This window comes from Streptomyces sp. NPDC050617 (assembly GCF_040654795.1).
Classification (GTDB): Bacteria; Actinomycetota; Actinomycetes; order Streptomycetales; family Streptomycetaceae; genus Streptomyces.
The window spans coordinates 382672-440342 of the sequence record NZ_JBFAIS010000001.1; the positions used below are offsets into that span (position 1 = coordinate 382672).

43 protein-coding genes and 1 pseudogene (2 of these 44 only partly in view) are annotated in these 57671 nt (G+C 72.1%); 30 read left to right on the top strand and 14 right to left on the bottom strand.

Annotated features, from left to right (window positions below; all coding sequences use genetic code 11):
- The 4 genes from AB0I49_RS01620 to msrB form a co-directional block, all read left to right on the top strand.
- Window positions 1–426, top strand: the final stretch of a protein-coding gene (locus AB0I49_RS01620; protein ID WP_363224711.1) for an MFS transporter. Its footprint begins 804 nt before the window's first position; 426 of the gene's 1230 nt are visible here — the last part of the coding sequence; its start codon lies off the left edge, out of view; its stop codon occupies window positions 424–426.
- Between the two features lie 123 nt (window positions 427–549).
- Window positions 550–1608 (top strand): alpha/beta hydrolase, encoded by a 1059-nt coding sequence (locus tag AB0I49_RS01625; RefSeq protein ID WP_363224712.1) that lies wholly within the window; start codon window positions 550–552, stop codon window positions 1606–1608.
- Window positions 1609–1847: 239 nt separating this feature from the next.
- The gene (gene murC, locus AB0I49_RS01630) at window positions 1848–3251 is read left to right on the top strand and encodes a UDP-N-acetylmuramate--L-alanine ligase (protein ID WP_363224713.1); all 1404 of its coding nucleotides are present in this window, start codon (window positions 1848–1850) and stop codon (window positions 3249–3251) included.
- 13 nt (window positions 3252–3264) lie between these two features.
- The gene (gene msrB, locus AB0I49_RS01635; protein ID WP_363224715.1) at window positions 3265–3672 is read left to right on the top strand and encodes a peptide-methionine (R)-S-oxide reductase MsrB; all 408 of its coding nucleotides are present in this window, start codon (window positions 3265–3267) and stop codon (window positions 3670–3672) included.
- Window positions 3673–3685: 13 nt separating this feature from the next.
- Here the strand turns inward: msrB and AB0I49_RS01640 are convergent, their stop codons facing one another.
- The 3 genes from AB0I49_RS01640 to AB0I49_RS01650 form a co-directional block, all read right to left on the bottom strand.
- Window positions 3686–4150, bottom strand: a complete 465-nt coding sequence (locus AB0I49_RS01640; protein ID WP_363224716.1) for a hypothetical protein — start codon at window positions 4148–4150, stop codon at window positions 3686–3688.
- 89 nt (window positions 4151–4239) lie between these two features.
- A complete protein-coding gene (locus AB0I49_RS01645; RefSeq protein ID WP_363224717.1) occupies window positions 4240–4482 on the bottom strand; it encodes a DUF397 domain-containing protein in 243 nt (80 codons plus the stop codon).
- On the bottom strand, window positions 4479–5357 hold the full coding sequence (locus AB0I49_RS01650) for a helix-turn-helix transcriptional regulator (protein ID WP_363224718.1): 879 nt from the start codon (window positions 5355–5357) through the stop codon (window positions 4479–4481). The genes AB0I49_RS01645 and AB0I49_RS01650 overlap by 4 nt, the downstream gene beginning before the upstream one ends.
- A gap of 158 nt (window positions 5358–5515) precedes the next feature.
- Here AB0I49_RS01650 and AB0I49_RS01655 point away from each other — a divergent pair, with 158 nt between their 5' ends.
- From AB0I49_RS01655 to AB0I49_RS01665, 3 genes are read left to right on the top strand one after another with little or no spacing between them, the layout of a single operon-like run.
- Window positions 5516–5962 (top strand): ATP-binding protein, encoded by a 447-nt coding sequence (locus tag AB0I49_RS01655; RefSeq protein ID WP_363224719.1) that lies wholly within the window; start codon window positions 5516–5518, stop codon window positions 5960–5962.
- Between the two features lie 59 nt (window positions 5963–6021).
- On the top strand, window positions 6022–6294 hold the full coding sequence (locus tag AB0I49_RS01660) for a hypothetical protein (RefSeq protein WP_363224720.1): 273 nt from the start codon (window positions 6022–6024) through the stop codon (window positions 6292–6294).
- A complete protein-coding gene (locus tag AB0I49_RS01665; protein WP_363224721.1) occupies window positions 6291–6692 on the top strand; it encodes a hypothetical protein in 402 nt (133 codons plus the stop codon). Before AB0I49_RS01660 ends, AB0I49_RS01665 begins: the two co-directional genes overlap by 4 nt.
- 107 nt (window positions 6693–6799) lie before the next feature.
- Here AB0I49_RS01665 and AB0I49_RS01670 read toward each other — a convergent pair whose 3' ends face one another.
- Entirely contained in the window at window positions 6800–7522 is a 723-nt protein-coding gene (locus tag AB0I49_RS01670) for a helix-turn-helix domain-containing protein (RefSeq protein ID WP_363224722.1), read from the bottom strand.
- A gap of 68 nt (window positions 7523–7590) precedes the next feature.
- Between AB0I49_RS01670 and AB0I49_RS01675 the strand changes: the two genes are divergently transcribed.
- The 7 genes and pseudogenes from AB0I49_RS01675 (at window position 7591) to AB0I49_RS01705 (ending at window position 18629) form a co-directional block, all read left to right on the top strand.
- A complete protein-coding gene (locus tag AB0I49_RS01675; protein ID WP_363224723.1) occupies window positions 7591–8244 on the top strand; it encodes a flavin reductase family protein in 654 nt (217 codons plus the stop codon).
- 121 nt (window positions 8245–8365) lie between these two features.
- Window positions 8366–9253, top strand: a pseudogene (locus tag AB0I49_RS01680) (transposase); the annotation flags it as partial.
- 297 nt (window positions 9254–9550) lie between these two features.
- On the top strand, window positions 9551–11116 hold the full coding sequence (locus AB0I49_RS01685; protein WP_363224724.1) for a TIGR02677 family protein: 1566 nt from the start codon (window positions 9551–9553) through the stop codon (window positions 11114–11116).
- Complete coding sequence (locus tag AB0I49_RS01690; protein WP_363224725.1) at window positions 11113–12438, top strand: TIGR02678 family protein; 1326 nt, start codon at window positions 11113–11115, stop codon at window positions 12436–12438. The genes AB0I49_RS01685 and AB0I49_RS01690 overlap by 4 nt, the downstream gene beginning before the upstream one ends.
- A gap of 119 nt (window positions 12439–12557) precedes the next feature.
- Window positions 12558–16790, top strand: coding sequence for a TIGR02680 family protein (locus AB0I49_RS01695; protein ID WP_363224726.1), 4233 nt, complete (start codon window positions 12558–12560; stop codon window positions 16788–16790).
- 31 nt (window positions 16791–16821) lie between these two features.
- Window positions 16822–18063, top strand: coding sequence for a TIGR02679 family protein (locus AB0I49_RS01700; protein ID WP_363224727.1), 1242 nt, complete (start codon window positions 16822–16824; stop codon window positions 18061–18063).
- A gap of 302 nt (window positions 18064–18365) precedes the next feature.
- Window positions 18366–18629 (top strand): hypothetical protein, encoded by a 264-nt coding sequence (locus AB0I49_RS01705; protein ID WP_363224728.1) that lies wholly within the window; start codon window positions 18366–18368, stop codon window positions 18627–18629.
- 41 nt (window positions 18630–18670) lie between these two features.
- Here the strand turns inward: AB0I49_RS01705 and AB0I49_RS01710 are convergent, their stop codons facing one another.
- On the bottom strand, window positions 18671–21826 hold the full coding sequence (locus AB0I49_RS01710; RefSeq protein WP_363224729.1) for a tetratricopeptide repeat protein: 3156 nt from the start codon (window positions 21824–21826) through the stop codon (window positions 18671–18673).
- A 295-nt stretch (window positions 21827–22121) separates the two neighbouring features.
- On the opposite strand from AB0I49_RS01710, the gene AB0I49_RS01715 reads away from it, so the two are divergent.
- Together AB0I49_RS01715 and AB0I49_RS01720 are read left to right on the top strand one after the other, a co-directional pair.
- Window positions 22122–23390 carry a hypothetical protein gene (locus tag AB0I49_RS01715; protein ID WP_363224730.1) on the top strand — a complete coding sequence of 423 codons (1269 nt, stop codon included), beginning with the start codon at window positions 22122–22124 and terminating at the stop codon, window positions 23388–23390.
- On the top strand, window positions 23378–23902 hold the full coding sequence (locus AB0I49_RS01720) for a transcriptional regulator (protein WP_363224731.1): 525 nt from the start codon (window positions 23378–23380) through the stop codon (window positions 23900–23902). Before AB0I49_RS01715 ends, AB0I49_RS01720 begins: the two co-directional genes overlap by 13 nt.
- Here the strand turns inward: AB0I49_RS01720 and AB0I49_RS01725 are convergent.
- Window positions 23815–25962 carry an NB-ARC domain-containing protein gene (locus AB0I49_RS01725; protein WP_363224732.1) on the bottom strand — a complete coding sequence of 716 codons (2148 nt, stop codon included), beginning with the start codon at window positions 25960–25962 and terminating at the stop codon, window positions 23815–23817. The two genes, AB0I49_RS01720 and AB0I49_RS01725, sit on opposite strands and share 88 nt — an antisense overlap.
- Before the next feature lie 333 nt (window positions 25963–26295).
- Between AB0I49_RS01725 and AB0I49_RS01730 the strand changes: the two genes are divergently transcribed.
- Window positions 26296–27558, top strand: coding sequence for an Ig-like domain-containing protein (locus tag AB0I49_RS01730; RefSeq protein ID WP_363224733.1), 1263 nt, complete (start codon window positions 26296–26298; stop codon window positions 27556–27558).
- Window positions 27559–27678: 120 nt separating this feature from the next.
- Here AB0I49_RS01730 and treZ read toward each other — a convergent pair whose 3' ends face one another.
- The 3 genes from treZ to AB0I49_RS01745 form a co-directional block, all read right to left on the bottom strand.
- On the bottom strand, window positions 27679–29424 hold the full coding sequence (gene treZ / locus AB0I49_RS01735) for a malto-oligosyltrehalose trehalohydrolase (RefSeq protein ID WP_363224734.1): 1746 nt from the start codon (window positions 29422–29424) through the stop codon (window positions 27679–27681).
- A gap of 101 nt (window positions 29425–29525) precedes the next feature.
- A complete protein-coding gene (locus tag AB0I49_RS01740; protein WP_363224735.1) occupies window positions 29526–30239 on the bottom strand; it encodes a response regulator transcription factor in 714 nt (237 codons plus the stop codon).
- Window positions 30236–31531 (bottom strand): histidine kinase, encoded by a 1296-nt coding sequence (locus AB0I49_RS01745; RefSeq protein ID WP_363224736.1) that lies wholly within the window; start codon window positions 31529–31531, stop codon window positions 30236–30238. Before AB0I49_RS01745 ends, AB0I49_RS01740 begins: the two co-directional genes overlap by 4 nt.
- Window positions 31532–31654: 123 nt before the next feature.
- Between AB0I49_RS01745 and AB0I49_RS01750 the strand changes: the two genes are divergently transcribed.
- On the top strand, window positions 31655–31882 hold the full coding sequence (locus AB0I49_RS01750; RefSeq protein ID WP_363224737.1) for a hypothetical protein: 228 nt from the start codon (window positions 31655–31657) through the stop codon (window positions 31880–31882).
- A gap of 11 nt (window positions 31883–31893) precedes the next feature.
- On the opposite strand, the gene treY is transcribed toward AB0I49_RS01750, so the two are convergent.
- Both treY and glgX read right to left on the bottom strand, forming a co-directional pair.
- A complete protein-coding gene (gene treY, locus AB0I49_RS01755; RefSeq protein ID WP_363224738.1) occupies window positions 31894–34392 on the bottom strand; it encodes a malto-oligosyltrehalose synthase in 2499 nt (832 codons plus the stop codon).
- Window positions 34393–34595: 203 nt separating this feature from the next.
- Entirely contained in the window at window positions 34596–36758 is a 2163-nt protein-coding gene (glgX, locus tag AB0I49_RS01760; protein ID WP_363224740.1) for a glycogen debranching protein GlgX, read from the bottom strand.
- Window positions 36759–37248: 490 nt separating this feature from the next.
- Here glgX and AB0I49_RS01765 point away from each other — a divergent pair, with 490 nt between their 5' ends.
- From AB0I49_RS01765 to AB0I49_RS01775, 3 genes are all read left to right on the top strand, one after another.
- The gene (locus tag AB0I49_RS01765) at window positions 37249–38493 is read left to right on the top strand and encodes an SAV2148 family HEPN domain-containing protein (RefSeq protein ID WP_363224741.1); all 1245 of its coding nucleotides are present in this window, start codon (window positions 37249–37251) and stop codon (window positions 38491–38493) included.
- A 122-nt stretch (window positions 38494–38615) separates the two neighbouring features.
- Entirely contained in the window at window positions 38616–39401 is a 786-nt protein-coding gene (locus AB0I49_RS01770) for an exonuclease domain-containing protein (RefSeq protein WP_363224742.1), read from the top strand.
- Between the two features lie 149 nt (window positions 39402–39550).
- Entirely contained in the window at window positions 39551–40306 is a 756-nt protein-coding gene (locus AB0I49_RS01775; RefSeq protein WP_363224743.1) for a DUF6796 family protein, read from the top strand.
- Window positions 40307–40337: 31 nt separating this feature from the next.
- Here the strand turns inward: AB0I49_RS01775 and AB0I49_RS01780 are convergent, their stop codons facing one another.
- A complete protein-coding gene (locus AB0I49_RS01780) occupies window positions 40338–40829 on the bottom strand; it encodes a DinB family protein (protein WP_363224744.1) in 492 nt (163 codons plus the stop codon).
- Between the two features lie 119 nt (window positions 40830–40948).
- Window positions 40949–41590: a class I SAM-dependent methyltransferase gene (locus tag AB0I49_RS01785; protein WP_363224745.1), complete on the bottom strand. Its 642-nt coding sequence runs from the start codon at window positions 41588–41590 to the stop codon at window positions 40949–40951.
- 596 nt (window positions 41591–42186) lie between these two features.
- On the opposite strand from AB0I49_RS01785, the gene AB0I49_RS01790 reads away from it, so the two are divergent.
- The 7 genes from AB0I49_RS01790 (at window position 42187) to AB0I49_RS01820 (ending at window position 54511) form a co-directional block, all read left to right on the top strand.
- The gene (locus AB0I49_RS01790; protein WP_363224746.1) at window positions 42187–43398 is read left to right on the top strand and encodes an ATP-grasp domain-containing protein; all 1212 of its coding nucleotides are present in this window, start codon (window positions 42187–42189) and stop codon (window positions 43396–43398) included.
- On the top strand, window positions 43395–44741 hold the full coding sequence (locus AB0I49_RS01795) for an MFS transporter (RefSeq protein WP_363224747.1): 1347 nt from the start codon (window positions 43395–43397) through the stop codon (window positions 44739–44741). The genes AB0I49_RS01790 and AB0I49_RS01795 overlap by 4 nt, the downstream gene beginning before the upstream one ends.
- A 599-nt stretch (window positions 44742–45340) precedes the next feature.
- A complete protein-coding gene (locus AB0I49_RS01800) occupies window positions 45341–46846 on the top strand; it encodes an FAD-binding oxidoreductase (protein WP_363224748.1) in 1506 nt (501 codons plus the stop codon).
- Window positions 46843–47112, top strand: coding sequence for a phosphopantetheine-binding protein (locus AB0I49_RS01805; protein WP_363224749.1), 270 nt, complete (start codon window positions 46843–46845; stop codon window positions 47110–47112). Before AB0I49_RS01800 ends, AB0I49_RS01805 begins: the two co-directional genes overlap by 4 nt.
- An 81-nt stretch (window positions 47113–47193) precedes the next feature.
- Window positions 47194–51021 (top strand): amino acid adenylation domain-containing protein, encoded by a 3828-nt coding sequence (locus AB0I49_RS01810; protein WP_363224750.1) that lies wholly within the window; start codon window positions 47194–47196, stop codon window positions 51019–51021.
- A gap of 41 nt (window positions 51022–51062) precedes the next feature.
- Window positions 51063–52811: an amino acid adenylation domain-containing protein gene (locus tag AB0I49_RS01815; RefSeq protein WP_363224751.1), complete on the top strand. Its 1749-nt coding sequence runs from the start codon at window positions 51063–51065 to the stop codon at window positions 52809–52811.
- A 14-nt stretch (window positions 52812–52825) separates the two neighbouring features.
- On the top strand, window positions 52826–54511 hold the full coding sequence (locus tag AB0I49_RS01820) for a DUF885 domain-containing protein (RefSeq protein ID WP_363224753.1): 1686 nt from the start codon (window positions 52826–52828) through the stop codon (window positions 54509–54511).
- A gap of 194 nt (window positions 54512–54705) precedes the next feature.
- On the opposite strand, the gene AB0I49_RS01825 is transcribed toward AB0I49_RS01820, so the two are convergent.
- A complete protein-coding gene (locus AB0I49_RS01825) occupies window positions 54706–55626 on the bottom strand; it encodes an aminoglycoside phosphotransferase family protein (protein WP_363224755.1) in 921 nt (306 codons plus the stop codon).
- Window positions 55627–55929: 303 nt separating this feature from the next.
- On the opposite strand from AB0I49_RS01825, the gene AB0I49_RS01830 reads away from it, so the two are divergent.
- A complete protein-coding gene (locus AB0I49_RS01830; RefSeq protein WP_363224756.1) occupies window positions 55930–56832 on the top strand; it encodes a sugar ABC transporter permease in 903 nt (300 codons plus the stop codon).
- A protein-coding gene (locus AB0I49_RS01835) for a carbohydrate ABC transporter permease (RefSeq protein WP_363224757.1) crosses the window boundary here: on the top strand, window positions 56829–57671 show its 5' portion. The gene runs 6 nt beyond the window's last position; 843 of the gene's 849 nt are visible here — the first part of the coding sequence; the start codon lies at window positions 56829–56831; the stop codon falls past the right edge of the window. The genes AB0I49_RS01830 and AB0I49_RS01835 overlap by 4 nt, the downstream gene beginning before the upstream one ends.

A 57671-nucleotide genomic window follows, 5' to 3' on the forward strand; every position in this document is an offset into this window, starting at 1 on the left:
CAGGTCGGGCTGCTGTTCATCGTCGCCTTGATCGCGCAGGTGGCCGCCCCGGAGCGGTGGGTCTCCGGGCGCCGGGCGGCTCCGGCGTTCCTCATCGCGGGCGTCGCCGTGTTCGAGGCCGGCCTGCTGGCACGGTCACTGCCCACGTTCGTCGTCGGAACGCTGCTCGCGGGCACCGGCATCGGCCTGGTCTTCCGCCGCGGCATCGGAGTGACCCAGCGGCTGGCCGACCCGCGGCGCAGGGCGGATCTGCTCTCCACGTACTTCCTGTCGGCCTACACCGGCACGATCGTGCCCACGCTGGCCCTCGGGATCCTCGACCAGACCATCAACCAGGACGTGGCGACGCTGATCCTCGCCGTCACCGTTGTGGCGATAACCCTCGCCGGCGCACTGAACCGCCGCTCCGACGCGGCGACTGCCTGAGGAATGCCTGGGGAATTGCCTGGGGGCTGCCCCACTGACGGCGCCGTGCCTCCCACGTTTGTCCGCGTCCCCCCCCGCACCCGTCCCATGAGACCGCGTCAAGCCCCGCAACCAAGGATGATCATGAATCTGTCATCAACCCGCCTGCCCGCTTCCAACGGCTCCGCTCCCGACGGTCCCACTCCCGACGGCCTCGCTTCCAACAGCCCCACTTCCAACGGCCTCGCCCCCGCCGGTCCGGGTTCCGTATCGCAGGCGCCGAACCTCCCGGCTGGGTTCGCCGAGACCTTCACCAGCCGCTACGTCGACACCGGTGAACTGCGCCTGCACGCCGTCACCGGCGGCGAAGGGCCCGCGCTGCTGCTACTGGCCGGCTGGCCCCAGACCTGGTACGCCTGGCGCCTCCTGATGCCCGCGCTGGCCCGGGACTTCCAGGTCGTCGCGGTCGATCCGCGCGGCGTCGGACTGTCCGACAAGCCGCTGGACGGGTACGACACGGGCACGCTCGCCCGCGACATGGTGGGGCTGATGAAGGCGCTCGGGCATGAGCGCTTCGCCATGGTCGGCCACGACGTCGGGATGTGGACCGGCTACGCCCTGGCCACGGACCACCCCGACCGTCTCGACCGCCTGGCCGTCGCCGAGGCCGCGATCCCGGGGCTTTCCCCGACGCCGCCTCTCTTCGGCAGCCAGGAGGCCAACGACCGGCTCTGGCACTTCGCCTTCAACCGCCTCGCGGACGTCAACGAGCAGTTGGTCCGCGGGCGGGAACACCTCTACTTCGGCCACCAATTCGCCACCAAATCGGCGAAGGCACTGCCCGACTACGCCGTCCAGCACTACGTCGACACCCTCGCTGCCGACCCGGAGGCCCTGCGTTCCAGCTTCGAGTTCTACCGCGCGCTCGACGCGACCATCGCACAGAACCAGGAGCGCAACAGCAGGCGGCTGTCCCTCCCCGTCCTGGCGATCGGGGGAGAGGAGAACCTGGGCGCATCGGTCGGCGCCACGATGCGGCTCGCCGCCGACGACGTGGAGAGTCTCGTCCTCCCCGAGTGCGGCCACTACCCCGCCGAGGAGGCCCCGGAGGCAATGCTGTCGGCGCTGACCGCGTTCCTGGCCCCCTACCGTGACGAGCGGACCTCATCGGAGGCCCCCACGGCACGCGGCACGGAAGCCTGAGGATCGAGGGGGGCGGGCGCCGGGGCGAGCAGTCGGCTCGGCGCCCTCAGCGCGGCCACTTGCGCGCGGGGAACCGGCTGACCGCCACCGACCGCCACCGACCGTCCGGCCGTACGTACGCCTGCCCCCGAGGAATGCGACAATCGTCGTCGGCCGTCGGCGGCCGCCCCGAGCAAAATCAGGTCAAATCAGACCTGAACAGAACAGAACAGAACCCCAGAGCACCGTATGGAGAGCGCATGGCCCCCAGCATCCCGTCCGCCATGGAACGACCGCACTTCATCGGCATCGGCGGCGCCGGGATGTCGGGCATCGCCAAGATCCTCGCGCAGCGCGGCGCAAGCGTGGCCGGCAGCGACTCCCGCGAATCGCCGACGGTCAAGGCCCTCCGCGACCTCGGCGCCACCGTGCACATCGGCCACGCCGCCGAGCACCTCGCCGCCGACGCGACCTGCGTCGTCGTCTCCAGCGCTATCCGCCAGGACAACCCCGAGCTGGTGGCCGCCGCCGGCCGCGGCATCCCCGTCGTGCACCGCTCCGACGCCCTCGCCGCGCTGATGGACGGTCTCAGCCCGATCGCCGTCGCCGGTACGCACGGCAAGACGACCACCACCTCCATGCTGGCCGTCTCCCTCGGCGCGCTCGGCCTCGACCCCTCGTACGCCATCGGCGGCGACCTCGACGCCCCCGGCTCGAACGCCCGGCACGGCGAGGGCGAGATCTTCGTCGCCGAGGCCGACGAGAGCGACCGCAGCTTCCACAAGTACGCGCCCCAGGTCGCGATCATCCTCAACGTCGAGCTGGACCACCACGCCAACTACGCCTCGATGGACGAGATCTACGAGTCCTTCGAGACCTTCGTCGGCCGCGTCCGCCCCGGCGGCACCCTCGTCATCTCCGCCGACCACCCCGGCGCCCGCGAGCTCACCCGGCGCGTCGCCGGCCGCCACGACATCGAGGTCGTCACGTACGGCGACGCCGAGGACGCGGACGTACGCGTCCTCAAGGTCAACCCGCGCGGCCTGGCCAGCGAGGTCACCATCGCCCTCAACGGCAAGATGCTCACCTTCGCCGTATCCGTCCCCGGCTGCCACTACGCGCACAACGCCGTCGCCGCCCTCGCCGCCGGCGTGGCCCTGGGCCTCCCGGCCCACAACCTCGCCTCGGCCCTCGGCAAGTACACCGGCGTCAAGCGCCGCCTCCAGCTCCAGGGCGAGGCGGCCGGCGTCCAGGTCATCGACTCGTACGCGCACCACCCCACCGAGATGACCGCCGACCTGGAGGCCATCCGCGGCGCCGCCGACGGTTCCCGCATCCTCGTCGTCTTCCAGCCCCACCTCTTCAGCCGCACCCAGGAGCTCGCCGCCGAGATGGGCGAGGCCCTCGCCCTCGCCGACGCCTGCGTGGTCCTCGACATCTACCCGGCCCGCGAGGACCCGATCCCCGGCGTCACCAGCGCCCTGATCATCGACGCCGCCACCGCCAAGGGCGCCGACGTGACCCCCGAACACGACATGGCCGCCATCCCGGACCTCATCGCCGGAATGTCGAAGCCGGGGGATCTTGTTCTCACCATGGGAGCGGGCGATGTGACGGACCTCGGTCCGCGCATCCTGGAGCGCTTGGCCCGCCGGGACAGCTGAGGAGAGCCAGCAGATGCCGTACGAGATCGACAAGCCGGAAGAGCAGTGGCGGGCGGAACTGTCCCCCGCCGAGTACCACGTACTCCGCGAGGCCGGCACCGAGCCCGCCTACCGCGGCGAGTACACCGACACCAAGACCGCGGGCGTCTACTCCTGCCGCGCCTGCGGCGCCGAGCTGTTCCGCTCCACCGAAAAGTTCGAGAGCCACTGCGGCTGGCCGTCCTTCTACGACCCCAAGGACTCCGACGCCGTCGAACTGATCGAGGACCGCTCCCTCGGCATGGTCCGCATCGAGGTCCGCTGCAAGCGCTGCGGCTCCCACCTCGGCCACGTCTTCGAGGGCGAGGGCTACCCCACCCCCACCGACCAGCGCTACTGCATCAACTCGATCTCCCTGACCCTGACCCCCGACGAGGGCTGATCAGGACCGAGCCTCAGTCTTCCCCGGACGCCGGGTCGGGGCGCAGCAGCGGGTGTACGACGCCGGGGAACACCGTGGCCTGTACGACCGGCTCCGCCGCCCCGCCCTTGACCACCGTCTCGGCGACACCCCACGGGCGTCCGGGGAGCACCACCGTCAGCGTGTAGACCGCCGCGCACCCCGTGCACTCGTACCGGTCCGCCCACGTCTCCACGTCCGTGGTGCTCCCCGGCGTACGGGCCACATGCCGGTACCGCGCATGGCACCGCCCGCACTTCTCACCCGGCTCGCACGTCCCGCCGCACGGACACGGCGCATCCAGCGACTCCGCCGGCCGCCAACGCTGCGTGAGCACCGCCTCACGCGTCGCGCCCATGTCCTTCATCGACTTCAGGTTCCGCGCCGCCACGTTGTACGACTCGCCCGTCGCCGCCATCCGGTCCCGGATGACGTCCTTACGTCCACGGTTCGTCGTCATCTCTGCTCCTCCAGGTGATCACGCACCCCACCAGGAGGTTCACGATTACGGTCCCCCCACGGTACCGGGCCGCTCCGCGGGGGGATCGCCTACGCCCGTGCGAATGCGACGAAGGCCGCCCATACGGTGGGGGACAGCGCCAGCTGGGGGCCCTGCTTGTCCTTGGAGTCGCGGACGTGGACGGTGGTGGGGCAGGTAGCTATCTCGACGCAGTCGTCGCTGCTGCCACTGCTGTGCCGGGACTTGTGCCAGGAGAGGGCTACCTCGACGCAGCTGTCGCCCTGCGAGCCGCTGTAGCTGCTCTTGAACCAAGTCAGTCCGGTAGTGCTCATAGCGCTCCTCGCATCCGCTTCAACAGGCTCCGGGAATCCTCGGGGGTGAGAGCCTGCGAGCGCATCTTGGCATACCGCTGCTGAAGGCGGCTGATCGCTTTCGGAGTCGAGATGAACTGACCGGACTCCTGCCCTTCGGAGTACCCGAACCATCGGTGATCCGGCGTTTCCAGCAACTGCATGGGGCCGTCGAGTCCAGCGTGCGTCGGTTGCCGTAGCGGCATGAGCTGAAACTCCACGTTCCAATGCCGTTCGGTCACGTCCAGCAGGTGGTCGAACAGCTCTCGTGTGACCTCGTAGCCGCCCGTGTGCCGCTCCAGTACTGCCTGTTCGACGATGAAGCTGAAGGCGCAGGGTGGCTTTCGGCGTGTGGACAGCAAGTCCTGCCGAGTCAGTCGCGCGGTGATCCGTTGATCCAACTCCTCCTCGTCCGGCAGTGGCGGGACGCTGAACGAGACGGCTCGCGCGTATGCCGCAGTTTGCAGCAGACCTGGAATCACGCGGCATTCGTACGTGTACAGGCTGATCGCGGTCTGCTCCAGTTGCGCCCACCTCCTGAACCAAGCGGCCAACCCCGGCTGCCGTGTCAGGTGAGGAGAAGCCTTCCGTAGCGCCCCGGTGTTCCCCAGGGCGTCCTCTCCCAGTTCCACGAACGAAGGGTCCGGCATGCGTCGCCCGAGTTCGATCGAGGCGACCGTGTGCTTGGAGAAGCGCACCAGAGAGGCGAACTCCTCGCGACTCAGGCCGGTGTGCTCCCGAAGGGCTTGCACGACCGCTCCGAAGGTTCGCAGGCTGTCTGAGGGTTCGGGTTCTGTGAAGGCGGGGTGGCCGCCCGCATCGTCCGTACTTTCCGTACCGTCCGCGTCGTCCGTCATGTTCGGCCACCTCTCGCGCGCCCGTCTCGCCACCCACTCACGACGCGGCCATGGTTACGCCAAGTTATCCGTACTGTCTACCCTTAGTGCGCGTACGCTGACGCAGCGTACGCGCGCCCCTCCTGGTGGCGGAGGTCGCGGCGGGCCACATTTGGGGCATGACGACACCCCCCACTCATCAACGCATCGTCACCGTGCGTGCGTTCACTCAGCGCTTCAGCTCGACCCGGCTCGGCGCGCGCCTCGCCAGGCACCTGGCGTTGCATCAGTTGGAGAGCTGGGGCATTCCGCACTCCAGCTCCACGTCGAGTTCGGTCGCCGTGCTCGTGGCGGAGCTGGCGGCGAACGCCGTGACTCATGGGCGGGTCGCCGGACGGGACTTCGAGCTGCGGCTCACGTGGACGCCGGAGACCTTGCGGATCGAGGTCTCGGACACGCGAGGGGAGCGGTGCATTCCGGGGCCGGGGGAGGCTTCCCTGCCCGCGCCGGACTCGGAGACCGGCCGTGGCCTGGTCCTCGTGGAGGCGCTCGCGGACCGGTGGGCGGTGATCGACCGCGTACCCGTCGGCAAGACCGTACGAGTCGAGCTGGATCTCCCGGCCTGATCCGGGCGACTCCGTCCCGTCTGCGGGCGCTCGCGTATACATGAACGTATACTTCTTCCATGGGAGATGTCATGATCCGGGTACCCGCCGAGGTTCGCGACCGCCTCGCCGTTCTCGCCGAAGCCCGCGGCAGCTCGATCCGGTCCATAGTGCAGGAATTCGCCGAGACCACGCTCACTCCCGAGGAGCGCAGGGAGCGGGCCGAGCGTGCTCGTGCCTACATGGCCGAGCACTTCGGGCACTACGTCACCGACGAGGAAGCCGCCGACGTTCGCAGGAAGATGAATGAGGCCGTCGCCGTCTATCACCGGCGCGGTAAGGGCACCGCGTGATTCTGGAGCACTTCGTTCTCGATGCGCCGAGCATGATGGCGTTGCGCGGCAGCAGGCAGCTCTCCGGGTTGATCCACAACGCCTATCTTGATCCGGCCGCCCGTCTGTGGGTTCCTCTGCTGTCCCTGGTCGAAGCGGAGCGTGAGGCCGCGGGGCTCCTGGCGCATGTAGGGCAGATCGACGCTTTCCGCACCGTGGACGTCGACTACGCCACCGCGTACGCGGCCTTCGAGCTGGTCCGCGGGGAGGCCGGCGGTCTTGCTCTGGGGCAGGCCGCGGCCGTGGTGGCCGCGCGTCGGCTGGAGCACGAGTGCCCTGGCGATGCTGTGCTCATCGCGACTGTTTCGCCGGGGCCGTATGAGGGGTTGGGGGCGGCTGTCATGGACCTCGATCGCTGAGGCCTGCTGACGTCCGATCGGAGCTAGGAGCGTGTCTCAGTAACACAGAAGGGTGCGGCGCGGTGAGGCGCGGGTAGCGGCAGCGTCTGACCGGGCGGGATCGATGTTCAGCTGACGGGAGTGCCCGTCTCGTCGGACAGGCCGAGGTGGTCCTGGAGCGTACGCCGGCCGATCTCGGTGAGAGCGACGGCGCGGCCGGTGCCGATCCGAGTGATCCAGCCGGAGGCGAAGGCGTGGCGGCACAGGGCGGCACCGACGGCACCGGCCAAGTGGGGGCGGCGTTCGGTCCAGTCCAGGCACGCGCGGACGGGCGGACGCCGTGTGGCGGGCGGTAGCGCGATGCCGAGACCGGCCAGCCAGGCGATTCCGTTGCCGGTGAGCGTCAGCCCCTGCTCCCAGTCCAGCAGCCCCCGGTCGGTCATCGCCTCGGTGATCGCGACCCCGAGGGCGCCCGCGAGGTGGTCGTAGCACGTGCGGGCGCGGGCCAGCGCCCGGCTCCGGTTGACGGCGGGCAGTGAACGGGGCGGATTGATGCGATGAGGCGCCATGGAGGCAAGGGTCTCGATCAGTTGGGCCGTCTCGGGATCGGCGAGGCGCACGTAGCGATGGCGACCCTGACGCTCCTGGGCGAGCAGTCCTCCGCCGACCAGGAGGTTCAGGTGCTCGGTGGCCGTCGAGGCGGCCACCCCGGCATGGCGCGCCAACTCGGTCGCGGTCCATGCCCGGCCGTCCAGGAGGGCCAGGCAGAAGCTTGCGCGGGTGCCGTCCGCCAGGAGTCCGGCCAGAGCGGCGAGGTCCGGGCCCTCCAGGTGCGCGTCATGGTTTCTCATCGCCGTCCATCATCCACCAGCGATCCTTCGGTGAGGGCCGAAGTGTCTTCACCCTACGGTCGACTCCCATGGACACCGCTACACGCAGCACCACGCCCGGCAACACGTCGGCCGCCCATGTGACCATCGAGCCGAGCATCCTGTACTTCGGCACGCCGGTCGTACTGCTCTCGACAGAGAACGAGAACGGCTCCTTCAACCTCGCGCCGATGTCCTCGGCCTGGGCACTCGGCCACGTCATCGTCCTCGGTCTGGGCCCAGGGGGACAGACCGCGCACAATCTCCGCAGCCGACCCGATCTCGTGGTGAACCTCCCTGAGCCTGCCCAGTGGCCGGCGGTGGAGCGGCTGGCGCCGCTGACCGGACGCACCCCGGTACCCGTGGACAAGCGCGACACCTTCCGTTTCGAGCCGGACAAGTTCGCCGCAGCCGGCCTGCGACCTGAACCCTCCGAGCTGGTCCGGCCGCCCAGGGCCGCCGAATGTCCTATCCAGCTGGAGGCACGCGCAGCCCGGGTCCAACCCGACGCCTCCGGGGCGTTCCTCATCGTCGAAGCCCACGTGCTCAAGGTCCACGCCGATCCGCGTATCGTCGTCCCCGGCTCCCAGCACGTCGACCCGGCCACGTGGAGCCCGCTGATCTACAACTTCCGTCACTACTACGGACTGGGCCCTGAACTCGGCCACAGCTTCCGCTCCCAGACACCCCGGCAAGCCCACTGACCGATCTCGAAGCCGGTAAACGTAGGGGCAAGGGGGACTGAAGTAGGGTCGCAACCGGCAACCCGCCTCCGTTGTGTGATCATTCATGCGAAATAATCCCGGTATGCGTGATGGGGAGGGCCTGTTCGAGGCCGAGCCGGTCGAGAAGAAGCGGCCACAGGCGCGTGCGGCGGCGGTGGACAAGCGGTTCAGGGCGTTCGACCCGCCCCAGGTCCTGCTGCTACCGCCGTCGCTGGACGACTGGCTGCCCGAAGACCACCTGGCCCGGTTCGTCGCCGACCTGGTCGACCAGTCTCTCGACCTCTCGCCGATCCTGGCCGGCTACACCGAAAAGCGCGGCTACCCGCCCTACCACCCGCGCCTGATGGTCCGCCTGCTGATCTACGGCTACACCACCGGCGTCCGCTCCTCCCGGGCGATCCAGCGCAAGTGCGTCGACGACGTCGCCTTCCGGTTCCTGGCCGCCGATCAGGCCCGCCGCCATGCCGAGGACAAGGAACGCCGCCGCCAGGCACGTGCAGGCAGCAGCGACGAGCAGGCCGTCACCGACGCCGGCGAGAAGGCCGCCACGACGGCCCGCCCGAAGCCGAAGGCCCAGGCCAACTTCACCGACCCCGACTCGCGGATCATGAAGAACAGCGACGGCGCCTATATCCAGGCCTACAACGCCCAAGCCGTCGTCGACGAGCACCATCAGGTGATCACCGCCGCCGACGTGACGACCAACGCCTCCGACGCATTGAACTACACCCCAATGCTCGACCAGTCCCACCAGAACACCGGCATCCACCCCGAACAGGCCCTCGTCGACGCCGGATACTGCTCCGAGACCAACCTCGAAGCCGCCAGGGGTCGCCGAGTGACCTGCGGCACCGACACGTTCATGGCTACCGGCCGGCTCGGGCACGACGAGCAGGTCCCGCCCGCACCCCGCGGATGCATCCCCAAGGAGCGCATGGCCCGCAAGCTGCGGACCAAGCCCGGCCGGAAGGCCTACAGCCGCCGCCGCGATCGCCTGACCGGCCCGGACCACCGGCCCCTCGGGCCGCTTCCCGGACCGGCAAGCCCCGGCCACCCCGGCAGCGTGCAGGTCGGGCGGCGGCAACCGACCTCGGCACCACTATCACCCGGTCAGTTGCCGGTTACTGGGACACGCTCCTAGGCGCCCGATCGCGCCCGTGTGGAAGCGGGGCCCGCCCATACCCGCCATGGCTGTCGGAGGGGGCCGGTACGCTGGCGAACGTACGGAATGCGGAGCCGACGTGCGAGGGGCGGGATGGACGGGGCGGCCAGAATTCCGGCCGACATGTTCCGGTTCACCACCGGCGATCGGGCGCCGCTGTACGCCGCGATTCTGCGCGCGTTCGGCGACGCCAACGAACGGCTGGTGACGGCTCTCGGCCTGGACGATGTACGGGAACGGCTGCGGGGCGTCGGCTGGTTCGACGCGCTCACCGACGACGATCTGGTGTCGGCGCTCAAGCAGTTGGGCGAATGGCGGCTGCTCGACGTCGTGCAGAACCACGCCGAGAACTACCACACGGCCGAGGAGTACGAGCGCCGCAACCTCCAGTACTCCCTGACGCGCCGGGGCGAAGCCGCGTTCGCGGGCGTGCAGCACGCGCTGGCGGTTCTCGCCTCCACCGGGGCGCTCCAGACCGCGGTGCTGGACGCCATCGCCGACCGGGTCGCCGAGCTGGCGGCGCTGCTCGGTGACGCGGGCTCCACCGACCGTCGTGTCTTCAGCACGCTCCAGGAGCTGGAGGGGCATCTCGACGCCCTGCGCTCCAACACCAAGCAGTTCAACGGCGAACTCCAGCGCCTCTTACGGGCCGACGGCACCGACCTCGCCACCTTCCACGAGGTGAAGGCCGCCACGGTCGGCTACCTCCAGGAGTTCCTCACCAACCTCGACCAGCGGGCGCACGCCATCGCGAGCGCCATCTCCCGCGTCGAGGCGCGTGGAGGCGGGGCGAGTGGGGGCGAGGCCGCGGGAGAGGGTGACGGAGTCGAGGAGCTGTGGCGGCGGGCGCTGCGCGGCGCGGAGCTGCCGCCGACCGCGGGCGGCGACCCCGCCCCGGCCTGGCTGAGCCTGCGGCGGGCCCGGTGGGACGGGCTGCGTGCCTGGTTCCTGCCGGCCGACGGCTCACCGCCCCGCGTGGAGCAACTGCACCATGTGGCGCGCCGCGCCATCGTCACCCTGCTCCAGGTGCTGGACCGGATCACGGAGTCGCGCCGCCGTTCGTCCAGCGCGGCGCAGGACTTCAGGGAACTCGCCCGGTGGTTCGCCGCCGCCCCGGACGAGGACGGGCTGCACCGGCTGTGGTCGGCGGCGTTCGGCCTCGGCTCCGCCCGGCACGCGCACCTCGTACCCGCCGACCCCGAACTGAGCGGCGCCTCCGAGAGCTGGGCGGCGGCGCCGCCCGTAGAGGTGTCGGCCCTGCTGCGTTCCAGCGGCCGTACGGAACGCTTCACCCGGACGGGCCGGGTGAGGGACGTCGCGGCGCTCAAGGCCGCCCGCGCCGAACGGGCCCGCGCGGAGCGCGCCGAACTCGAAGCCGCCTGGAGCCTGTTGCGTACGGAATCGCCACTGCGACTGTCGGCCTTCGGCACCCTCGACCACGGAACCTTCGAACGGCTGCTGGACCTGCTCGGCCGAGCCCTCGCCGTCGCCCCGGACAGCACCGGGGCCCGGCGGGCGGTCACGGGCGACGGCCGGGTGGAAGTGGTGCTGTGGCCCCCGGCCGACGGCGCGCAGGCCGTGCTGCGCACCGCGCGCGGCCGGCTGACCGGGCCGGATTACGTGATCGAGGTCCGTACGGCGCGTACGCGACTCCCCGCACAGCCAGCCGGAGCGGAGGCAGCCGGATGAGCTCACTCGCCAACCAACTCGTCATCGCCGAGCGTGAAGAGGTCGCGCGCGGCATCCGCTTGCTGCTCGCCCGCCCGCTGCTGACGGAACGCGCCGACCCCGACGCGTTCGACCTGGTGCGCCGCCGCAGGGAGTCGCTGGTCCGCTGGTTCGACTACACCCTGGGCTGGACGCTGACCGTCGAGCCCAGGCTCGGCCACGCACGGCTCGCGAAGGTACGGCAGCACGCCGACGCCGGCCGCCCCGCCCGGCGGCCGAGGTCCGGCCGCGCGCCGTTCGACCGCCGCCGCTACGTCCTGCTGTGCGTGACCGCCGCCGAGCTCCTGTCCGTACCGGTCACCACCATCGGGCTGCTCGCCGGCCGCGTCGCCCAGGCCGCCGGCGCCGACCCCGCGCTGGCCCCCTTCGACACCGCCCAGCGCGCCGAGCGCATGGCGTTCGTGGACGTCCTGCGGCTGCTGGAGTCGTACGGGGCGCTGCGGACCGTCGACGGGGCGACGGACAGCTTCACGGACTCGGCCGAGGCGAAGGTGCTCTACCAAGTGCAGGCGGGGGTCCTCATGCGGCTGCTCGCCGCGCCCAACGGTGCGTCGCGGCTCGCGGTCGAGCCGGACAGCGTTCCGGGGCGGTTCGAGGAATTGCTCGCCGGGTTGGTGCGGGAGCGGCGATATGGGGCTCGGGGGGCCGAGACCACTGGTGGGGCTGATGGGGCGGCCGGTTCGGACGGGTTGGTCGAGCGTGCCGGGGCCCCAGCGCTGACCGGTCCCGCCGACACGACCCCGGACGCCTCCGTGGTGCAGCGCAACCTGTGGCTGCGCCACTCGGTGCTGCGCCGCCTCTTCGACGATCCGGTGGTGTACCGGGACGACCTCACCGAGGCCCAACTCGGCTACCTCGCCTCGCCGACCGGGCGGCAGATCATGCGCCGGGCCGCCGAACAGGCCGGCTGCGTGCTGGAGGAGCGCGCCGAGGGCTGGCTGCTCGCCGATCCGGACGGGATCGCCACCGACGGCAAGTTCCCCGACGACTCCAGTCACGCCAAGGTCGCCGCCCTGCTGCTGCTCGACACCGTCACCGCCGACCCGGCCGGCACCACGCCCGAGCAGCTCGCTGCCGCCGCCGTCGGGCTGCTCGGCCGCTTCCCGAGCTGGGCCAAGGCTTACCGGTCCGAGGACGGCGCGGCCCGCCTCGCCGAGGACGCCGTGGCGGTACTGGCCGGCTTCGGGCTCGTACGCCGCGACGGCGACCGGATCACCGCCCGCCCCGCCGCGTTCCGCTACCGGGTCACCGGCGCCGCCCAGCCCGAAGGGACGCCCGTATGACGGTCGCCGTGCTTGGCCGGTCCGAAGGGGCATCCGTATGACGGTTGCCGTGCCCTGCCAGTCCGAAGGGACGCCCGTATGAACGTCACCGCGCTCGCCCGGCTCGAAGGGGTGGTCCCGTGACGGTCACCGCGCTGCCCCAGCCCCGCGCGGAGCGTGCGAGCGCGCTCCGTTGGCAGCCGTCGCGCGCCGGAGTGCTCAACGTCTGGCGCTACTACGACGAGGTGTTCACCTTCCACCGCGGCAAGCTGCTGCTCCGGGGGCCGAACGGCACGGGCAAGTCGAAGGCCCTGGAGGTGCTCCTGCCCTTCCTGTACGACGCGAGCCTGCGCCCCAACCGGCTGTCCACGTTCGGCGGTTCCGAGCGCACGATGCACTGGAACCTGATGGGCGAGGGGGCCTCGGGCGTCACGCGGGTGGGATACGTCTGGCTGGAATTCCGTACGGAAGCGGGCCAGGGGGACGGGACGGGCGACGGGGCTGAAGGGGGCGGTGGAGGCGAAGAGGCGGGTGGGAGCGCCTGGTTCACGCTCGGCGCCCGGTTGCAGGCCAGCGAGCGCACCACCTCGGTGACCGCCGACTACTTCACCACCACTCAGCGCGTCGGCATGCCCGGCGCGCCCGGCGGCCTGTCGCTCGTCGGCGAGTCCGGTCAGCCCCTGACCCGCGCCGCGCTCGCCCAGGCCCTCACCGGCCACGGCGAACTGCACGCCTCCGGCGCCGACCACCGCGCCGCCGTCCGCCGGACCCTCTTCCCCGGCCTGACCGAGCAGCGCTACGACGCGCTGATCACCGCCCTCCTCCAACTACGCACCCCGAAGCTCTCGGAACGACTCGACCCGTCCCTCCTGTCCACCCTGCTCTCCCGCGCACTGCCGCCGCTGGACCGCGGCGAACTCTCCGACCTGGCCGACGGCTTCGAGCGGTTGGACCGGCAGCGCGAGCACCTGGCCAAGCTGGACGACGAGGTGCGCGCCGCGCAGACGCTCGCCGCGCGCCAGCGCTCGTACGCACAGCGCGTCCTGCGCGCCGGGGCCGCGGACCTGATCGCGGCCACCACCGACATGGACAACCGCACCCGTGCGGCGCGCGAGAGCGAAGAGGAGTACGACCAGGCGCTCGTACGCCGGGCCCGAGCGCAGGAGAAGCAGGCGGAGGCCGAGGAACTGGGGGAAGAGTTGCGCTCCCGGATCGAAGGGCTCACCGAGTCCGAGACCTACCGCAAGGGCCGCGAACTCGACCGGCTGGGGCAGCGCGCGGCCGACGCGCGGCGGGAGGCCGACACCAGGGGCGCCGCCGCCGAGGGGGCGCGCGGCGAAGCGCATGCCGACGCGGTACGGGCCGCGGAGGCGGACGCCGCGGCCACGGCCGAGGCCGGTCGGGCGCGCGACGCAGCCGCCGCGACCGAGGCGGCGGCCCGGCAGGCCGGGCTGACCACCGCGTACGCCGAGGCCGCGACCGCCGTCGCGGCGGGCGACGCGGACCTCGCCAGGCAACTGCTGCACGGCGCGGTGCGCGGCAGGCTCGGCGCAATCGCCACCGTCCGGACCGCGTTCGACGCGCACCGCGACGCGGTGCGCGAACGCGACGCCGCGGAGGCCGCCCTGGAGGACGCCAGGGCGGCGCTGGCCGCCGCCTCCCAGCGGCGTACCGCGTGCGCCGAAGACCACCAGGCCGCGCTCGGCGAACAGGCCCAGCGGCTGCGCGCCTGGGCGGCGGGCTGCACGGAACTCGCCTTCGACGCCGACCTCATCGAGGAACTGGCCGCGCAGGCGGCACACGAGGCGGAGGTGCTGACGCTCACCGAGGCGGCGGTACGCACCGCAGACCGCGCCCTCGCGTCGGCGGAGACCACGGCCGCGCGCCGCCGCGCCGAGGAGACGGCCGTGCGCGAGCGGCTGGCGGCGGAGGCCGCGGAGCTGGAGGGCGAGAGCGACCTGCCGCCCGAACCGCCGCGGACCCGAACCTCGGACCGTTCCGTACTGCCCGGAGCGCCGCTGTGGAAGCTGGTCGCCTTCAACGAGTCCGTACCGGACGCCACGCAGGCCGGGACCGAGGCGGCGCTGGAGGCCGCGGGGCTGCTCGACGCCTGGGTGGGGCCGCACGGCGGTCTACTTGCCGCGGGCCACGACACGTTCGCCGAGGCGGACTGGGCGGAGCCCGTGGCGGGTCGCGGCTTCGCGGATGCTGTGGGGTTGGAGCCCGATGCCGCCGGTCGTAGCCCCGAGGGCGCACTGCGGCCGGAGCCCGCCCCCGCCCGTAGCCTCGCGGACGTCCTGCGGCCGGAGCCCGACGCCCCGGTGCCCGCCGAACGCATCCTGCGGCTGCTGTCCGGCATCGCCTACGGCGAGACCCTTCCCGAAGGACACCGCGCGGCGGTCGGCGCGGACGGCACCTGGCGGCTGGCGAGCATGACAGGCAGCTGGGCCAAGGCCGAGTCGGCTCACATCGGCGCCATGGCGCGGCACCGCGCCCGCGCGCGCCGAATCGCCGAACTGGCGCACCGTATCGGCGAGTTGGACACGGTCATCACCGAGTGCGACAACGAACTGGCCGCCGTCGCGGGCCGCCGCCGGGCCCTGGACCTGGAGCGGCGAGGCCGGCCCGACCACCGCCCGGTGGCGGCGGCCCAGCGCGCGCTGGACCACGCCGAGAGCGACGTCGCCCACCACGACGACACCGTACGTACGGCCGTGACCAGGCGTTCCATACAGGAGAAGGGGGTCACCGCGGCCCGGCTCACGCTGGAGGCCACGGCGGCGGAACACGCCCTGCCCACCGACCGCGAGGCGCTGGAACGGCTCGTCGAGAGCGCCGAGAACCTGCGCGAGACGGCCGGACAGTGGATCTTCGTCGAATTGCGGCTGGCCCACGGGCTCCGTACCGCCGCCGAGGTACGCGGGCAGGCGGACCGGTCCCTGCGAACAGCCGAGGAACGGGAGAGCGAGGCGCACCGGGCCGAGACGGCCGCCCGCACGCTGGCGGCCACGCTGGAGGAGGTCACGCGCTCGGTCGGCGCGGAGTACAACGAAGTACTGGCCCGGATCGAGCAGCTCCGCGCGGACCTGCGGCGCGCACACGAGGAGACCAAGCGGCTCTCCGCCGAACTCATCGACCTCGCGGGCCGCATCGGCGCGCTCGGCAACTCCCGCCTGAGCGCGGCCGATCGACGCGACACCGCCATCGCCGCGCGGGACGCCGCGGCCGGGCGGCTGCGCCGGTACGCGGCCCTGGGCTTCCCCGCCGACGCCGGAGCCGCCGATTTCCACCTCGCACCGGGCGACGGGACCAAGGCGACGCTGGAGGCCGCCCGCACGGTCGCCGCCCAATGGCACGCCGTGCCGCACGCGCCGAAGAACCTGGCGGACGCCCTGGGCCGGCTCGGCGAGACGGTGCACGAGAGCCGCCAGGCCCTCAGCGACCGCGCCGATCTGGACCTCGGGCCGGACGACGAAGGCGACGTCCAGGTCTTCACGGCCGCGATGGACGGCGCGTCGATCGGCGCGGCGCAGCTCCTGACCGCACTGACCGCCGAACGCGACCGCAGCCGGGACGACATCACCGCCGCGGAACGCGAACTGTTCGACCAGACCCTGACCGGCGACACCCGCCGCCACCTCGCGGCCCGTATCCGCCAGGCCAACGAACTGGTCGACGCCATGAACGCCCGCCTTGAGCGGGTACGCACCGCCTCCCGCGTCGCCGTCCGGCTCGTATGGCAGGTGGACCCCGCACTGCCGCCGGGCACCAGGGCCGCTCGCGAACTGCTGCTGAAGGACCCGGTACGGGTGACCGAAACGGACCGCGAAGCGCTGCACCGGTTCTTCCGCGACCGCATCGAGGAGGCCAAGGCCGCGGACACGGCCGCGAGCTGGGAGGAACAGCTGGCGCAGGTGCTGGACTACACGGCCTGGCACCAGTTCGTGGTGAAGCTCGACCGGGCGAACGGGCACGGCTGGCAGCTGCTGACCAAGAAGCTGCACGGCGCGCTGTCCGGCGGCGAGAAGGCCATCGCACTGCATCTGCCGCTCTTCGCCGCCGTGGCCGCGCACTACCACGCCGTCCCGCGGGCACCCCGGCTGATCCTGCTGGACGAGGTGTTCGTCGGCGTCGACGCCACCAACCGCGGCCAGGTCTTCGACCTGCTGCGCGCCCTCGACCTGGACCTGATGCTCACCTCCGACCACGAGTGGTGCACCTACCGCGAACTGGACGGCATCGCCGTACACCAGCTCATCACCGGTGACGGAGGGGGCGACGGCGGCCCGGACGCAGCCGCGGACGAAGCGGTCACGACGGCCCGCTTCGTCTGGGACGGAGCCGAACTCGTACCTGACGGGGAGCGACTGTGAGTCGCCCGGTCCGCCGTCATGGGGAGCGGCGATGAGTTCTCCAAGCCGCCGCTACGCGGACCGCCCGGAGCTGGCCCCCCTCTGGCAAGCAGCCCACCACCGGCTCTCCGCGGGCCGCCCCGTCAGCAGGCTCCGCGTCGGCCCGCTCACCCCCGAAGGCCGCAGCGCGCTGGCCGACCTGCTCGGCCTCGACCGGCTGCCGGACGCGTACACGAGCGTCGACCTGGCGCGGCTCGACACCGCGCTCCTGGAGATCTGCGGAGACGGCGTACGGGCCGTCGTCGCCGACATCGTCGGACCGCTCGGCGACCGGGCCGCCGAACGCGAAGCCGAGCAGACGCGCCGGGCCGACCTGTGGGCATGGCTCGAAGCCCACCCGACGGTGACAGCCCAGCCCGCGCTCGCCCCATGGACGGCGCAGCTACGCCGTACGGGCCTGATCGCCGGCTCCGTCGACCGTACCCGCGAGTCCTTGGAACAGGCGCTGCGCACCCTGGCCGCCCTGCCCGCACAGGGCGAACCGCTGCCGGTGTTCGCGACGGCCGTCCTGTCCGACTCGCACGCCCTCGACGACGGAACCCGCCTCTCCTCCCTGATCCTACGGGCCCTCGCCGCGCTGCACGAGACGCCCGTACCCGAATCCGCGGCCGACCGCCGCGCGCTGTGGGGCCGCGCCGGGATCGCGGACGACGCCCTGTCCACCACGGTCCTGACCGCGGGCTTCCACCCGTCCGGCTCCGGCCCGCTCGCCCGCGCCCTGACCGCGTACTCCGAAGCGGGACACGCCGCCCACCTCACCCTCGCCCAACTCCGCACCCCAGGCGACCTCCGATTCCCTGCCCAGCACGTGCACATCACGGAGAACCCGAGCATCCTCGCCCTCGCCCTGAGCCGCTTCGGCCCGTCCTGCCCGCCGATGGTGTGCACCTCAGGCTGGCCCAACAGCGCCGCCATGCTCCTGCTCCGTCACCTCGCAGCCGCCGACTGCCGCCTCCACTACCACGGTGACCTCGACGGCGAGGGCCTACGCATCGCCGCCCACATCCTGGCCAAAACCCCCGCCAGGCCTTGGCGCATGACCACCGCCGACTACCTGACGGCGCTGCGGAGCGCCCAGCCGGGCCCGGCCCCAGGACGGATCACCGAGGCGCCCTGGGACCGGGAGTTGGCCACGGCCCTCCGCGAGGCGGGGACCTCGGTCGTCGAGGAGCAGGTGGCGGAGGCGCTGCTGGGGGATCTGGCGGTGCATGTTCGGAACCGCATCCGCAGGTGAGAGGCGCGCGGCAGTGGTGTGACTGCGGGGGTGCCGAGCGATGGCACACCGTCGGTCGGCCGCGACTCGGACGCCGTCCTCGGCTGCCATGATCCGGATTCTGATACGTGGTCTCGCTAGAGCCTATCAAGTGTTAACCTCGCCGATGATCATGTGAGCGCGGGTCGTCAACTCTTGTAATGGTTAGGGGAATTGTGGGCCGTATCGGGAAAGTTCTCGCTGGCGTTGTCTGTGTAACCGCAGTGGTTGTATGCGTCGGTGCGGCTGGTTCGACAGCCGTGGCGAAGAGCTTTCGTGCTGGCTTGTCCGAACAGTCGGCGACGGTGTCGGCGAGTATCGCGCAGGCGATGTTGCCCGAGCAGGAGGGCGTGGTCCCCGACGCGAGCAACGTGCAGTTGATGTGGTGGGGGCCGAGTCATGCGGTCACCGAGGCGAGCAATGCGCAGTTGATGTGGTGGGGGCCGCGGGGTGTGGTCGCCGATGCGAGTAACGTGCAGTTGATGTGGTGGATGCCGGCGGGCGTGGACAGGGATCCCGTGGACGTGCCGAGTCTCGCACGGGTCTGATCCGGACTTTCCGCTCAGGCGACAGGCCCCCCTGGGAATTCTCAGGAGCCGGTAACACCGTGGTCCATGAGCAGGCTCTGAAGGCTCTCCGCCTCCGCCGTGGCTTCAAGGCTTTGATAGATGGTGACGGCCTGTGCACCGTACTGGCGCGCCACTTCGATGCTGCGCGATGAGAGAGCGGTTCGCGCGAGCCCGGCGAGCGCGTGGGCGGAACCCAGCGGGGAGTCGGCGATCCGGGCCACTTCCAGAGCCTGTTCGTAGATGTCCAGCGCGATGCCGAATCGCCCTGAGTCGCGCTGGACGTCGGCCATACCGATGAGGGCGCGCTGACGTTCGTATGCGTTGCCGATGCTGTGAGCGACCTCGGCGGCCATGTTGAAGTGGAGCAGCGCCTCGCCTCGCCGCCCGGTCTGTGCGTAGGCCGTGCCGATGTTGATCAGCACATTGGTCTCGCCCAGGGCGTCGCCACCGGATCGGTGGCTGTCGAGGGCGCGTTGGAAGCACTCAAGTGCCCGCGCGGTCTGTCCCGTCTCCTGGTGGATCGCTCCGAGATTGGTGTTGAGGATCGCGAGTTCCTGTCGGCCGCCGTGTCGCTGGACCAGCGCCAAGGACCGCTCGTAGTAGTCCCGAGCCTCTTTCAACTGCCCTTGCTGGGAGTGGAGTTCGCCCATGTTGTTCAGGGCGGTAATCATTCCGCCCACTTCATTGAGTTCCTCACGGATGCTGAGGACTGACCTGAACGTCTGGAATGCGTCTTTGTGCCGCCCGCTGTAATACACGGCCGCGCCTTGGACGTTGAGGCAGTCCGCTTCCCCCGAGCGATCGGGGATCTGCCGGTAGCTCGACAGGGCCCGGTCCAGGAGGAGCAACGCCATGTCGCAGTTTCCGGCGGCCAGTTCGGCTCGGCCCGACTGGAGCAGGGAGTCGGCGCAGCCGCGTGGGTCGTGTCGGTCCTGGAAGAGAGCCAGGGCTTCTGTCGCGCAGCGCAGAGCCTCGGTGGGGTCCTGTTGAGCCAGGACGGCCGCTCGTTCGACCAGGGTCCGGGCCAGGGCGGTTCCGTCACCGCGCGTACGGAGGGCGGTGACCGCCCTGTCATAGAGGTCGGCAGCGATATTCCAAGTGCCCCAGATCTTGAGCGACTCCGCCAGTACGTACGGGAAGAGCGCGGCATGAACAGGTGATGTGGTGGCGGCGGTGCGTGCCGCTGCCAGAAGGTTGGCGCGCTCCACGGTGAGCCACACCGACGCTTCGTCCGGGCCGGCGAACTCGGGTGCGTACGGAGACTGCCCTGCCTTTCCCAGCGGCAGTGTGGGACGACGTGGATGGGTGAGGCGGTCGGCGCGGTGGGCGCTGGTGAGGTAGTAGTCGAGGAGTTGGGTTATGCCCTTGTGGCGGACGGGCTCCGGTTCCGTCTCGGAGCAGAGCCGGAGGGCGAAAGCACGGGCGAGATCATGGAAACGGTAGCGGTCCCGTACGGGCTCTTCGAGCAGATGGCAATCGAGCAGTTCTTCCACGCTCCGGCGAATCGGTTCCGATTCCACTCCGGTTTCCGGCGCCATGAGTGCGGTCGCTGCTTCGAGGGTGATGTCGGGGCCCGTGTGCAGTGCCAATCGGCGGAACAGGCACTGCGCGGGTGCGCTGAGCTCGCTGTAGGTGAGCTGGAACGCGGCGGTGACCGATCCGTCGAACTCGCCCAGAGGGTCGGCGGACTGAGCGAGCCGATCCAGGAGATGGTGAAGATCCCAGGAATCATGATGCCGGAAGTGATTCGCCAATAGCTGGAGCGTGAGCGGGTGGCCCCCGCACGTATTCACGACCCGCCCGAGGGTCACGCAGTCGGCGGATACCCGGGCGCTGCCCGCGATGCGGGTGAAGAGCCCGGTCGCCTCCGCCGCGGAGAGGGCGTCGACGAAGAGCGACGTGGCCCCGTCGAGTCCGGTGAGCCGATTTCGGCTGGTCACGATGGCCCGGCAGGTGGGCGCGCCGGGCAACAGGGGGCTGACCTGCGAGGCGTTCCGGGCGTTGTCGAGGACGATGAGTATGCGGCGGCGGGCTGTCCACTGCCGCCATTTGGCCGCGCGCTCATCCAGCGAGTCGGGCAATGCGCCGGATTCTCCGGAGGCGTGCAGCAGCGCGGCGAGCGCCTCGGCGGGGTCGTGAGGCGAATGGCCGCTGTAGGCGTGCAAATCCACGTAGAAAAGCCCGTCCGGGTAGGACCCACGCATCTGGTGCGCGGCGTGAATGGCCAGCGCGGTCTTACCAATTCCTGGCATTCCGTGAACGATCGTAAGCGGCATCGCTGTTTCGGCGCTCTCCGCGGGCGTCGATTGCGCGAGCAGAATACGCAGCTCGCTCGCCCGTCCTGTGAAGTCCCGGGTGTCGCGCGGCAGGTAATTCCGAGACTCTGATGCCGCCACCGGAGGGGTGACGGCGGCATCGTCGAGCAGCGAACGGTCTTGTCGGAGAATGCGTTGGTGGAGCTCTCGCAGCTCCGCTCCTGGCTTGATGCCTTGTCGTACATCGAGGCGCCGGTGTGTGAGCCGATAGAGTTCGAGCGCTTCATCATGCCGCCCGGATCGGTACAGAGCCAGCATCAATTGGGCGATCACTCGCTGCGCGAGCGGGTTCTGCGCGGCGAGTTCGTGGAGTTCGCCGATGAGATCCGCGTGCCGTCCCAGCTCCAGTTCCAGGCGTATGCGTTCCTCCCGTACGCGGCGGTGGTCCTCGATCAGCCTGGCGCGCGACGAGGCCGCCCAGTCGTTGGTGAATTCGGTCAGGGGGTCGCCTCGCCACAGCGTCTCCGCCGTGCGCAGCAGGCCGATGGCCGTCTCGCGCTCGCCCCGGCCGGCCGCCGCGTCCGCGTCGGCGCGCAGTCGCTGGAAGCGCAGCAGGTCCACGTCCTTCGGGTCGACGCGGAGCCGGTACAGGCGGGGCGACGGCCGTTCCACGCGGGCCAGGTCCCCGACCGCCCGGCGCAGCCGGCCCCGTAATCGGGACAGATAGGTGTGCAGCGTCTCCAGGGCGGTTCGCGGCGGTTCGTCGTCCCAGACGCGGTCCAACAGGGTTGCCGCGCTGACCGGTTCGCCTCGGGCGTGGATCAAAATGGCCAGTACGCAGCGTTCTTTCACCGAACCGAGCGCGTGCTGCTGCTCGTGGTGCCATAGTTCAAGTGATCCCAGAGCAAGAAGTTCCACCATCGCCCCCCGACGGGTGCGCTTCTTCTCGCTGCCCTCGGCAGCGCCCGCACGTCCGTGCGGAACTCACTTCACTCTTGCCACGCGGCCAGGGGGAGCGGACAGGGGCGCACGGGAGCACAGCAGGCGCACAGCCGGTTCTGCGACCGTCCCCGCACCGCTGCACCTGGAGTGCAAGCTTTTTGCAAGCCGCCCATCCGGCCCCCGGGGCATCCCCTGGTCAGTGACCGCGAGCCGTCGCGGTCGACCGGGGCGGTGGACCGTTCCGGGGAGCAGGAAGACCGGGGGGATGGATTCGATGAGCTTGACCATGTTGGAAGCGCACGGGGCCTATGTGCCGGTGCGCCTGGACGCCGAACGGTGGGCCACCCGCCGGATCCACCGAAGGCTTCTGGTCGTGGTGCACACGGTGACCACCGGGCAGCGGCTGCTCGACGCGGTGCGTCTCCTGGAGGGCGATCCTCGCATTCAGGTGTTTTTCACCCCAGCTCCGGATGTTTTCAGCAATGGGGTGGAGGACTTTCTGGAGGAGCTCAACGGGCTCGTGCTGCCGTGGGGCCAGGCGGTACAGACCCGGTTCGACCTCGCGCTGGCCGCGAGCCACGGCAGCCTGCACGAACTGCACGCCCCTGTGATCGTGCTGCCGCACGGCGCCGGGCACAACAAGATCGTCCCCGCTGGGCAGCGGGGCCGACCGGTGGGCGAGCGGGGCGTGTACGGGCTCAGCAGGCAGCGCCTGGTACGGGACGGCGCGGTGATCCCCGAGGCGATCGTGCTGGCGCATCAGGAGGAGCTGGCCCGCCTCGGCCGGGAATGCCCGGAAGCGCTGCCCGCGGCCGAAGTGGTCGGGGACCCGTGCTTCGACCGCATCGCGGCGAGCCTGCCCTCGCGCGTGCTGTACCGGGAGGCCGTGCACGTCAGGGCCCGGCAGCGACTGGTCCTCTTCTGCTCGACCTGGGGGGCCAAGTCGCTCCTGGGGCAGAGCTGGGAGCTGCTGGAGCACCTCGTACGCGAGCTGCCCGGCGACGAGTACCGCGTAGCGCTGCTGCTGCACCCCAATGTGTGGAACGCCCACAGCGAATGGCAGGTCCTCAGCTGGCTGGCGGCTCTGGGACGCTCCGGCCTCACCGTGATCACCCAGCACGCGGACTGGGTCGGAGCGCTGGTCGCCGCGGACTACATCGTGGGCGACCACGGCTCCACCACCCTCTACGGCGCGATGACCGGTGTGCCGGTGCTGCTGGCCGGCATGCCGGAAGAGGACATCGATCCCGCGTCACCCATGGCGGAACTCAGCTCGTTCGCACCCCGGCTCGGGCTGCGAGCGGACCGTCCGTTGTGCCGGCAGCTCAGCCGAAGCTCCACGGCGTACCGGCCGGAGCGCTACGAGCGCGTCGCCGCCCGGATCACCTCCGAGCCGGGACGGTTCGCCCAGAAGATGCGGGCCCTGATCTACCGCAAGCTGCGGCTGCGCTCTTCGACGGTCCGGATCGCCGCGGAACCGGCGCCGCTCCCGCTCACGGTGCGGTACGACGAGCCGGGCGGTGTCGTGTCATGGCGGCGCTGACCGTCTACGCGTCCGAGTCGCCCGTCCCCGAAGCGGCCGGCCGGCGCGAGGCGGTGCGCCGCGCACGGGTGGTGCTGGTGCACCCGGTCTCCGGCGTTCCGGTCGTGGACGAGCATCTGAGGATCGAACTTCCCGCCCCCGCTCCGTGGCCCCGGCTCGCCGACGTGCTCCTGGGCGAGGGAGAAGGGGAACAGAGCGCTGCGGAACTGGCCGCGTGCCACCCGGGAGCCCTGGTGGTGGCGGTGCACCGGGGCCACGCCTGCTGGCTCCGGTTCGCCGGCGGCGGATGCGCGCTGACCCTCGACGGCCGGCGGTCGGCGGCGAGATCATCGTGGGCGGTGTGGGCCTCGCTGGCACACGCCTGGCTGGTCTCCGGGCTGCCGGCGGCGGAGTTCGCGTCGGCGCCGGTGAGCCTGCTGCTGGATCATTCCCCGGCGGGTCCCTCCAACTGCCCGAGGAGTGTGCGCGCCGCTTCGGCGTCGGCGGATCGGGACCGGCCTGCCGATTCATAGAGGTCCAGGGCCTCCCGGCAGCGCGTACGGGCGAGATCCGCCTGTCCGCGCTGCTCGGCGAGGGCCGCCAGGGAGCCCAGGGCGCGGGCCGTCTCGTAGTCGGCGGCCGTCGCGCGCAGCGTCGTCAGGGCCAGGGACAGCTGATCCTCGGCCTGGTCGAGCAGGCCCACCGCGAGGTGCGCGCGGCCCAGCAGGATGGCCGCGCGTGCGGCGTTGTAGGAGTCGCCCGCTTCCGCCAGCGTCGTGTACGCCGCCGCGGCGCCGACGATGGCCTCCCTGGGGAGACCTCTCGTGAGGGCGATGTCGGCGAGGTTGAAGCGGGCCAGTCCGCTCGCCCGGTGGTCGCCGCACCGCGACAGCTCGGAAGCGGCGTCCGCGAAGAACTCCGCCGCCCGGTCCGGTCGGCCGAGCCGCTGGTGGGCCAGGCCCTGGTAGTTGAGCGTACGGGCGTACCCGAGCTCGTTCCCGATAGCGCGGAACGCCCGCGCCGACTGCTCGAACATCTCCAGAGCGCGCTCCGGACTCTCCATGCCCAACTCGCCGATGCCGCCGGAGGTCAGCATCCGGCACTCCGCCTCGGCGTCCCCCAACTCCTGCGCCGCGGCTCGGCCTTCCGCGTGGGCGGCCCGCCACTGCTCGTAGAACTTGCGCCGCAGGAAGAGGGGCCACATGGCGTCGGTGAGCTGCCAACCGACGGTGGCGAACCCCGCGGGGCGCGCGCCGCGGATCACCGCCATCAGATTGGGCAGCTCGCGTTCCAGCCAGTTCAGCGCGCCGACCTCGTCGTCGCCGACATCCGCTGTGACCACCGGGCCCGGGCCGTAGTCGCGGCGCATGGTCAGGTGCTGGGGGTCGATGATCTTCTCGGCGCGGGTGGCGGTGGCGAGGTAGTGGTCGGCGATACGGCGCAGGGCGGCGGCCCGTTCCTCCGCGGATTCGACTTCCCCGGCCTTGGCGAGGGCGTGCAGCCGGACGAGGTCGTGGAAGCGGTAGCGCTCCTCGCCGGTGTGCTCGTCTCCGACGTCGGTCAGCAGATTCGCGTCATGGAGCAGATCCAGGGGGCCCGCCGCGTCCTCGCCCAGCACCGCCGTGGCCACCCGGCCGCCGAACTCGGAGCCGGGGTGCAGCCCGAGGAGCCGGTAGAGCCGGGCGGCGTCCCGCGGCAGCCCCCGGTACGAGACGTCCAGCGCCGCCCGGACATTGTGGTCGCCTTCGATGGTCAACGCCTCCAGTCGGTCGTGCTCCTCGGCGAGCGCGTGCACCATCGTGGTGATGCCGCGCCGCGGGCGCGCCGCGAGAAGGGCCCCGGCCACGCGCACCGCCAGCGGCAGGCCGGCGCAGAGCTCGACCAGGGCGCGCGCCTCGTCGGGTTCCGCCGCCACCCGGCCGTCGGCGAGCGTCGCCTCCAGCAGTTCGACCGCCGCCTCAAGAGCGAGGGGCTCCAGATGCACCGCGTAGCAGCCGTCCACGGTCAGGCCGGGCATGCGCCAGCGGCTGGTCACGGCTGTCACGCTCCGGCCGCCGGGCAGTAGCGGGCGGACCTGGGCCGCCGACGCGGCGTCGTCGAGCAGCACCACGAGCCGTCTCTCCGCCGTCAATGAGCGGTACAGCGCCGACCGCTCGGCGAAGGCCGCCGGTACTTGCGGAGCCGGCACCCCCAGGGCGCGCAGGAAGTGGCCGACCACTTCTCCCGGATCGGCCGGTCCGCCGGGGGAATGGGTCCCCAGATCCGCGTACAGCTGGCCACCGGGGAAGTGCGGCCGCAGCGTGTTCAGCCAGGCCAGCGCCATGGCTGTCTTGCCGACGCCGCCCAGGCCGCTGACCGCCGCCAGCGTGGGGTGGCCGTCCTCCCCGGAATGGGCGCGGTACCGCTCCAGCGCACTCAGTTCCGCTGCGCGGTCGGTGATGCGGACAGACGGCGGAAGCTGCCACGGCGGCTGGTGTTCGGGGGCGGTTTCCGTGCGGAAGTGGATGCCGCCATGGACGGTGTGCGCTTGTACGGCGGGTCCGTGCACCGTGCCGCTGAGGTCATTGCGGCCGCCGTGTTCGCGTCCTTCCACCCGCCCCCCCGACCGCGTGCGTACCGCTCCGTCGTGTCGATTCCCAGGGAACAGTCTTTCCGCGTGAGCGGGGGGTATCCGCCCCGAGGGGGTGACATGCCTCTCGGCGGTTCGCGGTCCGGCAGCCGACGGCTCTGACAGCGCTGACGGCGGAAACAACGAGATCAGCGGGCGGTTTTGCCGCCTCCATATCCCTCCGTCGCTTTTTGTCGAATCGCAACATGGCGGCATGCAACGGGATGGCCTCCCCAACCCGTCTAAGGGAGTGGCAGGCCGTGGTTGAGCGGCACGGGTGGAGCCAGGGAACTAGAGCACATGAGGTGGACGGCGCACATGCCTGAGCACAATCGGGGAGAGATAACGAGAGCTGACGAGCGGGGCGCGGCGGGGCGCAGTGGCGGGCGGAGGCGTGCGCGGGTGCTGGCCGTGGGCGGGGCCGCTGCCGCGGCGGCGTTGGTGCTCAGTGCCTGTGGCGGCAAGGACGGCGCGTCGGGGAAGGCCGGCGACGCCGCCTCCTCCTCCGCGTCCATCGCGATCACCCCCGCCACGGACGCCGCCAAGGTCGACACGGACAAGCCGGTCAAGGTGACCGCCAGCGGCGGCAAGCTGACCGAGGTCAAGGTCACGGGGCCGGACGGCAAGGCCGCCACGGGGGCCATGGGCTCCGGCGGCACCTCGTGGCAGAGCAGCGGGCACCTGGAGACGGGCGCCAAGTACACGGTGACGGCGACGGCCAAGGACTCCGACGGTCACAGCACGACCAAGACGTCCGGGTTCACCACGCTGAAGCCGGAGCACCCGGTCAACTTCAAGATCAATACGGCGGACGGCGGTACGTACGGCGTCGGGATGCCGGTGTCGATCACCTTCGATCAGAAGATCACCGACAAGGCCGCGGTGCAGAAGGCCCTGGAGGTCTCCACCAGCCCGCACGTGGACGGCGCCTGGAGCTGGGTGCAGGACCGGTCCGCGGAGAATCCCGGCCGCATCGACTTCCGGCCCAAGGAGTACTGGAAGCCCGGCACCAAGGTGACCGTCAAGGCCAACCTCAACGGCGTGAACACCGGCGGGCGTCACTACACCGCCAAGAACGCCTCCGAGACCTGGACGGTGGGCCGCTCGCTGATCGCCACGGCGGACAACAGCGCCCACACCCTCACCGTCGAGAAGGACGGCAAGAAGGTCAGGACGCTGCCCGTCACCCTGGGCGCCCCCGGGCGCGACACCTGGGGCGGCGTCATGCCGGTGCTGGACAAGCAGCACAAGGTGTACATGACCTCGCAGTCCGTCGGGTACGGGGACGAGTACAAGGACTGGTACTACTACGCGGTGCACCTCACGCCGTCCGGCACGTACGCCCATATGAACAAGGCGGCGGACACGTTCGGCGGCAACACCAACGAGACGCACGGCTGCATCGGCATGCGCACGAACGGCGATGCCAAGTGGTTCTACGACCAGGTCATCCCCGGTGACGTCTTCGACGTGAAGCACGCCCCGGAGACCGTCGCGGAAGGCAACGGCTACGGCGACTGGAACGTCTCCTGGGACCAGTGGCTCGCCAAGAGCGCCATCAAGGGCGGCGGCAACGGCTGATCCCAGCCCTGGGCGGAATCCCGGCCCTGGGCGGAATCCCGGCCCTGGGCGGGATCCCGGCCCCGGGCGGCACGGTCACATGGTGGCGGCATCCCTCCACGGGTGTCGCCATCCGCCTTGTCAGCGCAGGATCGCCGCCGTCTCCGGCGGTACGAGCACAGATCCCCCCTCGTCCGGAAGCGACACCGGGCGCCACGCCGCGACCACCTCCGTGCACCGCGCGTCCGGCCCGAGCCACACCTCCGCCGGCTCCCCGGTCGGATTGACGACGATGTGCAGCGGGCCCGCGCGCATCGTCACCGTCAGCTCGCTGCCCACCGACAGCCCGGAACGCAGGCCGGGGTCCGGGTCGGTGAGCGCCGGTTCGGCGCGGCGCAGTGCGATCAGGCGCCGGTACCAGGCGAGCAGCTCGTCGTGCGGGGCGCGCTCGGGCTCGGACCAGTCGAGGCAGGACCGTTCGCGGGTGGCCGGGGACTGCGGGTCCGGAATGTCCTCCTCCGCCCAGCCGTGCGCCGCGAACTCCCGCCGCCGCCCCGTCCGTACGGCCTCGGCCAGCTCCGGGTCCGGATGGTCGGTGAAGTACTGCCAGGGGGTGCGGGCGCCCCACTCCTCGCCCATGAAGAGCATCGGCGTGAACGGGGAGCACAGCACGAGCGCCGCCGCGCAGGCCAGGAGACCGGGGGACAGGGACGACGCGAGCCGGTCGCCGAGCGCCCTGTTGCCGATCTGGTCATGGGTCTGGGCGTACGCCAGCAGCCGGTGGGCGGGCGTGGTGCGCAGGTCGAGGGGGCGGCCGTGCGAGCGGCCCCGGAACGAGGAGTACGCGCCGTCGTGGAAGAAACCGCCGATGAGGACCTTGGCGAGCGCTTCCATGGGGGCGGCGGCGAAGTCGGCGTAGTAGCCCTGGGACTCGCCGGTCAGGGCGGCGTGCACGGCGTGGTGGAAGTCGTCGTTCCACTGGGCGTGCACGCCATGGCCGCCCGCCTCGCGCGGCGCGATGGTCCGCGGGTCGTTGCGGTCGGACTCCGCGATCAGGAACAGCGGCCGGCCGAGCCGCGCGGCCAGCGCGTCCACGGCGGCCGACAGCTCCGCGAGGAAGTGCTCGGCACGGGTGTCGACCAGGGCGTGCACCGCGTCCAGCCGCAGCCCGTCCACGCGGTAGTCGCGCAGCCACGCGAGGGCCGAGCCCGTCAGATAGCGGCGGACCTCGTCCGAACCCGGCGCGTCCAGATTCACGGCCGCGCCCCACGGCGTGTGGTGCCGCTCCGTGAAGTACGGACCGTACGCGGGAAGGCAGTTGCCCGACGGGCCGAGGTGGTTGTGGACCACGTCGAGCACGACGCCCAGGTCCACCGCGTGCGCCGCGTCCACGAAGTGCTTCAGGCCGTCCGGCCCGCCATAGGGCTCGTGCACGGCCCACGGCGCCACACCGTCGTACCCCCAGCCGTGCGTACCGGGGAACGGGCATACGGGCATCAGCTCGACATGCGTCACCCCGAGGTCCGCCAGGTGCGCCAGGCGCCGCGCGGCGGCGTCGAAGGTGCCCTCGCGGGTGAACGTGCCGACGTGCAGCTCGTACAGCACCGCCCCCGGCAGCGGCCGGCCGCGCCACGGCTGCCGCCACCCGAAACGGCCGTGGTCGACCACGGCGCTCAGCCCGTCCGGGCCGTCCGGCTGGCGGCGCGAGCGCGGATCGGGCAGCACCGGGCCGCCGTCGACCGAGAAGCCGTACCGCGCGCCGTGCCCCGCCTCCGCCGCGCACCGCCACCAGCCGGGGCGGTCCGGATCGCGCTCCATGCCGTACTCGTGGCCCTGGAGCCGCAGCGAGACCCGCCGCGCGTCGGGCGACCACACCTCGAACCGCATCGTCGGCTCCCCTGTCCCTCGGACTGTCCCCTCGGACGGCGATGTCCCCATGGTGCTCCACGATGGGCGCTCGCGCGCCCGCCGAGTCGCCTCATTCCCGGTCATTCCCGGTCGAGCAGCCCCGCGTCGTGGGCCAGCAGCGCGATCTGGACACGGTTCGACAGGTCGAGTTTGGCGAGAATCCGCGACACGTGCGTCTTGACGGTCGCGACGCTCATGAACAGCGCCGCGCCGATCTCGGCGTTCGCCCTGCCCTGCCCGACCGCGACGGCCACCTCGCGCTCCCGGTCGTTCAACTGCCCCAGCAGGGCTCGCGCCCGCGCCCGGCGGCCGTCCGCGCCCGAGCCCGCCACATGCGAGACGAGCTGCCGCACCACGGCCGGCGAGAGCGCCGGCTCGCCCGCCGCCACCTGCCGTACGGCCGCGACGATCTCGGCCGGCGGCGTGTCCTTCAGGACGAACCCGGCCGCCCCGGCCCGCAGCGCGCGCAGCACCTGTTCGTCGGCGTGGAACGTCGTCAACACGATGACCTGCGGCGGGTGCGGGTGCCGCCGCAGCTCCTCGGCCGCCGCCAGCCCGTCCACGGTCGGCATCCGGATGTCCATGAGGACGACGTCGGGCGCGTACCGGTCCACCAGCGGCAGCACCTCGCCGCCGTCGGACGCCTCGGCGACGATCTCCAGATCCGGCGCGCCGCCCAGCATGAGCCGCAGCCCGGCCCGTACGAGCGGGTCGTCGTCCACGAGCAGCAGCCGTACGGGGGGTGACGCGGGGTCGTCTTCGCGGGTGGTGGCCGGTCGGGCTGGTTCGGTCATGAGGGCCACGGTAGCCAGGCGGCGAGCCGGAAGGCAGCGCCGTCCGCACCGCCCACCGCCCCGCTCTCCAGCCGGCCGCCCGCGAGCTGCGCCCGCTCGGCGAGGCCGATCAGCCCCTGCCCGGCCCCGGGGATCGCCGACTGCGAAGCGCCCGGAGCCAGCGGACCGCCCGCGTCCGCGCCCGAGGCCGAGGCCGCGTCCGTGGCCGGCAGCGGATTGCTGACGGTCACGTTCAGCCCCTCGCCCGCCGCCCCCGTGATCCGTACGTCGACCGTCGCGTCCGGGGCGTGCTTACGGGCGTTGGTCAGCCCTTCCTGCACGATCCGGTAGGCCGTACGGCCGGTGGCGGCGGGCACGGCATCGGCCCCGGTACCGGCCCCGGTATCGGCACCGCCCCCTGCCGGCAGCGGCTCGTACGAGACGTCCGTACCGGCCAGCCGCGCCTCCGCCACCAGGCGCGGCAGGTCGGCCAGGGTCGGCTGCGGCCGGGCCCCGCCGCCCTCGCCCTCGCCGCCCTCGCCCTCGCCGCCCTCGCCGTCGTCGCCCTCGTCGTCCGGGGCGCGGAGCACCCCGATGACCTCCCGCAGATCCTCCAGCGCCTGGTGCGCGCTGTCGCGGATCACTCCGGCCGCCACGGCGATCTGCTCCGGCGGCGCGTCCGGGCGGTATTCGAGCGCGCCCGCGTGGACGCTCAGCAGCGACAGCCGATGCGCCAGCACGTCGTGCATCTCGCGCGCGATCCGCTCCCGCGTCAGCCGCTGCGCCCGCTCCGCCCGCAGCCCGGCCTCGGCCTCGGCGCGCCGCGCCCGCTCGCGCAGCGACAGCAGGAGCTGACGGCGGGAGCGGACGAACATGCCCCAGCCGACCACCGCGAGATAGAGCATGGACCCGACCAGGATCGCCGTGACGAGGGGAAGGTCCGGATCGGGCCGCACGACCGGGTAGACGGCCGTGGTCGCCACGGCCAGGCCGCCCAGCCACGCGGTGACCCGGAACGGCCGGTGCACGGCGACCGTGAACAGCGCCACCGCCGCCGCCCCCGGCACGAACTGCGAGAACGCGCTGAGCGCCACCAGCACCGTCGCCAGCGCCACCGGCCACCGCCGGCGCAGCCACAGCGCGGCGCAGCTCAGCGCGCCCACCACCTGGTCGGCGACGAGCACGCCGTGCGTCGTGCCGGGCACCCGCGCCGCGGAGTCGGCGGTGAGCAGGATGAAGCCCGCGGCGAGCACGAAGCAGGAGATGTCGACGGTCCAGTCGCGTGCCGTACGGGCCCCGGATGAGCTGTTCATGTCGACGAACCTACTGACCGGACGGGCGCCGCGGACTGCCGCGAACCCGATCGTCGACCAAAGTCGCACAGCCGTATACCTTCGGCCGACCCGCTCCCGCCCGCGCCTTCCTAGCGTGGCGGGATGAAGAAGACTTGGGAGCTGCTGGGCGTGGTCCTGTTCGTAGAAGGCGCCGCGGCCCTGGTGTGCCACTTCACCGGCTGGCACCGTCCGGTGTGGCTGTTCACGCGCCTCCCCTTCCTGAAGGGCTACGAGGTGTTCGCGGGCATCGTCCTGGCCGCACTCGGCGCTGCGGTTCTCGTCGCGTCGGATGCCCTCTCGGACGCCCTCGCCAAGCGGAAGGACGACTGACGCGCACCGGCTCACGCCCGTACGAGCAACGCCACCGGGCAGCGGTCCAGCAGCTCGGCCAGCGGCACGGAGGGACCGCCGAAGCCCCGGCCCGTCAGCAGTTCGCGCCAGCCGCCTCCCTCCGCGTCCGGGAACCGCAGCGCGGTGGAGCGCCAGCCGCCGGACTCCGCGAGGCGGCGGGGGAGCCGGGTGACCACGCTGACCGCCGCGCCCGAGCGGACGAAGGCGGTGCAGTGGCCGGCGGCCGGACCGGCGGCCTCCAGCGACTCGTACGAGGCGGCGCCGCCGAACCACTCGGGGTGCGCCCGGCGCAGCCGCAGGGCGGCGCGCGTGAGCAGGAGTTTCTCGTCCGAGAGGCCGCTCGGGGCTTCGTCGGTCCCCGTGAGGGGCCCGTCCGGGAGGCGCGGCGGGCGGCGGTTGTCCGGGTCGACGAGGGCGAGATATTCGCGTTCGGTGCCCATGTAGAGGTCCGGTACGCCCGGCATGGTCAGGTGCAGCAGGGCCGCTCCGAGCGTGTTGGCCCGTACGGACGGCGCGATCTCGGCGCGGAACCGGGCCAGTTCGGCCCCCGCCGGACCGCAGGGCCCCGCCTCCACGAACGCCGTCACCGCCGCCTCGTACGCCGCGTCCGGCTCGGTCCAGGTGGTGCGCAACGCCGCCTCGCGCACGCTCTTGAGCACCGCCGGCGCCAGCCGTGCGGCCTCCGTTTCGGCGGCCTCCGTTTCGGCGGCCTCCGCTTGGGCGGCCTCCGTTTGGGCGGTCCCCGTTTCGGTGGAACCGGCCAGCCCCAGCGCCAGTTGCCACGCCACCCAGGCCACATGGGCATCGGGCGCGCCGCCCGCCGCCGTATGGTGCGCGTCCCGGTCCAGGGGCTTCAGGGACTCCAGTGACGCCAGCAACTCGCGCCACTGGCGCGGATGTTCGGCGAGCGCCGCGATCCGCGCCCGGACGTCAGCGCTCCGCTTCGTGTCGTGCGTGGACAGGACCGTTCCGGAGGCGGGCCAGTCGCGTTGCGTACGGGCGCAGTAGGCGTGGAACTCCCGCGGGGAGACGGCCGGGCGCTCGGGCGCGCCGCCGACCTCGGCGGCGGACAGCAGCGGCGCGTAGCGGTAGAAGGCGGTGTCCTCGACGGACTTGGCGCGCAGCGCGGAGGCGGTCTGCGCGAAGCGCGCGCAGAAGTCCCGCTGATCCGGGCCGTCCCCCAGCAGCCCGAGCGCCGCGTCCCGCACGACGTCCACGGCGTGCGCCTCCTCGGGCACCGCGAAGGCCGTACGAGCCCCCTCGGCGGCCTCCTGGAGCATCGCCGCGTCCTCGGGCGCGACGGGCGAGCCGGGCACGGCGTACGGGCGATAGACGGGCAGCCGGACCAGGGTCTCGCGGATCGCGGTGCGCAGCGCGGCCGGCGCGTGGTCGCGCAGCGCGGGGCGGGCCGCGCAGATCCGGTCGGCGGTGCGCACCAGGCGCTCGGTCTCCGAGGCCAGCTCGTGGGCGGCGACCCGGTGGGCCGCGCGGCGCGCCGTCGCGGGCCAGTCGCCGCCCTGGTCGGCGGCGGGGGCGGCGAAGGCGCGGTAGACGTCGGCCAGTTCCCGGACTCCCTCGGGATCGAGGAAGAGGCCGTCGATGTGCGCGAGCGCGTCGTAGCCGGTGGTCCCGGCGACCGGCCAGTCGGCGGGCAGCCGCTCGCCGCGGCCGAGGATCTTCTCCACGACGGTCCACCGGCCCCGGGCCGCCCCGCGCAGCCGCCGCAGGTACCCGGCCGGGTCGGCGAGGCCGTCCGGGTGGTCCACGCGCAGCCCGTCGAGCACGCCGCCCCGCAGCAGCTCCACCACCTTGGCGTGGGTGGCGTCGAAGACCTCGGGGTCCTCGACGCGCACCGCGATCAGGTCGGAGACGGTGAAGAAGCGCCGGTAGTTGAGGTCCGTACGGGCGAGGCGCCACCAGCCGAGCCGGTACCACTGGTGGTCCAGGACGCCGGGCAGCGGCAGCCGCTCGGTGCCGGGGCGGAGCGGGAACTCATGGTCGTAATAGCGCAGCACCGAGCCCGATACGGAGAGGTGGCGCAGCTCCTCGCCGAGCCGGCCGCCGAGCACGGGCAGCAGCACCTTGCCGCCGTGCTCGGCCCAGTCGATGTCGAACCAGCGCGCGTACGGCGAGGCCGGGCCGTCCCGCAGCACCTCCCACAGCGGGCGGTTGAGCCGCTCGGGGGCGGGGACGGCCATGTGGTTCGGCACGATGTCGAGGACCAGGCCGAGCCCGTGCGCGTGCGCGGTACGGGCCAGCGCGCGCAGCCCGTCCTCGCCGCCCAGCTCCGCCCGTACGGCGCCGTGGTCCACCACGTCGTAGCCGTGCGCGGAGCCCGGCACGGCCTCCAGGACGGGGGAGAGGTGCAGATGCGAGACGCCCAGGGAGGCGAGGTAGGGGACGGCCCGTTCGGCGGCGGCGAACGGGAACTCCGGCTGGAGCTGGAGCCGGTAGGTGGCGGTGGGCGGTGCGGCGGGATCGGGCCTCATGGGAACGTACGTACCCGCGGCGACGGGCTCCGCCGAACCGCGTGGTCGGTACACGCACTATCGGGTCGCGGGGCCGCAGGGCGGGAGGGCCGCAGGCCCGCAAGGGGCGGCAGGACCGTACGGTCACAGGGCCGCGGAGTCACCAGAGCCGCAGGGCCGCAGAGCCACAGCGTCAGAAGGACAGGACCTCATGCTCCGTGGGTTCAGGCCGGGCGTTGGAGGACGGCCAGGCTGCGGTCCGCGAGAGTGAGCCGGTCGCCGCCCTGGACCTTGTGCCCGTCGCGCTCGACTCCGTCCGGCCGGGCCGTGTCCACGATCAGCTGCCACTGCCTCCCATGGTCGACCGGCACCGTGAATTCGATGGACTCGTCGTGCGCGTTGAACATCAGCAGGAACGAATCATCGGTGATCGACTCGCCGCGCGGGCCCGGCTCCGAGATGGCGCTCCCGTTCAGGAAGACCGTCAGCGACTTGGCCTGATCGGCCTGCCAGTCGCGCTGGTCCATGTCCTCGCCCTCGGGCGTGAACCAGGAGATGTCGGACAGGTCGTCGTGCGTACCCTGCATCGGACGCCCGTGGAAGAAGCGGCGGCGGCGGAAGACCGCGTGGTCGCGGCGGAGCCACACCATGGAGCGGGTGAAGTCGAGCAGCCGGCGGGCCGGATCGCCGCCCTCCCGGTCTTCCCCGCCGTCCTCGCCGCCATCGCCCTCCGTGTCAGGAGACGGCCAGCGCACCCAGGAGATCTCGTTGTCCTGGCAGTAGGCGTTGTTGTTGCCGCCCTGCGTACGGGCGAACTCGTCGCCGTGGCTGAGCATCGGCACGCCCTGGGAGAGCATCAGCGTGGCGATGAAGTTGCGCATCTGCCGCTCGCGCAGCGCGAGCACCTCGGGGTCGTCGGTGTCGCCCTCCGCGCCGCAGTTCCAGGAGCGGTTGTGGCTCTCGCCGTCCTGGTTGTCCTCGCCGTTGGCCTCGTTGTGCTTCTCGTTGTACGAGACCAGGTCGTGCAGGGTGAAGCCGTCGTGGCAGGTGACGAAGTTGACCGAGGCGAGCGGGCGGCGGCCGTCGCCCTGGTAGAGGTCGGAGGAGCCGGTCAGCCGGGAGCCGAACTCGGCCAGCGTCCGGGGCTCGCCGCGCCACATGTCCCGCACGGTGTCCCGGAACTTTCCGTTCCACTCGGTCCACAAAGGCGGGAAATTGCCCACCTGATAGCCGCCCTCGCCCACGTCCCAGGGCTCGGCGATCAGCTTCACCTGACTCACCACCGGGTCCTGCTGCACCAGGTCGAAGAACGAGGAGAGCCGGTCCACCTCGTGGAACTGGCGCGCCAGCGTCGCCGCCAGATCGAAGCGGAAGCCGTCCACTCGCATCTCGGTCACCCAGTAGCGCAGCGAGTCCATGATCAGCTGGAGCACATGGGGGCTGCGCATCAACAGGGAGTTGCCGGTGCCCGTGGTGTCCATGTAGTAGCGCGGATCGTCGGTCAGCCGGTAGTACGAGACGTTGTCCAGCCCCCGGAAGGAGAGCGTGGGCCCGAGGTGGTTGCCCTCGGCGGTGTGGTTGTAGACCACGTCCAGGATCACTTCGATGCCCGCCGCGTGCAGCGCCCGCACCGCGGACTTGAACTCCAGCACCTGCTGCCCGCGGTCGCCCCAGGAGGCGTACGCGTTGTGCGGCGCGAAGAAGCCGATGGTGTTGTAGCCCCAGTAGTTGGCCAGAGAGGAGTCCACCAGCCGGTGGTCCTGTACGAACTGGTGCACCGGCATCAGCTCCAACGCCGTGACCCCCAGCTTCGTCAGATGGTCGATGACCGCCGGGTGGGCCAGCGCCGCGTAGGTGCCGCGCAGCTCCTGGGGCAGCTCCGGGTGGAGCATCGTCAGCCCCTTGACGTGGGCCTCGTAGATCACCGTGCGGTGGTAGTCGGTGCGCGGCGGCCGGTCGTCGCCCCAGTCGAAGTACGGGTTGACGACCACCGAGGACATCATGTGCGGCGCCGAGTCCATGTCATTGCGCTTCTCGGGCCGCTCGAAGTGGTAGCCGTAGACCGCCTCGCCCCAGTCGATCTGCCCGCCGACCGCCCGCGCGTACGGGTCGAGCAGCAGCTTCGCGGAGTTGCAGCGGTGCCCGCGCTCCGGCTCGTACGGGCCGTGCGCCCGGAAGCCGTAGCGCTGACCGGGCATGACGCCGGGCAGATAGGCGTGGCGGACGAACGCGTCCGTCTCGCGCAGCTCCACCGCCGTCTCCGAGCCGTCGTCGTGCAGCAGACACAGTTCGATCCGCTCGGCGGTCTCCGAGAAGACCGCGAAGTTGGTGCCGGCGCCGTCGTACGTGGCACCGAGGGGGTACGCCTGTCCCGGCCAGACCTGCATGAGTCGACTCTTCCACTTCTCCATCGGGCGCCGTGGGGACCCCTGCTCCAGGTCGGATGGGAATCCTCGTCCAACTGACGCCTTCGTGCGGTCCTTTCGGCAGATCTTCCCCAAAAGCAGAGCGGCCACCTCTCACTTCGGTCAGTCCAACTGGGTGACCTTCGGACAAATGGGTGTGGCCCGGACATGGCCCGCCGCCCTGGCCGGGTACGGGCCGTGCCACGGCCGGATACGGGCCGCGCCAGGGCCGGACACGGGCCGCCGCCCTCACCGGGCCGTGGCGCCGCCGCGGCCGGGCCGGCGGGGCCGCCCCAGTGACCTCCCGGCGGGCGGCCGCTATGAATCCGCTCACTCCCTCCGCCGGGCCCGGCCGCAACGTGCACCGCGAGTAGGAGAGTTGGTGGAGGACTGCACCCGTCGGGCTGCACCGCACTCCCACCGCGCAGTAGTCTGCCTTGATCGTTGGACGGGGGCGGAAGGCGGTGCACAGGTGAGCTCGGGCGGGTTGGAGCTGCCCCCGGGAAGCGAGACTTCCGAGGGGGACGGCTCGACCGACGCTCCACCCGGCGCGGTGTCCCTGGCACGGCCGATGGAGATCGGCGCGGAGCTGGACTGGGGCGCCGACGCGTGGAGCGAGGTGCGTACGCGGGCGCGGCGCGCCGGACGGGCCTACATCTGGCTCAACCTCGTCGAACAGCGGCTGCGCGCCGTCGTCGCCGCGGTGCTGCGGCCGGTCTACGAACCGGTGCACGGCGAGGAGGAGTGGGTCGTCGCCGCCGCCGGGCCCGCCGGGCAGGAGTGGGTGCAGCGCGCCGCCGCCGTACGGGAGGTGAGCCGCCGCAAGGGCTATCTGCTCGACCCGGCCGACGACAACGTGCTCTCCTTCCTCACCCTGCCCCAGCTGCGCGAACTGCTCGTACAGCACTGGCCCTGCTTCGAGCCCTACATCGACGACCGGCGCGAGCTGGAGCTGGCCCTCGACGAGCTGGAGGTCTCCCGCAACGTCGTCTCCCGCAACCGCGCGCTGTCCGTGACCGTCCTCGCCCAGGCCGAACGGGCCTCCGCCCGGCTGCTGGAGATCCTCGGCACCGGCGCCCACGGCCCCGCAGCCGGCCGGCTGCCCGTCGACGCCGTGGAGGACCTGGTCGGCGACCGGTACGCGGACGTCATCGGCGTGCACTCCGACCGGGTGCGCCTCCAGCGGCAGCTGCCCGTGGAAGACCTCTTCGGCAGCGCCCGCCGCCTCGACGCGGTCGGCATAGGTCTGAACCTCCTCGTGCAGAACTACTCGGGGCGGCGGCTCGTGCGGCTCGCCGAGGCCGGCTGCCGCTCCAGACTGCTCTTCCTCAACCCCGCGAGCAGCGCTGTCCGCCGCCGGGAGCGCGAACTCGGCATCAAAAAGGGCGAGATGAGCCGCTCCGTCGAGATGAACATCATGCACATGCGGCGCGTACGCGACCGGCTCCGGGACACCGCGGCCTTCGAGATCCGCGTCTTCGACGAGACGCCGCGCTTCACCGCCTACCTCGTCAACGGCGACGGCGCGGACGGCCTCGCCGTCGTCCAGTCCTACCTCCGCAAGGCGCGCGGCATGGAGGCGCCGGTGCTGGTGCTGCGCGGCGGGGGACGGGAGCGGGACGTGGTGCGGGAGGACCAGGACGCCGACAACGGACTCTTCGCTACATACCGGGAGGAGTTCGACGGGGTGTGGGCGGACTCGCGGCCGGTGTCGTAAAGCGGCCAGTGTCGTGAAGGCGGGCCCGGGGGGCGGGGGACCCGGGGGACTGGGGCCATTGTCAGTGGGGCATGCGAGGCTGGGGACCAGTCGGGGGAAGCACCACAGAGGAGGGGGCCGCGATGAGCTGGTACCGCGGGACACTGACCGGATTCGACCTGGAGACGACGGGCACGGACATCGAGCACGACCGCGTCGTCACCGCCGCGCTCGTCCGGCTGGAGCCGGACGGCGGCATCGCGGGGGAGCGCACCTGGCTGCTCGATCCGGGGATCGCGATCCCCGAAGAGGCCGCCGCCATCCACGGCATCTCCACGGAGCGGGCCCGCGCCCACGGCTCCCCGGCCGCGCCCGCCATAGCGGAGATCGCGGACGCCGTCGCCGAAGTGCTGCGCGCGGGCGCCCCGCTCGTGGTCATGAACGCGCGATACGACCTGTCGCTGCTGGACCGCGAGTGCCGCCGCCACGGCGTCGAACCGCTGTCGGAGCGGCTGGGCTCCGGTCCCTGGCCGGTCGTCGACCCGCTCGTACTGGACAAGCACGCGGACCGGTACCGCAAGGGCAAGCGCACCCTGCAAGCGCTCTGCGCCCACTACGGCGTGCCGCTCGACGGCGCGCACCACGCGGAGGCGGACGCGGCGGCCGCCGCCCGTACGGCACGGTGCGTGGGCGAGACGTACGAGCCGGTCGGCTCGATGCCCCTCGCCGACCTGTACGGACTCCAAGTCGAGGCGGCGGCCGAGCAGTCCGCCTCCTTGCAGAGCTACCTGCGCCGCACGTCGAACCCCACGGCGTACATCGAGCCCGCCTGGCCGGTGATACCGAACGGCGACGGCCGCGCCGAGACCGGCTCCGGGTCCGCCGCGATCCCCGCGCAACGGGCGGGCGGCCACCCTCGGGTGAGCTGACGACGGCTCACGTACTCTCACCGCGGCGATCCGGCGCTGGGCGGGCGCGAGTTGAGGTCCTCTCTGCACCGCCCCGTTTAGTTAGGTTAGGCTAACCAAACTTTGATCATTGCGCCGGGCGTCGGCGGTGTGCGGATGGGTGGGACGGAATGAGACTGGTGCGGCTCGCCGGGATCGCGGGCGTTCTGGCGTCGATCGCGTGGCTGCTCGGGGACATTCTGCTGCTGGGCAAACCCATGGCGTCGGCCGCCGACCACCCCCTGCTGAACGACTACAGCGGAACGGCCGGCGACTCGCTGGCCGCGATGCTGTCGGCGTCCACGTCGCGGCTGGCGTGGGGAGCGCTGCTCGGCGTACTGACCGGCCCGCTGTACCTCGTCGCGTGCTGGCACCTGTACCAGGGCCTCCGCCCGGCCCGCCGGCTGCTCTCCCTGCCGCCGTTCCTGCTGCTGACCGCGGGCTTCGCCCTCGCACCCTTCGCCCACGGGTCCTTCTACTACTGGGGTCAGGCGGCGAAAGCGGTCGACGCCTCCGGCGCGCGGTCGGCCGCACTGACCGGCCTGCCGGGCGACATGGCGGACGTCCTGATGATCCCCTACGCGGTGCTGCTGGCGTGCTGGGTGCTGGGGTCCGTATGGATGGCCGTCTGCGTGCTCCGGGGCTCCACCGCCTTCCCCCGGTGGATGTGCGTGGTGAACCCGCTGATCTTCCTGCCGCTCGGGGGGCTCGTCGCGGCGGTGCTGCCCGGCCCGGTGGGGACCGCGGTCCAGGGCGCGCAGCTGAGCATCGGCAATCTGCTGATGTTCACCGTGTCGACCATCGCGCTGTGGAAGGCGCCGGCGGGCGCCGCCACGCGCCGGACGGCGCCGGCCGCCGCGACGGAGGGCGCGGCCCAGGTGCGGTGACCCGCGTCGACGACCCTGCGGGGCCATGCGACTACCGTCCCGTGGAGCCGTCGATGAGTTCGCGGAGGATGTCGGCGTGGCCCGCGTGGCGGCCGGTCTCCTCGATCATGTGGGTCAGGGCCCAGCGAACGCTCGGCGCGGCCCCGGAGCGCCCCGGCCGGGGAAGCGGCGCGCCGAGGTCGGCGCACCCGTCGAGCACCTCGTTCGCACGGGCCACGGCCGCCCGGTAGCGGGCGACGGCGTCGGCGACGCTCTCCTCGGGGGCGGGCCGGAGTGTCGCCTGCCAGTCGGTGACCTTCTCGCCCGTGAACATCGCGCTCTCGACGGCGGTCAGATGGTTGATCAGGCCGAGCAAGGTCGTACCCGAGGGCACCGCCGACGTGCGTGCCTGCGGCTCCGGGGCTCCCTCGACTTTCGCGGCGATCGAGACGCGCAGATAGTCGAGGAAGCCGCGCAGGACGTCGGCTTCGCTGTCGGCGGTGCGGGGCGGAGGGGTGTCGCTGCGGCGAGGGGTGGCGGACATGGCGTTCTCCAGTGCGGTGTTCTTACGGTCCTTGCCGGGGTGGGCGGCGTCAGGCGGGCGTCATCGGGCGGGTGGTGCCAGGCGGACGGCACCGGGCGGGTGGTGCCAGGCGGGCGGTGTCAGGCGTCGCGGCGGATGAGCAGTACGTGGTCGACGACCTCGGCGGTGGTCCCGTCGGGGCCGGTCGCGGTCCGGCGCGGCGAGTCGGCGCGTTCGACCGTCCACTGCTCGGGCGAGAGGCGCATCGGTTCCGCGACCTCCTGAGGGGTCGGGTACCGCACGTCCGGGTCCTGGTTCCAGGACCACGGGGCCGTCGATCCGTGATCGACCACCAGGAGCCGGCCGCCCGGACGCAGCAGATCGGCGGCGGAGCGGAGGATGGCCGTCCGGTCCATCTCGTAGGGGGCGTGGAAGTAGTGGGCGGTGACGAGATCGAGCCGCAGCTCGGGCAGCGAGGCGCGCGCGTCGTGCTGCTCGGCGGTGATCCGGTCGTCCAGGCCGCGCGAGCGGGCCAGTTCGGTAAGGCGCGAGGTCGCCACGGCCGAGACGTCGAGGGCGGTGACCCGCCAGCCCCGGCCCGCGAGCCACAGCGCGTCGCCGCCGCCACCGCAACCGAGGTCCAGTGCGTCCCCCGGAGGCAGTTCGGACACCACCTCGACCAGCCGGGCGTTCGGCCGCGGATCAACGGCCGCGGGCCGCTGCGCGTACATCGTGTCCCAGAACGTCGCCGCGTCGTACGCCGCTGCGTCGGTGCGTTCCATCGGGTTCCTTCCCCTCGGCTTCGGTGAGGGGCCAGTCTTAGCCGACGCGTCTGGAGGCGGCACCTTTCCTTGCCGTTTCGGCATGGGGCCCGTGGCGCACCGCCGACGAGCCTGGGGCCGCGTGCGGGACGGACTCGGTTTCCCGGTCCGTGTCCCAGCCGCACGGGCCGGACGCCGAGGAGGTGAACGATCTCCTCCTGGGTAGCGTCGACCGGTTTTCGCGGACCCCGCCCGGCAAGTCACACGGTGGCCTCACGTGGGCCTCTTTCGGGCCCCGTCCCCCGGGGAGATTCACCCTACCCGCCCGACCCGCGCCAGAGTACATTCATAGCCGGGGAGGAGATTCGGCGTGGGGGACCGTGAATTGCCCGGTCGACGGCGGGCACACAGCACACCCGGAATCTCATATTCCGTAGGGCGGCTTTCGCGACGGTGTCACGATTCTCCGGACATCACCCCGGCCCCGTGACCACCCCGGCCATCGCCCCCGCACCGACATCGAATTGTGAGAGAGGTTCCACGTGTTACCTGACCCCAAGCCTGCCGGACCTCCGACCGCAGAACAGGGCCCGGCCGACGGGCGACCGACAATCGCCGTGGTCGGGGGAAAACCCAAGATTGCCCGAAAAGCTCACGAACTCGGGCTGAACGTGGTGTACATCCAGAACCCGGACGAGTACGAGCGAGCCCACTGGCCCTATGTCGACCAGGCGCTGCTCGTCGACTACGCCGATACGGAGCGCATTCTGCCGCTGGTGCGTTCGCTGCACCAGACCTTCCCGTTCCAGGCGGTCATCTCGCTGTGGGAACTCGGACTCCTGCCCGCGGCGAAGATCGACGACGAGCTCGGACTCGGCGGGAATTCCCTGGAGACGGTGGAGATGCTGCTGGACAAGTCGCGCATGCGCCGGCGTCTCAACGCGCTGGGCGTCAGCCCGGTCGCCGCCGAGGTGGGCAGGACCGAGGACGATCTGCGGGCGTTCATCAAGGCCAACGGGGTGCCGGTGATGGTGAAGCCGATCGACGAAGCCGGCAGCATCGGCATCTTCGCGGTGCGCGACGAGTCGGACGTGGCGCCGGTCGTGGAGCGCTTCCACGCCCTGGGCGAGCAGCTCGACGCGAAGGACCTGGCCGGGGACCTCGACCGGTTCCTGATGGAGGAATACCTGGACGGCCCCGAGATCAGCGTCGAGACGCTGAGCTTCGACGGGCGTCACATCCTCGTCGCGACGACCGACAAGGTCAGCACCGGCACCGGCTTCATCGAGACCGGCCACTCCCAGCCGAGCCGTCACCCGGAGCCGCTGCTGCGCGAGGCGGAGAAGCTGGTGGCGGAGTTCCTCGACGCGGTCGGGCTGCGCCACGGCCCCGCGCACACCGAGGTCAAGCTGACCTCGCGGGGCCCGGCGATCATCGAGTCGCACAACCGCGTAGGCGGCGACCGGATCAACGACCTGACCGAGATCGCCTATGGCGTCGACATGGAACGCTACGCGCTCGCCGCCCCCTTCGGCCTGCTCGAACCGCTCCACCGCTCCCCGGCCCCGGTGGCGGGCTCGGCGATCCGCTTCCTCACCCCGCCGCCGGGACGGGTGACGGAGGTGACCGGCGTCGAGGAACTGGCCGACGACCCCGCGCTGTACGACCTGGTCGTCTCGGTCCGGCCCGGGGATGAGATTCCGCCGCTCTCCTGGAACGACAGCCGGGTCGGCCACGTCATCGCCAGGGGGGAAACCGCCGATGAGGCCATCGCCAACTGCGAGCGGCTGCTCGCGGCGGTGCGGATCCATGTGGAGCCGGTGACGTGAGCACCGCGGCCACCGAGCTGCCGGAGGGCGAGGACCCGCCGTTCCGTCACACCCTGCGCGAGCTGCCGCCGCGGGTGTGGATCGTCAGCCTCGGCATCCTCGTCAACCGGTGCGGCAACTTCCTGCCGGTCTTCATCGTCCTGTATCTGACCAGCAATCAGGGCTACTCGCCGGGCCTCGCCGGGCTGGTGCTCGGCGCCGCCGGGGTGGGCAACGTGCTCGGCAACGCCGTCGGCGGATACCTCGCCGACAGGCTCGGCAGGCGCTGGACCATCGCGCTCTCGGGCGGCGCCTCCGCCGTGCTGACGGCCCTCGTCCCGGCGCTGAGCACGCTGTTCCTGAACATCGTCGTGGTCGGCCTCGTCGGGGTCGCGTCGCAGATCTACCGGCCGGCGGCCTCGGCCCTGCTGGTGGACTCCGTGACGACCAACCAGCAGCGGGTGGCTGCCTTCGCGGTCTTCCGGTTCGCCATGAACATCGGCGCCGCCGTCGGCGGCTTCGTCGGCGGCTGGCTGGCGACCAACTCGTACACGGAGCTGTTCCTCGGCAACGCCGCCGCCTGCCTGCTCTTCGGCGTGCTCGGGCTGCTGTTCCTGCGCGACGTGCCGCGCGGCGGATCCGGCGAGGGCGGGGAGGACGGCGCCGGATCCGCCGCGCCGGCGGAGCAGGCGAGCTACCGGCAGGTGCTCGCGGACCGCAGACTGCGCCGGTTCCTGGTCATGACGGTGATCGCCGAGTTCGTCTACATCCAGTCGACGGTCGGCCTGCCGCTGCACGTCACCTCCAGCGGACTGACGGCGTCCGACCTCGGGCTGCTGATCGGTCTCAACGGCGTGCTCGTCCTGGTCTTCGAGCTGCCCATCGCCGGCCTCGTCGTGAAGCGCCGGGCCGCGTACGTCCTGGCGGTGGGCAACCTCTTCACCGGCATCGGCCTCGCGCTGACCGGCTTCGCGACGAGCATGGTCCTGCTGTGCGCCACCGTGGTGCTCTGGTCGCTCGGCGAGATGATGTATTCGTCCGTGGCCAACGCCCACCTGGGCGGGATGTCCCCGCCCAACATGGTCGGCCGCTACCAGGGCCTGTACGGCGCCGCCTTCACGTTCGGCACGGGCGTCGGCCCGCTCGTCGGCGGCGCGATCTACGCCTTCAACGAGTGGGCGCTGTGGGCGACCGTGGGCGTCGCGGGGCTGATCTCGGCGCAGCTCTGCCTGCCGAGCCGGCGCGCCCCGGCCCTGCCGGAGCAGCCCCGGGGCCCGTCGGGCGCCGCGGAGCCCACCGGTTCCGGGGCGGCGGACACGGCCGCCGGCACGGCGGACGAGAAGGCGCGCCCCAGCTCCCCGTAGGGGCCCCTCGCGACGGCGCGGACGGCTGGTGCTCATGACCGAGTACCAGCCGTCCGTGTTCGGTCCGGCGCGTCCGAAAGCCGATGCCGATCTTCTGCCACCAGGGCGGAGCACTCGATCGATTCGCATGATCGAAATTGCGCGACAGGGTCCGCATGATCGCGGATTGCCGGCGTCCATTTATCACCGCGGTCATTACGGACGTCGTACATCCACTTAAAAAACTCTTGATCCGATGCAAATGGTTGCGTATTCAGGAGTCTGATGGGTACTGTGCTCGTGATTGCGAGGCGGTGAATCGCACCCTAGTGCATCCTTCCCCGTACGCACTCAAGCATCGTACGAGATGTGAGATCCGAAGCGGGGGCAAGTAAAGATCATACTCTGGTCAATGAGTGATCGATCATAGGTTTCCACACCTTCTGAATGTGGAATATCGGCGCTTCTCCATCACCTTGGTGTGACCTCAGGGAGAATTGCGCCTCCTTTCCGAAGTCCGGCCCTGTTCCCTGGGAATCATTGTGCGGTGGCGCCTGGACGCGCTACCGCCCTGCGTAAATGCCGGACTGTCACCCGAGTCAATGGGGAGTTTCTCGCGAATGGTATCCGCAAGCGCTGAAAGGCTGCGACAAGCCGATCTCGTAATCGTCGGAAACGGCGTCCTGGGCCTTTTCCTGGCCCAGGAACTGACAGAACGGGGCGCGGGCTCCATCGCCATCATCGGCCCGAGCGCCGGCGAAACGGGGGCCAGCAAAGCCGCCGGGGCGATGCTCGGCTGCTTCGGTGAGACGACCACGGAGTCGTTACGCACCGACGCCTCCCGCGTGCGATTCGAACTCGGCGTCGCCGCGCACGACCGGTGGCCCGCCGTGCTCGACGGCCTGGAGGAGTTCTCGCGGACCGGACGGCCGCTGCTGAGCGCCCCCGACACGCACGTCGTGCTCAACTCGATCGGCTCCGAGCTCGACACCGTCAACTACCAGGCGATCCGCGCGGCGCTCGACGAGTACGACAAGCCGTGGGAGGAGGTGGACCCGCACGACATCCCCGGGTTCAACCCACGCCTCGACACCAGGTCGCTCAGCGCCATGCACCTGCCGACCGAAGGCGCCGTGGACGCCCGGGGCGTCATGCAAGCACTGGAGCGCAAGCTGCGCGCCGCGGGCGTGCACTTCGTGGACGCGACCGTGAGCAAGCTGGTGAGCAGCGACGACGTCGTCACCGGGGTCGAGCTGGAGGACGGCCACGTCATCGAGGGCGGCAACGTCGTCGTGGCCGCCGGCGTCCAGAGCGAGGCTCTGGTGCGGACCGTGTCCGAGGACATCGACCTGGTCCCCACGTTCCCCGGACTCGGCTTCGCGATGATCGCGCGGCGCTCCGGCGGCGACCCGTTCCGCAGCGTCGTCCGGACCCCGAACCGCGGATTCGCCTGCGGGCTGCATGTCGTGCCGCAGGGCGGCGGGCTGGAGTACTACGGCGCCACCAACCGTCTCGTGGACACCGTCTCCGGCGTCACCTGGATGGCGGACGTCCGGTTCCTCGCCCAGTACTCGATGCAGCAGCTCGACGAGCGGGCCGCGAGCCACGAGGTCCTGCAGTGGCTCTCCGGGAACCGCCCGGTGACCCTCGACGGCTTCCCGCTGATCGGCTGGCTGCCGCCCGCCGGGCTTTACCTCATGACCGGCACCTACCGCGACGGCTTCCACTGCGCGCCGCTGCTGGCCGAGCACGTGGCGAACGAACTGCAGGGCAAGCCGGGCATCATCGACCCCATGTTCTCGCCGACGCGGGAGCCCATCGCCACCCGGACCGTCGAGTGGTCGATCAACGAGTACGTCGAGCACAACCTCGCCGCGTGGTTCGAGACGGGCGCGGAGGCCGCCCCGCAGATGACGACCCCGCAGATCACGGAGTACTACCGCACCAGGTGCGTCCAGCTGTACGACCACCTCAACATCGACTACGCGCTCGGCCCGGACATCCTCTGGTACGCCCAGGGCAGCCTGCGCGGCGCCCGCAAGGTCTCGCGCTATCTGCGCAAGCACCGGGGAAACGGCGCACCGCAACCGCAGTCGGTTCAGGTCGGAAGCGGTGACGTGCGATGACCGACTCGTCCACCCCGGGCATCGTCAGGAAGCTGATCGACCAGCAGCTCAACTTCGCGGCCCACGACGTCGAGCTGAAGGACGACGACAACCTGTGGGACCTGGGCATGACGTCGCTGACGTGCCTGGGGCTCATGCTGAGCATCGAGGAGTCCTTCGGCATCGAGCTGCCGGAGGAGGTCCTCAAGGAATCGACGTTCCGCACGGTCGAGTCCATCACCGCGGCCGTCGACGCGGCGCTGGAGGGCGTACCGGCCGTGAGCTGACGGCCGAGCCCCGGAGCCCCGCCCCGCCTTCCCCGTCCGAAGGGATGCGCCTTCCCCGCCCGAAGGGACGCACAGCTCGTCATGCCGAAAACCGAGCCACGCCCGACGAACCCCTTTCCCCTGGTCCGCGGTTCCACCGCAGAGGCCCCGCTGTCTGCGGGGCAGGAACGCCTGTGGTGGCTGCACCAGTCGAACGCCTCCCACGAGTACCACATCACCGGAGGCTGGCGGTTCCCGGACGGGGTGGACGGCACGGCGCTGTCCGCCGCGGTGGCGGGGCTGGTGCGCAGGCACGCGATCCTGCGCACCAGGTTCGTCCTGCGCCCGGACGGCACGACGGCGCAGGACGTGGCCGACGAGCTCGACGTCCCTCTCACCTGGGCCGGGAAGGACTGGCGGGCCGCGGTGGACCGGGCGGTTCGCGAACCGTTCGACCTCGCGCGCCCGCCACTGCTCCGGGTCGTCGTGGCGGAACCGGACGGCGGACCCGCCGTCTGGACCGCGATGCACCACATCGTCACGGACCGCTGGTCCATGGACGTCTTCGCCAGGGACCTCTTCGCGCTGTACGAGGCCGCGCTGGCGGGCCGGGAGCCGCGGCTCCCGGCCCTCGCCGTCCAGTACGGCGACTACGCGCGCTGGCAGCGCCGCTTCCTGGAGAGCGGCGGCCTCCGGCCCCGGCTGGAGCACAGCACGGAGGCGTTGCGGGGGAGCGAACGGCTGGAACTCCCGCTGGACCGCCCCCGGTCGGCGGCGCACGACGCGGCCGCCGGCACCGTCGTCGTGGAACTGCCGGAGGAGGCCACCTCGGCGCTGACCGCGATGGCCTGGCGGGCCCGCGCGACCCCGGCGGTCGTGATGACGGCGGCGCTGGTCACGGCGCTGGGCGCGGTCAGCGGCCAGGACGACGTCGTCATCGGCGCGGTCATCTCCGACCGTCCGCACCCCGACCTGCGGGAGCTGGTCGGCTTCTTCGTCAACACCGTGGCGCTGCGGGTCGACCTGTCCGGGCGGGCAACGACCTTCCGCGACGTCGTGACCCGCACACGGGACGCCTGGATGGCGGCCGAAGCCAACCAGGACGTGCCCTTCGAACAGCTCGGCGCCGGCCACGACGCCGGGCGCAACCCCGTCTTCGACGTCGTGATGAACCACGCGGGCGACCGGGTGAGCCTCGCCGAGGCGGCGGACGCGCCGACGTGGTGGCACCCCGAACTGCCCGTGACCGCGCGCTTCGACCTGTCCCTCACCACCCAGATCGTCGACGGCCGGCTGCGCGCCGCGTTCGTGTACCGCTCGGCCCTGTTCGACGAGGAGCCGATCGCCGCACTCGCGGCGGGCTACATCCGGCTGCTCGAACAGGGCGTCGCGAACCCCCGTACGGCGCTGCACGACATGACCCTGGTGGATGAGGCCGAGCGCAAGCTGCTGCACGGCGGCAACGACACGACACCGGCCCCGGACGCCACCATCGTCGAGCGCGTACAGGCACAGGCGGCGAGCCGCCCGTCGGCCCCCGCCGTGGCCGGCGCGGCAGGCGTCCTCTCGTACGGGGAGCTCAACGCGCGCGCGAACCGGCTGGCCCGGCACCTGCGCACGCTCGGCGCGGGGCCCGAACGGGTCGTCGCCGTCTGCCTGGACACGACCGTCGAGCGGCTCGTGGTGCTGCTCGCCGTCGCCAAGACCGGCGCCGCCTACCTCCCGCTCGACCCCGATCACCCGGCCGACCGGCTGCGCCATCTGCTGGCGGACGCCGACGCGGTCCTCGCCGTCGTCAGCCCCGCGCTGCGCGACCGGCTCCCGCGGGGAGCCGCCCCGACGCTGGTGTGCGGCGGCCCCGGCGAGCCCGACCTGAGCGGCTACGACTCCGGGAACCCGCCGCCCGCCGCAAAGCCCGACAACCTCGCCTATCTCATCTCGACGTCGGGATCGACCGGGACGCCCAAGTCGGTGGCGATCACACACCGGGCGCTGAGCAGGCTGACGGCGGGCGCGGCCGGCTATCTCGACATCGGACCCGGCGCCGCCTTCCTGCAGTGCGGGCCACTCACATTCGACGTCGCCGTCCTGGAGTGGACCCCGCTGGCACACGGCGGCTGCGTGGTGGTCACCGACACCGGAACCCTGCTCGACGACCTGGACCGGGTGGTGCGCGAACACGGCGTGACCACCCTCAAGCTGGTCTCCCCGCAGCTCGACCTGCTGGTGGAGCGCGGCATCGGCACGTTCGCCGGGCTGCGCCAGCTGATCGTCGGCGGCGATGTGGTCAACCCGAAGAGCTTCGCCGCGGCCCGCGAGCAACTGCCGGGCTGCCGTATCACCGCGTCCTACGGACCGACCGAATGCACCGTGCTGGCCACCGTGTTCCACGCCGGCGCGTGGGCGGGCCGGGTGCCCCTCGGGCACGCCATTCCGCACACGCGCGTCTACGTACTGGACCGGAACCTGCGGCCCGCGGCCGTCGGCATGCGGGGCGAGATCCACCTCGCGGGCGACGGGCTGGCCCGCGGCTACCACGGGCGCCCCGGTGCGACGGCCGCGGCGTTCGTCCCCGACCCGTTCGGACCGCCCGGCTCCCGGATGTACCGCACCGGCGACATCGGGCGGTATCTGCCGGGCGGCGCCGTCGACTTCCTCGGGCGCGGCGACACCCAGGTGAAGGTCCGCGGCTTCCGCATCGAGACGAGCGAGATCGAGCACGTCCTGCTGCGCGAGCCCCACATCACCTCGTGCGTCGTCCTGCGGACCGAGCTTGACACCGGCCCGGCCCTCGTCGCGTACGTGGTGGCGACCGAGCCGGTGGACGCGGCCGCGCTGCGCGGCAGGCTCGGCGCCACGCTGCCCGCCTATATGCTCCCCGACCACGTCGTCGAGGTGCCGCGCATCCCGTTCACGGCCCACAACAAGGTGGACCGCGCCGCGCTGCCGCCGGTCCTCGCGGCCGAGCCGGAGGCCGCGCCGGCGACCGGGCTGGAGGCGCGGGTGGCCGAGGCGTGGTCCGAGGTGCTCGGCCGGACGGTGCCCGCCACAGCGGACTTCTTCGCACAGGGCGGCCACTCCCTGCTCGTGCCGCGCGCGACCGCGGCCGTCCGGCGGCTGCTCGGCCGCGAGGTCCCGCTGCGGCTGATGATGGCGCACCGCACACCCGCCGACTACGCCGCCGCGGTCCTCCGGGAGAGCGCCCCGGACCCCGGCGCCGCCTCCCGCGGCGACCGCCTCGCTCAACTGCGGTGGCACGGGCGGAGGTTCACCGGTGAGCGCAGGCTCGACCTGTTCCTTCCCGCCGGGGAGCCCGAGACCGTCGAGCGGACGCTGATCGTGCTCGACGGCTCCGAGTTCGTCGACATCATGCGGCTGCCGGCGATCCTGGAGCGGCTGGCCCTCCAGGGCCGGATCCCGGCGACGGCCGCGCTGTTCGTGAGCCCCGCCGAGTGGTCGGCCCGCAACCGGGAACTGCTCGACGAGGCGTTCGTCGACCTGCTCGCCGACGAGTTGGCGCCGTACCTGCGGCAGCGGCTCGGCGGGCGGTGGCGGGGCGGACGGGCCACCGCGGTCGGCGCGAGCCTGGGCGCGGTCACGGCGGTGCGCGCCGCGCTGCGCCGCCCGGAGAGCTTCGACGGAGCCGTGGGCCTGTCGGGCCCGCTGACCGACCACCGTCTCGCCCCCGCGACCGCCGCCGCATTCTCGCCCGCCCGCTTCTTCCTCTCCGCGAGCCACGAGGAGGCCGAGGCGATCCTCGACAACGGCATCGACCAACTGGACGCCACCCGGCGCACGGGAGCGGAACTGGCGTCCCGCGGCCACACCGTGGAGTGCGCGTACGGAGACGGCGGCCACACCTACGCCGCGTGGGAGGCGATGCTCCCGCGGGCGCTCTCCTGGGCCCTGGGCGCGGGCGCGGAGAGCTGAACAGCGGACCGGACCCTGAGCGTGAGAGGACGGCGTACGACATGTTCGACGACGAGCGGCGCGAGTTCAGCGTCGTGGTGAACCGCGAGGAACAGCACGCGATCTGGCCCGCCGACCGTGAGCTTCCGGCGGGCTGGCGCGCCGAGGGCTTCACCGGCCGCAAGGAGGCGTGCCTCGACCGTATCGACCGCGTATGGACCGATATGCGGCCGCGCGGCCTGCGCGGCAGCCCCGACGACGGGGGACGGCCGACCATCGTCGACCTCTTCGCGCGGCAGGTGCGCGCCCGGCCGCATGCCCCGGCCGTCCGCACACGGCACCGCGTATGGACGTACGCGGAGTTCGATCGCGCGACGGCCGCGCTGGCGCGCCGTCTGCGACGCGGCGGCGCGGGCTCCGGGACCGTCGTGGGCCTGCTGGCCCCCCGGAGCGCCGCGGCGCTGACCGGTCTCGTCGCTGTGCTGCGCTCCGGCGCCGCGTGCCTGCCGCTCGCTCCCGGCGACCCGCCCCGGCGCAACCAGGAGGTGCTCGCCGACGCCGGATGCACACAGCTCCTCACCACGGCGCCCGCCGAGTGGTGCCCCGAGGCACTGCTCATCGACGAGCCGGGCCTTGAGGAGTCCGGTCCCGACGAGCCGGGCCTTGCGGAGCCAGGTCCAGGCGGGCCGGGCCAGGCCGGTGACGGCGCCGCCGCGCTGCCCGGACCGCACCCGCTCGACCTGGCGTACGCGATCACGACGTCGGGCTCGACGGGCCGGCCCAAGATCGTCGGTGTGCCGCACGAGGGGATCGCCAACCTGATCGTCGCCTCCATCGAGGACCTCGACCTGATCAGGGCGGACGACGTCATGCTGTGGACGACCGCGCCCACGGTCGACAGCTCGATGCACGACATCCTGATGCCGCTGTGCGCGGGCGCCTGTGTGGCGATCGCCGACGGCGATGACATGCCCGCGAGCCGGATGCTCGCCTCGGTGCGCAACCTCGGCGTGACGGCGCTGGAGATCCCGGCCGCCGTCCTCGGGCCCTACGGCCGGTCGCTCCTGCCGAGGCTGGCGCGGGCGGGCGTGCGGCTCGTCATCACCGGCGGCTCCCAGCTCGACGGGCAGGGGCTCGGGGACGCCGCCCCCCTGGTGGTGGCCAACGGCTACGGCCCGACCGAGGCATCGGTCGCCGCCACCTGGTACCGGTGCGTCGGCGAGACGCCCAGCTGGGTGCCGATCGGCACGCCGGTCCGCGGCGTGCGGACGTACGCGCTCGACGAGGAGCTGCGGCCCGTACCGGTCGGCGCCGAGGGCCATATGTTCCTCGCGGGCGCCGGCCTGGCCCGGGGCTACCTGGGGCTGCCGGGCCGTACGGCGGCGGTCTTCCTGCCGGACCCGTTCGCGGAGCAGCCCGGCGCGCGGATGTACGCCACCGGGGACCGCGTGCGCCTGCAACCTGACGGCAACTACGTCTACCTCGGCCGGTTCGACGACCAGGTCAAGATCAGAGGGTTCCGCGTCGAGATCGGCGAGGTCGAGCACGCCCTGCGGGAGTGCCCCGGCGTCGTGGACGCCGCCGCGCTGCTCCGCGACGACGCCATGGGCGGCCCGGCGCTCGTCGCCGTCCTCACCGGCGAACGCTCGCCGGACGAGGAGATCACCGGCCGGCTCGGCGACCTGCTCCCGAGCCATATGCTGCCGCGCTTCTTCGTATGGCTGGACGAACTGCCCCTCAACCGGGCGGGCAAGGTCGACCGCAAGGCGCTGGCCGTACTCCCGCTCATGGCCCCGGCCCCCCGCTCGTGAAGGAGACGTCAACGGTGTCCGCCACCTCAGGCGAAGCGACCGGCGTGCACGCCCTGTGCGACGCGTACGTCGACGGTTACGCCCGGCTCAACCCCCTGGCGGCGACCGAGTTCGGCATAGGCGGCCACGACGACCGGCTGCCCGACCTGTCCCCCGAGGGGCATCGGGCGCGCGCCGAGCTCGCCCGCCGCGCACTGGCCGGGATGACCGCCGCGGAGCCGGCCGACGAGGGCGAGCGCATCGCCAAGGCCGTCTTCCGCGAGCGGATCGGCATCGAGGTCGAGATGCACGAGGCCGGTCTGCCGGCGGCGTCGCTGAACATGATCGCCAGCCCGGCGCAGGACATCCGGTGGGTCTTCGACCTGATGCCCACCGCAACCGCCGACGACTGGGCGGTGATCGCCAAGCGGCTGGCCCGGGTGCCGGAGGCGCTCGCCGGATACCGGGCCTCGCTGCTGCACTCGGCGGACAGCGGCCTCCTCCCGGCCGCCCGCCAGGTGCGGCGGGCCCGCGAGCAGTGCGCGACCTGGTCCGGCGCCGGATCGTTCTTCGCCACGCTCGCCGCTTCGGCCCGCTCGGCGCCGGGCGTCGACGGCGCGCTGCGGGCCGACCTCGACGCCGGCGCGCGGGCAGCCGCGACCGGCTACGCCGAGCTGGGCGCCTTCCTCCAGGACACCCTCGCGCCGAGGGCCACGCGGCGGGACGCGGTCGGCGAGGAGCTCTACGGGCTGTGGTCGCGCAAGTTCACCGGCGCCGAACTGGACCCGCGCGAGACCTACGCGTGGGGGTGGGCCGAATTCGCCCGGATCGAGGCGGAGCTGGCCGAGGTCGCCGACCGGATCGCGCCGGGCGCCGGTCCTGCCGGGGCCGCCGAGGCGCTCGACGCCGACGCCCGGTACGTCGTCGGCAGCCAGGCCGAGTTCCGGGCGTGGACGCAGGAGCTGTCCGACCGCGCGCTGGCCGACCTGCGCGGCAGGCACTTCGACATCCCGGACGAGCTGATGACGCTCGACTGCAGGATCGCCCCGCCGGGCGGCGGGCTGGGCGCCTACTACTCCAACCCCGCCGACGACTTCAGCCGGCCGGGCACGATGTGGTGGTCCCTGCCCGCCGACAAGGCCGAGATCCCGACGTGGCGCGAGGCCAGCACCGTCTACCACGAGGGCGTGCCGGGCCACCATTTGCAGATCGGCACGGCGGTGGCGACGCCGACGCTCAACCGCTTCCAGCGGCTGCTGTGCTTCATCGACGGACACGGCGAGGGCTGGGCGCTCTACGCCGAGCGCCTGATGCGGGAGTTCGGCTGCCTCGACGACGGGTACCTGCTCGGCATGCTCAACAAGAGCGTCTTCCGTGCTGCCCGGGTGGTCGTCGACATCGGCATGCACCTGGAGCTGGAGATCCCGGCCGGCACCGGATTCCACGAGGGGCGGCGCTGGAACCCGGAGCTGGGCCAGGAGTTCCTCCGCACCAGGGTGCGCCTCGACAGCGCCCGCGCGGTCGACGAGATCGACCGCTACCTCGGCTGGCCGGGCCAGGCCCCCTCGTACAAGCTCGGGGAGCGGCTGTGGCTGTCCATCCGCGACGATCTCAGGGCCAGGCGCGGCAGCGCGTTCGACCTCAAGGAGTTCCATATGCACGCGCTGCGCAGCGGCCCCGCCGGTCTGGACACCATGCGGGAACTCCTCGTCGGACGGTGAGGGCCCGGCCGGGGGAGCTGATCGTGCGTGGCGGGCGTCGAGCTCAGCCCGCCCAGTCGATGACGTTCGACTTGACGCCTTCCGCGACCACCCAATAGCGGCCGGCGGAGCCCATCGGGAAGGCACCGAACTCGCGCGTGCCGTCGGCGTCGATGGTGTGCGTTCGCGTACGAAGGGAAACCCGCCCGGTTCCGTCAGAAGGGGCGCCAGCGCACCGTGGGGTCCCCGTCGCGCAGTGAGGCGACGCGGCGCCGGAACTCGGCGAGGGCGGCCGGGTTGCCGGGGGCGTGCTGGGAGACCCAGGCGCAGCTGGCGGTCTCGCGCGCGCCGCGCAGCACGGCGCAGCCGTCCCACTCGCGCACGTCCCAGCCGTAGGCCGCGACGAAGTCGTCGTAGGCGGCCGGGTCGAGCCCGTAGCGGTCGCGGCTGAGCGCCATCACCACCAGGTCGTGTTCGCGCAGATCCCCGGAGAACGTCTCCAGGTCCACCAGGACCGGGCCGTCGGGGCCGACGTGCACATTGCGCGGCAGGGCGTCGCCGTGGATGGGGCCCGGCGGCAGGTGCGGCGTCAGGGCGGCGGCCGCGGTGGCGAAGCCGTCGCGGCGCTCGCGCAGATACGCCGCGTCGGCCGGGTCGATCGCGTCGCCGGCCAGCCGCAGCCAGCGCTCGACGCCGCCGAGCAGCTCGCGCCGCGGCAGCTCGCCGCCGTCGTCCGGGCCGGGCGACGGCAGCGCGTGGACCAGCCGCAGCAGGCCGGCGAGATCGGCGGGGCCGGCCGGGCGTACGGATTCGGGGAGCCGGTGCCAGACGGTGACCGGGCGGCCCTCGGCCGTACGGACCTCGGGCTCGGCCGCCCGTACGGCCGGGATGCCGCGTTCGGCGAGCCAGTGGGCCACCCGCAGCTCGCGCGCGGCGCGCGGCAGCAGTTCGGCGTCGCGCCCCACCTTGGCCACCAGGTCCTGCCCGCTGAAGACCGCGTTCTCGCCCAGCGCGACCAGTGCCGCGTCGGCGGCGAGGCCGGGCAGCCCCGCCGTCGCGAGCAGCTCGCGCGCCCGCTGTTCCGTAAATGCCGCGTCCGCCACGCCGTACCCTTCGCAGGTCGTTGAGTCGATCACGTCAATTGTCCTCTGCCCGGCGGTCCGCCCCCGCGCCGGGGGCGTGCCGCCCCGCGCGTACGGGCCCCACCAGCCCCGGTCGGCCGCCGCGCCACGTTGCCCCCGCACAACCCTTGACTGCCGCACCCGCCCTCAGCACGATGACGTGGGCCTCGGACCGGGCGCCCCCACGAGCCGCCGCAGAGCCGATCCGTTCGGATCCGACGGGGTCCCCATCTGATGGGGTCCGATCGGGTCACGTCCGACCCAGTTCAGTCCTATTTGATTAGATTTGATCCGATCCGAATCCAAGGAGCCTCTGACGTGACCCTCGCGACCGCGCCCAGGCGGTCGGTCGGCGAGCCCGCGGGCGGGCCGCGCGCCGCCGGGGGCTGGCTCCTGGTGCTGCCCGCGCTCATCCCGATCCTCGTGCTGAGCGTCGGCCCCCTCCTCTACGGCATCGCGCTCGCCTTCACCGACTCCCAGTCGGGCCGTACCGCGCCCACCCGCTGGATCGGCCTCCTCAACTTCGGCGACCTGCTGCACGACTCCCTCTTCTGGGAGTCGTTCCGGGTCGGCCTGGTGTGGGCGGTCGGCGTCACCGTCCCGCAGTTCGCGCTGGCGCTCGGCCTCGCGCTGCTCCTCGGCCAGAACCTGCGGCTGCGCTGGCTCGCCCGCGCCCTGGCGATCGTGCCGTGGGCGATGCCGGAGGTCGTCGTCGGCATCATGTGGCGGCTCGTCTACCACCCGGACGCGGGCATCCTCAACGAGACGCTGGGCACCGGCGTCGACTGGCTGGGCGGGCTGTCCACCGCGCTGCCCGCCGTCGTCCTCGTCGGCGTCTGGGCGGGCATGCCGCAGACGACGGTGGCGCTCCTCGCCGGGCTCCAGAACGTGCCCGGCGAGCTGCACGAGGCCGCCGCCATGGACGGCGCCGGGGCCTGGCGGCGGTTCGCCGCCGTGACCTGGCCGGCCATCAGACCCGTCGCGCTCGCCATCAGCGCGCTCAATTTCATCTGGAACTTCAACTCCTTCGCCCTCGTCTACGTCCTGACCAACGGCGGCCCCGGCGGCCACACCCGGCTCCCCATGCTCTTCGCCTACGAAGAGGCGTTCCGCTACGGCCAGTTCGGCTACGCGGCCGCGATGGGCTGCGTCATGGTCGCCGTCGTCGCCGTGCTCCTCGCCGGCTATCTGGCGGGCCGGCTCAACGGGGGCGAGGAATGAGCCGGGGGCGCCCCGCGCGGCGCGCCGCGACCCGCGCCGGCCAGTACCTCGCCCTCCTCTGCTACCTCGTCTTCCTCGCCTTCCCCCTCGCCTGGCTGCTCTCCACCGCCTTCAAGCCCGCCCGCGAACTGGCCTCCCTCCACCCCTCCTGGATCCCCGGCCACCCCACCCTCGACAACTTCCGGCAGGCGTTCGACGAGCAGCCCCTGCTGCGCGCCGCCCTCAACAGCCTGACCGCCGCCGCCTCGGCGGCCCTGATCGCGACGGTCGTCGCCACCCCCATGGCCTACGTCCTGGCCCGCCGCCGCTCCCGGCTCACGCGCGCGGCGACCGGCTGGGTGGTCGTCAGCCAGGCGTTCCCCGTCGTCCTCGTGATCATCCCGCTCTTCCTGATCCTCAAGAACCTGCGCCTGGTCGACACCGTGCCGGGGCTGGTCATGGTGTACGTCGTCTGGGCCCTGCCGTTCGCGCTGTGGATGCTCACCGGGTACGTACGGGCCGTGCCGCGCGAGCTGGAGGAGGCGGCGGCCGTGGACGGGGCGGGGCGGCTGCGCACCCTGGTCTCCGTCACCGCGCCGCTGCTCGCTCCGGGCATCGTCGCCACCGTCCTCTTCGCGTTCATCACCTCCTGGAACGAGTTCTTCTTCGCGCTGGTCCTGCTGAAGTCCCCGGAGCGGCAGACGATGCCCGTCGTGCTGACCCACTTCATCGGCGCGGAGGGCGTGGCCGACCTCGGCCCGCTGGCCGCCGCCGCGCTGCTCGCCACCCTCCCCTCGCTCGTCCTCTTCGCGTTCGTACAGCGGCGGATCACCGGCGGGATGCTGGCCGGGGCGGTGAAG

Bases quoted from the DNA above. Each gene is read 5' to 3' on its own strand.
- AB0I49_RS01685 (WP_363224724.1), top strand. From the start codon at position 9,551: ATGTTCCGGTTCACCACCGGCGATCGGGCGCCGCTGTACGCCGCGATT.
- AB0I49_RS01660 (WP_363224720.1), top strand. From the start codon at position 6,022: ATGGGAGATGTCATGATCCGGGTACCCGCCGAGGTTCGCGACCGCCTC.
- AB0I49_RS01650 (WP_363224718.1), bottom strand. From the start codon at position 5,357: ATGACGGACGACGCGGACGGTACGGAAAGTACGGACGATGCGGGCGGC.
- AB0I49_RS01775 (WP_363224743.1), top strand. From the start codon at position 39,551: ATGAGACTGGTGCGGCTCGCCGGGATCGCGGGCGTTCTGGCGTCGATC.
- AB0I49_RS01815 (WP_363224751.1), top strand. From the start codon at position 51,063: ATGTTCGACGACGAGCGGCGCGAGTTCAGCGTCGTGGTGAACCGCGAG.
- AB0I49_RS01655 (WP_363224719.1), top strand. From the start codon at position 5,516: ATGACGACACCCCCCACTCATCAACGCATCGTCACCGTGCGTGCGTTC.
- AB0I49_RS01770 (WP_363224742.1), top strand. From the start codon at position 38,616: ATGAGCTGGTACCGCGGGACACTGACCGGATTCGACCTGGAGACGACG.
- AB0I49_RS01720 (WP_363224731.1), top strand. From the start codon at position 23,378: ATGGCGGCGCTGACCGTCTACGCGTCCGAGTCGCCCGTCCCCGAAGCG.
- AB0I49_RS01670 (WP_363224722.1), bottom strand. From the start codon at position 7,522: ATGAGAAACCATGACGCGCACCTGGAGGGCCCGGACCTCGCCGCTCTG.
- glgX (WP_363224740.1), bottom strand. From the start codon at position 36,758: ATGCAGGTCTGGCCGGGACAGGCGTACCCCCTCGGTGCCACGTACGAC.
- AB0I49_RS01745 (WP_363224736.1), bottom strand. From the start codon at position 31,531: ATGAACAGCTCATCCGGGGCCCGTACGGCACGCGACTGGACCGTCGAC.
- AB0I49_RS01675 (WP_363224723.1), top strand. From the start codon at position 7,591: ATGGACACCGCTACACGCAGCACCACGCCCGGCAACACGTCGGCCGCC.
- AB0I49_RS01740 (WP_363224735.1), bottom strand. From the start codon at position 30,239: ATGACCGAACCAGCCCGACCGGCCACCACCCGCGAAGACGACCCCGCG.
- treY (WP_363224738.1), bottom strand. From the start codon at position 34,392: ATGAGGCCCGATCCCGCCGCACCGCCCACCGCCACCTACCGGCTCCAG.
- msrB (WP_363224715.1), top strand. From the start codon at position 3,265: ATGCCGTACGAGATCGACAAGCCGGAAGAGCAGTGGCGGGCGGAACTG.
- AB0I49_RS01645 (WP_363224717.1), bottom strand. From the start codon at position 4,482: ATGAGCACTACCGGACTGACTTGGTTCAAGAGCAGCTACAGCGGCTCG.
- AB0I49_RS01700 (WP_363224727.1), top strand. From the start codon at position 16,822: ATGAGTTCTCCAAGCCGCCGCTACGCGGACCGCCCGGAGCTGGCCCCC.
- AB0I49_RS01715 (WP_363224730.1), top strand. From the start codon at position 22,122: ATGAGCTTGACCATGTTGGAAGCGCACGGGGCCTATGTGCCGGTGCGC.
- AB0I49_RS01730 (WP_363224733.1), top strand. From the start codon at position 26,296: ATGCCTGAGCACAATCGGGGAGAGATAACGAGAGCTGACGAGCGGGGC.
- AB0I49_RS01750 (WP_363224737.1), top strand. From the start codon at position 31,655: ATGAAGAAGACTTGGGAGCTGCTGGGCGTGGTCCTGTTCGTAGAAGGC.
- AB0I49_RS01690 (WP_363224725.1), top strand. From the start codon at position 11,113: ATGAGCTCACTCGCCAACCAACTCGTCATCGCCGAGCGTGAAGAGGTC.
- murC (WP_363224713.1), top strand. From the start codon at position 1,848: ATGGCCCCCAGCATCCCGTCCGCCATGGAACGACCGCACTTCATCGGC.
- AB0I49_RS01810 (WP_363224750.1), top strand. From the start codon at position 47,194: ATGCCGAAAACCGAGCCACGCCCGACGAACCCCTTTCCCCTGGTCCGC.
- AB0I49_RS01805 (WP_363224749.1), top strand. From the start codon at position 46,843: ATGACCGACTCGTCCACCCCGGGCATCGTCAGGAAGCTGATCGACCAG.
- AB0I49_RS01710 (WP_363224729.1), bottom strand. From the start codon at position 21,826: ATGGTGGAACTTCTTGCTCTGGGATCACTTGAACTATGGCACCACGAG.
- AB0I49_RS01785 (WP_363224745.1), bottom strand. From the start codon at position 41,590: ATGGAACGCACCGACGCAGCGGCGTACGACGCGGCGACGTTCTGGGAC.
- AB0I49_RS01640 (WP_363224716.1), bottom strand. From the start codon at position 4,150: ATGACGACGAACCGTGGACGTAAGGACGTCATCCGGGACCGGATGGCG.
- AB0I49_RS01800 (WP_363224748.1), top strand. From the start codon at position 45,341: ATGGTATCCGCAAGCGCTGAAAGGCTGCGACAAGCCGATCTCGTAATC.
- AB0I49_RS01780 (WP_363224744.1), bottom strand. From the start codon at position 40,829: ATGTCCGCCACCCCTCGCCGCAGCGACACCCCTCCGCCCCGCACCGCC.
- treZ (WP_363224734.1), bottom strand. From the start codon at position 29,424: ATGCGGTTCGAGGTGTGGTCGCCCGACGCGCGGCGGGTCTCGCTGCGG.
- AB0I49_RS01625 (WP_363224712.1), top strand. From the start codon at position 550: ATGAATCTGTCATCAACCCGCCTGCCCGCTTCCAACGGCTCCGCTCCC.